Origin of the sequence: Romboutsia sedimentorum (assembly GCF_030131845.1) — a bacterium.
Classification (GTDB): domain Bacteria; phylum Bacillota; class Clostridia; order Peptostreptococcales; family Peptostreptococcaceae; genus Romboutsia_D; species Romboutsia_D sedimentorum.
On the sequence record NZ_JASKYM010000002.1, the window covers coordinates 519,042 to 576,712 of the forward strand.

General features: G+C 26.8%; 57 protein-coding genes, 2 pseudogenes and 1 riboswitch (2 of these 60 cut by a window edge). Of the genes and pseudogenes, 49 read left to right on the forward strand and 10 right to left on the reverse strand.

The annotated features are described in order from the left end of the window. A protein-coding gene (locus QOZ84_RS07675) for a superoxide dismutase (protein WP_284132366.1) crosses the window boundary here: on the reverse strand, positions 1 to 259 show its 5' end (the start). It extends 440 nt beyond the left edge of the window; the window shows 259 of its 699 coding nt (coding positions 1-259); it begins with the start codon at positions 257 to 259; its stop codon lies off the left edge, out of view. Between the two features lie 311 nt (positions 260 to 570). On the opposite strand from QOZ84_RS07675, the gene QOZ84_RS07680 reads away from it, so the two are divergent. From QOZ84_RS07680 to QOZ84_RS07745, 14 genes are all read left to right on the forward strand, one after another. Beyond that, positions 571 to 1,713 carry a pyridoxal-phosphate-dependent aminotransferase family protein gene (locus QOZ84_RS07680; RefSeq protein ID WP_284132367.1) on the forward strand — a complete coding sequence of 381 codons (1,143 nt, stop codon included), beginning with the start codon at positions 571 to 573 and terminating at the stop codon, positions 1,711 to 1,713. 12 nt (positions 1,714 to 1,725) lie between these two features. Beyond that, the gene (locus tag QOZ84_RS07685; RefSeq protein ID WP_284132368.1) at positions 1,726 to 2,253 is read left to right on the forward strand and encodes an ECF transporter S component; all 528 of its coding nucleotides are present in this window, start codon (positions 1,726 to 1,728) and stop codon (positions 2,251 to 2,253) included. Positions 2,254 to 2,346: 93 nt separating this feature from the next. Next, positions 2,347 to 2,517 (forward strand): hypothetical protein, encoded by a 171-nt coding sequence (locus tag QOZ84_RS07690; protein ID WP_284132369.1) that lies wholly within the window; start codon positions 2,347 to 2,349, stop codon positions 2,515 to 2,517. A 167-nt stretch (positions 2,518 to 2,684) separates the two neighbouring features. Beyond that, complete coding sequence (locus QOZ84_RS07695; protein ID WP_284132370.1) at positions 2,685 to 3,125, forward strand: asparagine synthase C-terminal domain-containing protein; 441 nt, start codon at positions 2,685 to 2,687, stop codon at positions 3,123 to 3,125. 274 nt (positions 3,126 to 3,399) lie between these two features. After that, the gene (locus tag QOZ84_RS07700; protein WP_284132371.1) at positions 3,400 to 3,978 is read left to right on the forward strand and encodes a TerD family protein; all 579 of its coding nucleotides are present in this window, start codon (positions 3,400 to 3,402) and stop codon (positions 3,976 to 3,978) included. A 21-nt stretch (positions 3,979 to 3,999) separates the two neighbouring features. Continuing rightward, on the forward strand, positions 4,000 to 4,578 hold the full coding sequence (locus tag QOZ84_RS07705; RefSeq protein ID WP_284132372.1) for a TerD family protein: 579 nt from the start codon (positions 4,000 to 4,002) through the stop codon (positions 4,576 to 4,578). Between the two features lie 18 nt (positions 4,579 to 4,596). Further along, positions 4,597 to 5,220 carry a TerD family protein gene (locus tag QOZ84_RS07710; protein WP_284132373.1) on the forward strand — a complete coding sequence of 208 codons (624 nt, stop codon included), beginning with the start codon at positions 4,597 to 4,599 and terminating at the stop codon, positions 5,218 to 5,220. A gap of 3 nt (positions 5,221 to 5,223) precedes the next feature. Then, the gene (locus QOZ84_RS07715) at positions 5,224 to 7,995 is read left to right on the forward strand and encodes a calcium-translocating P-type ATPase, PMCA-type (protein WP_284132374.1); all 2,772 of its coding nucleotides are present in this window, start codon (positions 5,224 to 5,226) and stop codon (positions 7,993 to 7,995) included. Between the two features lie 103 nt (positions 7,996 to 8,098). Beyond that, positions 8,099 to 9,655, forward strand: a complete 1,557-nt coding sequence (locus QOZ84_RS07720; protein WP_284132375.1) for a YceG family protein — start codon at positions 8,099 to 8,101, stop codon at positions 9,653 to 9,655. 5 nt (positions 9,656 to 9,660) lie between these two features. Then, positions 9,661 to 10,782 (forward strand): toxic anion resistance protein, encoded by a 1,122-nt coding sequence (locus QOZ84_RS07725; protein ID WP_284132376.1) that lies wholly within the window; start codon positions 9,661 to 9,663, stop codon positions 10,780 to 10,782. A gap of 87 nt (positions 10,783 to 10,869) precedes the next feature. After that, a complete protein-coding gene (locus QOZ84_RS07730) occupies positions 10,870 to 11,946 on the forward strand; it encodes an HpcH/HpaI aldolase/citrate lyase family protein (RefSeq protein ID WP_284132377.1) in 1,077 nt (358 codons plus the stop codon). After that, positions 11,927 to 13,120 carry a phosphoribosyltransferase family protein gene (locus QOZ84_RS07735; RefSeq protein ID WP_284132378.1) on the forward strand — a complete coding sequence of 398 codons (1,194 nt, stop codon included), beginning with the start codon at positions 11,927 to 11,929 and terminating at the stop codon, positions 13,118 to 13,120. Before QOZ84_RS07730 ends, QOZ84_RS07735 begins: the two co-directional genes overlap by 20 nt. 12 nt (positions 13,121 to 13,132) lie before the next feature. Continuing rightward, on the forward strand, positions 13,133 to 14,221 hold the full coding sequence (locus tag QOZ84_RS07740) for a cysteine protease StiP family protein (RefSeq protein ID WP_284132379.1): 1,089 nt from the start codon (positions 13,133 to 13,135) through the stop codon (positions 14,219 to 14,221). Between the two features lie 28 nt (positions 14,222 to 14,249). After that, positions 14,250 to 15,035 (forward strand): HAD-IIB family hydrolase, encoded by a 786-nt coding sequence (locus QOZ84_RS07745; RefSeq protein ID WP_284132380.1) that lies wholly within the window; start codon positions 14,250 to 14,252, stop codon positions 15,033 to 15,035. Positions 15,036 to 15,108: 73 nt separating this feature from the next. Here QOZ84_RS07745 and aspD read toward each other — a convergent pair whose 3' ends face one another. Continuing rightward, positions 15,109 to 16,761, reverse strand: a complete 1,653-nt coding sequence (gene aspD / locus QOZ84_RS07750) for an aspartate 4-decarboxylase (protein ID WP_284132381.1) — start codon at positions 16,759 to 16,761, stop codon at positions 15,109 to 15,111. A 318-nt stretch (positions 16,762 to 17,079) separates the two neighbouring features. Continuing rightward, a riboswitch (Lysine riboswitch) is annotated at positions 17,080 to 17,256 on the forward strand. Between the two features lie 246 nt (positions 17,257 to 17,502). Between aspD and QOZ84_RS07755 the strand changes: the two are divergent. Further along, positions 17,503 to 18,642, forward strand: a pseudogene (locus tag QOZ84_RS07755) (Na+/H+ antiporter NhaC family protein); the annotation flags it as partial. Between the two features lie 163 nt (positions 18,643 to 18,805). Further along, complete coding sequence (locus QOZ84_RS07760; RefSeq protein WP_284132382.1) at positions 18,806 to 19,996, forward strand: pentapeptide repeat-containing protein; 1,191 nt, start codon at positions 18,806 to 18,808, stop codon at positions 19,994 to 19,996. 38 nt (positions 19,997 to 20,034) lie between these two features. Here the strand turns inward: QOZ84_RS07760 and QOZ84_RS07765 are convergent, their stop codons facing one another. Further along, positions 20,035 to 21,090, reverse strand: coding sequence for a PTS sugar transporter subunit IIC (locus tag QOZ84_RS07765; RefSeq protein ID WP_284132383.1), 1,056 nt, complete (start codon positions 21,088 to 21,090; stop codon positions 20,035 to 20,037). A gap of 577 nt (positions 21,091 to 21,667) precedes the next feature. On the opposite strand from QOZ84_RS07765, the gene QOZ84_RS07770 reads away from it, so the two are divergent. The 7 genes from QOZ84_RS07770 to QOZ84_RS07800 all read left to right on the forward strand — a co-directional run bounded on the left by QOZ84_RS07770 (position 21,668) and on the right by QOZ84_RS07800 (position 26,857). After that, positions 21,668 to 22,297: a DNA-binding protein gene (locus QOZ84_RS07770; protein WP_284132384.1), complete on the forward strand. Its 630-nt coding sequence runs from the start codon at positions 21,668 to 21,670 to the stop codon at positions 22,295 to 22,297. A gap of 75 nt (positions 22,298 to 22,372) precedes the next feature. Next, the gene (locus tag QOZ84_RS07775; protein ID WP_284132385.1) at positions 22,373 to 23,194 is read left to right on the forward strand and encodes a hypothetical protein; all 822 of its coding nucleotides are present in this window, start codon (positions 22,373 to 22,375) and stop codon (positions 23,192 to 23,194) included. Between the two features lie 102 nt (positions 23,195 to 23,296). Then, entirely contained in the window at positions 23,297 to 23,503 is a 207-nt protein-coding gene (locus tag QOZ84_RS07780) for a hypothetical protein (protein WP_284132386.1), read from the forward strand. Positions 23,504 to 23,618: 115 nt separating this feature from the next. Beyond that, complete coding sequence (locus QOZ84_RS07785) at positions 23,619 to 24,290, forward strand: response regulator transcription factor (protein WP_284132387.1); 672 nt, start codon at positions 23,619 to 23,621, stop codon at positions 24,288 to 24,290. Further along, complete coding sequence (locus tag QOZ84_RS07790) at positions 24,280 to 25,503, forward strand: sensor histidine kinase (protein WP_284132388.1); 1,224 nt, start codon at positions 24,280 to 24,282, stop codon at positions 25,501 to 25,503. Before QOZ84_RS07785 ends, QOZ84_RS07790 begins: the two co-directional genes overlap by 11 nt. Positions 25,504 to 25,625: 122 nt before the next feature. Beyond that, positions 25,626 to 25,943 (forward strand): thioredoxin, encoded by a 318-nt coding sequence (gene trxA, locus QOZ84_RS07795; RefSeq protein ID WP_284132389.1) that lies wholly within the window; start codon positions 25,626 to 25,628, stop codon positions 25,941 to 25,943. A 17-nt stretch (positions 25,944 to 25,960) separates the two neighbouring features. Continuing rightward, positions 25,961 to 26,857 (forward strand): NAD(P)/FAD-dependent oxidoreductase, encoded by an 897-nt coding sequence (locus QOZ84_RS07800; RefSeq protein WP_284132390.1) that lies wholly within the window; start codon positions 25,961 to 25,963, stop codon positions 26,855 to 26,857. A gap of 45 nt (positions 26,858 to 26,902) precedes the next feature. On the opposite strand, the gene QOZ84_RS07805 is transcribed toward QOZ84_RS07800, so the two are convergent. Both QOZ84_RS07805 and QOZ84_RS07810 read right to left on the reverse strand, forming a co-directional pair. Continuing rightward, on the reverse strand, positions 26,903 to 27,358 hold the full coding sequence (locus QOZ84_RS07805; RefSeq protein WP_284132391.1) for a hypothetical protein: 456 nt from the start codon (positions 27,356 to 27,358) through the stop codon (positions 26,903 to 26,905). Positions 27,359 to 27,381: 23 nt separating this feature from the next. Continuing rightward, complete coding sequence (locus QOZ84_RS07810) at positions 27,382 to 28,647, reverse strand: ArsB/NhaD family transporter (RefSeq protein WP_284132392.1); 1,266 nt, start codon at positions 28,645 to 28,647, stop codon at positions 27,382 to 27,384. Positions 28,648 to 29,035: 388 nt separating this feature from the next. Between QOZ84_RS07810 and QOZ84_RS07815 the strand changes: the two genes are divergently transcribed. Beyond that, positions 29,036 to 30,463, forward strand: a complete 1,428-nt coding sequence (locus QOZ84_RS07815; RefSeq protein WP_284132393.1) for an alanine/glycine:cation symporter family protein — start codon at positions 29,036 to 29,038, stop codon at positions 30,461 to 30,463. A gap of 32 nt (positions 30,464 to 30,495) precedes the next feature. Here QOZ84_RS07815 and QOZ84_RS07820 read toward each other — a convergent pair whose 3' ends face one another. Then, positions 30,496 to 30,906 carry a hypothetical protein gene (locus QOZ84_RS07820; protein WP_284132394.1) on the reverse strand — a complete coding sequence of 137 codons (411 nt, stop codon included), beginning with the start codon at positions 30,904 to 30,906 and terminating at the stop codon, positions 30,496 to 30,498. A 287-nt stretch (positions 30,907 to 31,193) separates the two neighbouring features. Between QOZ84_RS07820 and recQ the strand changes: the two genes are divergently transcribed. From recQ to moaA, 6 genes are all read left to right on the forward strand, one after another. Then, positions 31,194 to 33,662 (forward strand): DNA helicase RecQ, encoded by a 2,469-nt coding sequence (gene recQ, locus QOZ84_RS07825; RefSeq protein ID WP_284132395.1) that lies wholly within the window; start codon positions 31,194 to 31,196, stop codon positions 33,660 to 33,662. 72 nt (positions 33,663 to 33,734) lie between these two features. Next, positions 33,735 to 33,974 (forward strand): hypothetical protein, encoded by a 240-nt coding sequence (locus tag QOZ84_RS07830; RefSeq protein ID WP_284132396.1) that lies wholly within the window; start codon positions 33,735 to 33,737, stop codon positions 33,972 to 33,974. A 38-nt stretch (positions 33,975 to 34,012) separates the two neighbouring features. After that, positions 34,013 to 34,855 carry a DegV family protein gene (locus QOZ84_RS07835; protein ID WP_284132397.1) on the forward strand — a complete coding sequence of 281 codons (843 nt, stop codon included), beginning with the start codon at positions 34,013 to 34,015 and terminating at the stop codon, positions 34,853 to 34,855. Between the two features lie 305 nt (positions 34,856 to 35,160). Continuing rightward, positions 35,161 to 35,976: a selenium-dependent molybdenum cofactor biosynthesis protein YqeB gene (gene yqeB / locus QOZ84_RS07840; RefSeq protein WP_284132398.1), complete on the forward strand. Its 816-nt coding sequence runs from the start codon at positions 35,161 to 35,163 to the stop codon at positions 35,974 to 35,976. A gap of 33 nt (positions 35,977 to 36,009) precedes the next feature. Beyond that, positions 36,010 to 36,810, forward strand: a complete 801-nt coding sequence (locus tag QOZ84_RS07845) for an XdhC family protein (RefSeq protein ID WP_284132399.1) — start codon at positions 36,010 to 36,012, stop codon at positions 36,808 to 36,810. Between the two features lie 98 nt (positions 36,811 to 36,908). Next, a complete protein-coding gene (gene moaA, locus QOZ84_RS07850) occupies positions 36,909 to 37,868 on the forward strand; it encodes a GTP 3',8-cyclase MoaA (RefSeq protein WP_284132400.1) in 960 nt (319 codons plus the stop codon). A gap of 36 nt (positions 37,869 to 37,904) precedes the next feature. Here moaA and QOZ84_RS07855 read toward each other — a convergent pair whose 3' ends face one another. Further along, a complete protein-coding gene (locus tag QOZ84_RS07855) occupies positions 37,905 to 38,648 on the reverse strand; it encodes a lysophospholipid acyltransferase family protein (protein WP_284132401.1) in 744 nt (247 codons plus the stop codon). A 214-nt stretch (positions 38,649 to 38,862) separates the two neighbouring features. Between QOZ84_RS07855 and QOZ84_RS07860 the strand changes: the two genes are divergently transcribed. The 5 genes from QOZ84_RS07860 (at position 38,863) to QOZ84_RS07880 (ending at position 43,316) form a co-directional block, all read left to right on the forward strand. Beyond that, positions 38,863 to 39,138: a hypothetical protein gene (locus QOZ84_RS07860; protein ID WP_284132402.1), complete on the forward strand. Its 276-nt coding sequence runs from the start codon at positions 38,863 to 38,865 to the stop codon at positions 39,136 to 39,138. Positions 39,139 to 39,428: 290 nt separating this feature from the next. Then, a complete protein-coding gene (locus tag QOZ84_RS07865; protein WP_284132403.1) occupies positions 39,429 to 40,610 on the forward strand; it encodes a C40 family peptidase in 1,182 nt (393 codons plus the stop codon). 155 nt (positions 40,611 to 40,765) lie between these two features. After that, positions 40,766 to 41,308: a biotin transporter BioY gene (locus QOZ84_RS07870; RefSeq protein WP_284132404.1), complete on the forward strand. Its 543-nt coding sequence runs from the start codon at positions 40,766 to 40,768 to the stop codon at positions 41,306 to 41,308. After that, positions 41,302 to 41,691, forward strand: a complete 390-nt coding sequence (locus tag QOZ84_RS07875) for a DUF1284 domain-containing protein (protein ID WP_284132405.1) — start codon at positions 41,302 to 41,304, stop codon at positions 41,689 to 41,691. Before QOZ84_RS07870 ends, QOZ84_RS07875 begins: the two co-directional genes overlap by 7 nt. 374 nt (positions 41,692 to 42,065) lie before the next feature. Then, positions 42,066 to 43,316: a cation:proton antiporter gene (locus QOZ84_RS07880; protein WP_284132406.1), complete on the forward strand. Its 1,251-nt coding sequence runs from the start codon at positions 42,066 to 42,068 to the stop codon at positions 43,314 to 43,316. Positions 43,317 to 43,404: 88 nt separating this feature from the next. Here QOZ84_RS07880 and QOZ84_RS07885 read toward each other — a convergent pair whose 3' ends face one another. Together QOZ84_RS07885 and QOZ84_RS07890 are read right to left on the reverse strand one after the other, a co-directional pair. Beyond that, positions 43,405 to 43,710 (reverse strand): DUF1540 domain-containing protein, encoded by a 306-nt coding sequence (locus tag QOZ84_RS07885; protein WP_284132407.1) that lies wholly within the window; start codon positions 43,708 to 43,710, stop codon positions 43,405 to 43,407. Positions 43,711 to 43,817: 107 nt separating this feature from the next. Beyond that, entirely contained in the window at positions 43,818 to 44,156 is a 339-nt protein-coding gene (locus QOZ84_RS07890) for a thioredoxin domain-containing protein (protein WP_284132408.1), read from the reverse strand. A gap of 102 nt (positions 44,157 to 44,258) precedes the next feature. Between QOZ84_RS07890 and QOZ84_RS07895 the strand changes: the two genes are divergently transcribed. The 5 genes from QOZ84_RS07895 to QOZ84_RS07915 all read left to right on the forward strand — a co-directional run bounded on the left by QOZ84_RS07895 (position 44,259) and on the right by QOZ84_RS07915 (position 49,250). Next, positions 44,259 to 45,458 (forward strand): cation:proton antiporter domain-containing protein, encoded by a 1,200-nt coding sequence (locus tag QOZ84_RS07895; protein WP_284132409.1) that lies wholly within the window; start codon positions 44,259 to 44,261, stop codon positions 45,456 to 45,458. An 88-nt stretch (positions 45,459 to 45,546) separates the two neighbouring features. Continuing rightward, positions 45,547 to 46,302: a nitroreductase family protein gene (locus tag QOZ84_RS07900; protein ID WP_284132410.1), complete on the forward strand. Its 756-nt coding sequence runs from the start codon at positions 45,547 to 45,549 to the stop codon at positions 46,300 to 46,302. A gap of 5 nt (positions 46,303 to 46,307) precedes the next feature. Continuing rightward, complete coding sequence (locus tag QOZ84_RS07905) at positions 46,308 to 47,117, forward strand: potassium channel family protein (RefSeq protein WP_331496538.1); 810 nt, start codon at positions 46,308 to 46,310, stop codon at positions 47,115 to 47,117. A 199-nt stretch (positions 47,118 to 47,316) separates the two neighbouring features. Continuing rightward, a complete protein-coding gene (locus QOZ84_RS07910) occupies positions 47,317 to 48,486 on the forward strand; it encodes a double-cubane-cluster-containing anaerobic reductase (protein ID WP_284132412.1) in 1,170 nt (389 codons plus the stop codon). An 8-nt stretch (positions 48,487 to 48,494) separates the two neighbouring features. After that, complete coding sequence (locus QOZ84_RS07915) at positions 48,495 to 49,250, forward strand: acyl-CoA dehydratase activase (RefSeq protein ID WP_284132413.1); 756 nt, start codon at positions 48,495 to 48,497, stop codon at positions 49,248 to 49,250. Positions 49,251 to 49,355: 105 nt separating this feature from the next. On the opposite strand, the gene QOZ84_RS07920 is transcribed toward QOZ84_RS07915, so the two are convergent. Beyond that, entirely contained in the window at positions 49,356 to 50,417 is a 1,062-nt protein-coding gene (locus QOZ84_RS07920) for a hypothetical protein (RefSeq protein WP_284132414.1), read from the reverse strand. A gap of 251 nt (positions 50,418 to 50,668) precedes the next feature. On the opposite strand from QOZ84_RS07920, the gene QOZ84_RS07925 reads away from it, so the two are divergent. From QOZ84_RS07925 to rbsA, 9 genes and pseudogenes are all read left to right on the forward strand, one after another. Further along, positions 50,669 to 50,890, forward strand: a complete 222-nt coding sequence (locus tag QOZ84_RS07925) for a hypothetical protein (RefSeq protein ID WP_284132415.1) — start codon at positions 50,669 to 50,671, stop codon at positions 50,888 to 50,890. A gap of 201 nt (positions 50,891 to 51,091) precedes the next feature. After that, positions 51,092 to 52,030 carry a protein kinase domain-containing protein gene (locus QOZ84_RS07930; protein WP_284132416.1) on the forward strand — a complete coding sequence of 313 codons (939 nt, stop codon included), beginning with the start codon at positions 51,092 to 51,094 and terminating at the stop codon, positions 52,028 to 52,030. A gap of 176 nt (positions 52,031 to 52,206) precedes the next feature. Next, a complete protein-coding gene (locus QOZ84_RS07935; protein WP_284132417.1) occupies positions 52,207 to 52,446 on the forward strand; it encodes a hypothetical protein in 240 nt (79 codons plus the stop codon). Continuing rightward, positions 52,421 to 53,578, forward strand: a complete 1,158-nt coding sequence (locus QOZ84_RS07940; RefSeq protein WP_284132418.1) for a hypothetical protein — start codon at positions 52,421 to 52,423, stop codon at positions 53,576 to 53,578. The genes QOZ84_RS07935 and QOZ84_RS07940 overlap by 26 nt, the downstream gene beginning before the upstream one ends. Positions 53,579 to 53,590: 12 nt before the next feature. Then, a pseudogene (locus QOZ84_RS07945) lies at positions 53,591 to 54,070 on the forward strand (GGDEF domain-containing protein); the annotation flags it as partial. An 84-nt stretch (positions 54,071 to 54,154) separates the two neighbouring features. Further along, positions 54,155 to 55,795 carry a tetratricopeptide repeat-containing diguanylate cyclase gene (locus QOZ84_RS07950; RefSeq protein WP_284132419.1) on the forward strand — a complete coding sequence of 547 codons (1,641 nt, stop codon included), beginning with the start codon at positions 54,155 to 54,157 and terminating at the stop codon, positions 55,793 to 55,795. A 239-nt stretch (positions 55,796 to 56,034) separates the two neighbouring features. Beyond that, positions 56,035 to 56,943, forward strand: a complete 909-nt coding sequence (rbsK, locus tag QOZ84_RS07955; RefSeq protein ID WP_284132420.1) for a ribokinase — start codon at positions 56,035 to 56,037, stop codon at positions 56,941 to 56,943. 4 nt (positions 56,944 to 56,947) lie between these two features. Further along, entirely contained in the window at positions 56,948 to 57,343 is a 396-nt protein-coding gene (rbsD, locus tag QOZ84_RS07960; protein ID WP_284132421.1) for a D-ribose pyranase, read from the forward strand. Beyond that, a protein-coding gene (gene rbsA / locus QOZ84_RS07965) for a ribose ABC transporter ATP-binding protein RbsA (RefSeq protein ID WP_284132422.1) crosses the window boundary here: on the forward strand, positions 57,343 to 57,671 show its start. 1,165 nt of this gene lie beyond the right edge of the window; 329 of the gene's 1,494 nt are visible here — the first part of the coding sequence; its start codon is at positions 57,343 to 57,345; the stop codon falls past the right edge of the window. The genes rbsD and rbsA overlap by 1 nt, the downstream gene beginning before the upstream one ends.

The following is a 57,671-nucleotide window of genomic DNA, read 5'->3' on the forward strand; positions in this document are numbered from 1 at the left end:
GTAAATCATAAATACTCGACGAATAAAGATCAGGGTATCCCTTTATGGCTTCATTGAACTTATCTAAATAAGATTTATAATGTTTATCATGATGTAGTACCATAGTTTCTTTATCAATATAGGGTTCTAGTGCATCATATGCATAAGGCAATGGTTTTAATTTTTTAGGTGTATATTGTGGGTCCATTGCAAAACTACTTGAAACATTAGAAAAAATAAATATAGTTAATAAAGATAATACTAATAATTTTTGTTTCATAAAATCACCTCAAATATATTATGCTTATTATTTAATAAAAAAATCATGGGAATTTAAAAAAATATATATAAACCTTGACAATTTATTTGTTATGATATATAGTAATATAAACGTTTAAAAAATAATAACTATTATATACCAAGAGAGCCTTCTATATTTTATATAGAAGGCTCTTTGTTTTTGAATAATATAAAAAATGATACTTGTAAATGTAAAATGTATCGGTACAATTTGTTAATTTCCCTAAATTGTACAGCATTTAATATAAATGAGATACAATGTTTTTGAGAATATATAAAGGGGGATTAATAATGAATAATAAGATTGTGTATACACCGGGACCAACAAGTGTTAGAGAAAATGTAAGACTAGCTAGGTCAAACAAAACTACTAATCCTGATATTGATAAAGATTTTTTTGATTTTTATAAAAAAACATGTGATAATATCGCAAAAATAATAAAAACTAAAAATGATGTGTATATATTAAGTGGAGAAGGTATATTAGGACTTGAATCAGCCTGTGCTTCTTTAACTGAAAAAGGGGATAGAGTATTAGTTATAGATAATGGTGTATTTGGTAGGGGATTCAAAGATTTTGTAAGCCTGTATGGGGGAGATGCTGTACTTTTTAGTAAAGAGCATACAAAGGATATAGATGTAAATGAACTGAAAGATTTCCTAGAAAAAGATAATGATTTTAAATATGCAACAATAGTTCATTGCGATACACCTACAGGTGTTCTTAACAATTTGAGTGAAATTTGTCCATTGTTAAAAAAATATAATATATTAACTATAGTTGACTCAGTTGCAGCTATGGGTGGAGAAGAATTTAAAGTAGATGAATGGGAAATAGATATAGCTTTAGGAGGTTCTCAAAAGGCAATATCTGCACCAGCAGGACTTACTATAGTAAGTGTGAGTGAAGATGCCAAAAAATCTATTAAATTAAGAAAAAGCAATGTTATTGGGTTTTATTGCAACTTAGGAATATGGGAAAATTATTATGACAAAAATAGCTTTCCATACACAATGCCTATAAGTGACATATTAGGACTAGGAAAAGCGATTGATAATATAATAGATGAAAAAATAGAAAATGTACTAGATAGACATAAAAAAATAGCAAGTGCAACAAGAAAAGCATTAAAAGAATACGGTTTAGATTTATTTTTAACAAAGGGATACTCTAGTACAGTAACGGCAATAAAAATACCTAAAAATATAGGAGCGTTGAAGTTATCAAATTATATGTTAGAAAAACATAATACACTTGTAGCTACTTCTTTAGGGGAATATAAGGAAGATATTTTGAGAATAGGTCATATGGGTGAAAATGCAAGGTTAGAAAAGATTATAAATATTTTAAATACAATAGACCAAAGCTTAAAACAACTAGGATTTAATAGTAATAAAAATTTAGTTGAGCTATTTAATAAATTTTATGAATAAGGAGGATGAATTATGCAAGCGGTAGCTAAAAGTAAAAAAAATATTACTAGAGACTTAGTAGAGACAGCTTTGCTTATAGCGTTAGTATTTATAGCAACTAGATTTATAAATATAAGATTACCTATAGCATCAAGTGGAGGATTAGTACACTTGGGCAATACAATGCTTTTTATATCAGCAATAGTATTTGGCAAAAAAAAGGGAGCCATTGCAGGTGGATTTGGAATGGCATTATTTGATTTATTGTCTGAATGGGCAATATGGGCACCTTTTACATTTATAGTAAGAGGTGTTATGGGATATATAATAGGAAGTATAGCTTGGTCTAATGATAAAAATGGGAATAGTAAAATAGCTAACATAGTAGGTATAACTATATCTGGTATATGGATGATATTTGGGTATTATATAACTGAGGTTATTTTATATGGAAATCATATAAAGGCTATTGCATCTATACCGGGAAATATAACGCAAATAGTTATAGGTCTTGTAATTGGAGTTCCAGCTGCAAAAGTTTTAAAAAGATACATTAAATAAAATAAAAAATAAACAATATAGGTAAAAATTATAAAGTTTAAAAATTCTATAAAAACATATCCTAAACTTAGAGACTAAGAAAGGGTGATAAATATGAAGCAATCTAAAAAGTACAAAGAGTATAAAAATGATTCTATACAAAACTTAGTTAATCATGCTCAAGGAGATAAAGAATTAGCTTCTCAGTATGAAGAGGGTCAAGAGATTAATAAAAAATTAGGAAAGAACAAGAAAGAAATAACAACTAGAAATAATATGTATTAAATATAAAAAGTGCAATACTTGATTTGTGAAGTATTGCACTTTTTATATTTAATTAATTAAAACTAAATTTTAGGCGTAGCATGTATAGACATATATATAATATGAGAAAAACAATAGATAACATAAAAATAGGAGGAATATAAAATATATGTAAGGAATATAACAGTGTGAAATCTATATTAAATATGCCAAAAGGTATTCAAAATATATTATCAAAGATATATGACCAAGCAAAAGTAAATAATTATGATTATGTAAATACTATGCAGCATGTAGATATAAACAGTTGGCTTGAATGTGACATATTACAAAAAGCAGATAAAACATCAATGGCGCAGTCAATAGAATTGAGAGTTCCTTTTTTAGATAGAGAAGTTTTAGAAATAGCTAAAAATTTAAAATTAAATCAAAAAATTAGTGATTCTAATACCAAGGTACTTCTAAGAGAAGCATTTAAAGATATACTACCACAGCATATGGTTCAAAAAAAGAAACTAGGTTTTCCAATTCCAATAAGAGTATGGCTAAAGCAAGATTTAGGAGAAGTTGTTAGAAATACCATAAATGATCCGCAAGTAGATAATATTATAATAAAAAATATCCTATAAATCTATTAGATGAGCATATAAAAAATAATTGTGATAACTCTACAAAAATATGGTTTATATACTGTTTTGTTTATGGTATCAAATATTTATAGAACAACAAAAAATAAACTATTAACAGTTGAAAAGTATAGCATTAGCTATATTTTTTTTATAAAAAACATAAAGTATTTACAAATAAGCTTCAATTTAAGTATAACTTTGAAATACATATAAAAAATGATATAATAATATTAAATGAAAGTTATAAAATAAAGAAGTAATGGAGGAATATATTATGGGCATAACATTAGCTAAAGGTCAAAGGGTAGATTTAACAAAATCAAATCCAGGGCTTAAAAATATAATAATAGGGTTAGGATGGGATACTAATAAATACGATGGTGGTAATGACTTTGATTTAGATACTACAGCATTTTTATTAGGCGAAAATGGAAAAACAACTAGCGATGGAGACTTCATATTTTATAATAACTTAAAGCATTCTTCAGGTTGTATAGAGCATCTAGGTGATAACAGAACTGGAGAAGGTGATGGAGATGATGAGCAAATGCTAGTAAATTTATCATTAGTACCATCAAATATAACTAAATTAGCATTTACAACTACAATACATGAAGCTATGGAAAGAAGACAAAATTTTGGACAAGTAAGCAATTCATATATAAGAGTATTTAACAAAGAGACAAATGAAGAATTAATAAGATATGAATTAGGGGAAGACTTTAGTATAGAAACAGCAGTAGTGATAGCTGAGATATATAAGCATAATGGTGAGTGGAAGTTTAATGCATCAGGAGCTGGCTTTGAAGGCGGTTTAGTAGCTCTATGTAACAACTTCGGTATAAATATATAATTAATTTATGGAGGAGAAAGTATGGCTATAACATTAAAAAAAGGTCAAAAGATAGATCTAACAAAAGGAAACCCTGGTCTTAAAAATATAAAATTAGGATTAGGATGGGATACTAATTCCTTTGATAGTGGACATGATTATGATTTAGATGTTAGTATTTTTATGGTAGGAGAGTCTCAAAGAGTAGAAAGAGATGAAGATTTCATATTTTATAACAATCTAAAACATATCTCAGGTTGTATAGAACACTTAGGTGATAATAGAACTGGAGAAGGGGATGGAGATGATGAAGAAATATTAGTAGATTTTTCATTAGTTCCAAAACACATACAAAAGATGGCAGTTTCTGTAACTATACATGAAGCTAAAGAGAGAAGACAAAATTTTGGACAAGTAAGTAATTCTTATGTAAGAGTTATGAATGATGAAGATAAATCTGAGATATTAAGATATGATCTTGGAGAAGAATTTAGTATAGAAACAGCAATAGTAGTTTGTGAACTATATAAATACAATGGAGAATGGAAATTTAGCGCAGTAGGTTCTGGATTTGAAGGTGGACTAGAGTCACTTTGCACAAACTATGGGCTAAGTGTTTAAAAAATAGGAGGGAATATTATGGCTATTAACTTACAAAAAGGTCAAAAGATAGATTTAAGAAAGTCAAACCCAGGACTAAGCTCCATAATGATAGGCTTAGGATGGGACCCAGTTAAATCAGGAGGAGGATTCCTTAAGTCTTTAATGGGAGGAAACCAAGAGGTAGATTGTGATGCATCTGTGTTTATGATAAATAATCAAGGTAAGTTAGAGAGTAATAAAGACTTGATATACTTTGGAAACTTAAAAAGTGAAAATAATGCAGTAATTCATACTGGTGATAATGTTACGGGAGATGGAGCAGGAGATGACGAGCAAATATTAGTTGATTTAGATAAAGTTCCAGCTCATGTAAGTAAATTATTATTTGTAGTAAATATATATAATTGTGTAGCTAGAAAACAACATTTTGGCATGATAAAAAATGCATTTATAAGAGTTGTTGATAAGACTACTAAAAAAGAAGTTGCTAGATATAATTTAAGTGATGATTACTCAACAAAAACTGCTTTAGTGGTTGGGACTATATATAGACAAGGTAATTCTTGGCAATTTAGCGCAGTAGGGGAAGGAACTAACGACACTTGTTTAAAAGATGTTGTAGAAAACCTAGCGAGAATAGAATGCGCATATGGGGTATAAAAAATGAAATTTTATAATATAGAAAAAAAAGAAGTACTAAAAGGTTTAGATATACAAGAAGAAAAAGGCCTCTCGTCTAGTGAAGTAAAAAAAAGAAGAGAAAAGTATGGATTAAATGAGTTTACACCAAAGGAAGAAGGAAGTTTCTGGGAAGAGCTAAAAGGAAACTTAACAGAACCTATGATACTTATACTAATAGCAGCAGCTGGAATAAGTGCTTTAATTGGAGAAGCTCATGATGCAATAGGTATAATTGGTGCAATAACTATAGGTATAGCTATAGGTATGATAACAGAAGGTAAGTCTAAAAAGGCTGCTGATGCGTTATCAAAACTTACAGAAAATATAGAAGTTAAAGTACTAAGGGATGGTGAAATTCACCAAATACAAAAAAATGAATTACTTCCTGGAGATATAGTTTACATAGAAACTGGAGATATGATACCAGCAGACGGTAGACTTATAGAAAGTATAAATTTAAAAATAAGAGAAGATATGTTAACTGGAGAATCAGATGATGTATCTAAAAAAAGCGATATAACAATACCTATGGAAAAGATAGAATCTAAAGGACAAGTTATAGAACAAGAGCCAATCCCTGCTAAGCAATTAAACATGGTGTTTGGTGGGACCTTAGTTGCATATGGAAGAGCTACAATGGTAGTTACGACTATAGGTGATGAAACAGAAATGGGTAAAATAGCTCAAAATTTATGTGATGAAGATGAACAAACACCTCTACAAGCTAAGCTTGGTAATTTAGGTACAATGATAGCTAAGATATCTTCTGCAGTTGCAGGGTTACTATTTATATTTATGGTTGTTCAAATGGTAATGACTGGTGTGTTAAATGTAGACATGAGTGGTTTTATGCCATTCTTAGAATCTGTAGAACCAGCTAAAACTGCATTTACAGTTTGTGTTGCATTAATAGTTGCGGCAGTTCCAGAAGGCCTTCCTACTATGATAAACATGACTTTAGCTATAACTATGCAAAAGATGGCGAAAATAAATGCATTAGTTACTAAAAAAGAAGCTTGTGAAACGATAGGATCTGTATCTGTAATATGTTCAGATAAAACAGGAACTTTGACACAAAATAGAATGACTGTAGAAGTTGCATATATAGATGGTAGATATGTTGAAAATAAAGAGACCAAAAATAATAGTTATTTTAATGAAAATTGTACTATAAACTCTACGGCTGATATAGAAAACAACAATGGTGAGACAAAGTATATAGGTAGTGCTACAGAGTGTGCATTATTACTATATAATAATGATGATTATAGAAAAATAAGAAAACAATCTAATATAGTATCTCAAAATCAATTTACTTCTGATAAGAAAAGGATGACATCTATTATAGATAGTGACAATGGATTACTTTTATTATCAAAAGGCGCGCCAGAAGTATTATTACAATTATGTTCACATGTACAAAAGGCTAATGATATAGTTCCTATAACAGAAAGCATAAAAAATGAAATACTAGATGAAATAAAAAAATTACAAATAAAATCAATGAGAACACTAGGGTTTGCATACAAGCAAATATTAAGTGCAGGTCAAGAAGCAGCACTTACATTAGATCTTGAAGATATAGATGTTGATTCTAATGAAAATAATTTAGTATTTAGTGGATTTGTTGGTATAAGAGATCCATTAAGAGATGATGTTATTGATTCTGTTAATACAGCTAATAAAGCAGGTGTATCTGTAAAGATGTTAACAGGAGACAATATAAACACTGCAAGAGCTATAGGTGAAGAATTAGGATTACTTAAAAATAATATGAGAGCTGTTGAAGCTTCATTTATTGACACTTTAAGTGATGAAGAATTAAAAACTGAAATTCAAACAATATCTATCGTAGCCAGAAGTAAGCCAGATAGTAAGATGAGAATAGTTCAAGCACTACAAGATTTAGGTGAAGTAGTGGCAGTTACAGGAGATGGAATAAATGATGCTCCGGCATTATCTAAAGCTGATGTAGGTATAGCTATGGGTATAGCAGGAACAGAAGTAAGTAAAAGTGCAGCAGATATAATACTTACTGATGATAGTTTCTCTACAATTGTAGACGGAATACAATGGGGTAGAGGAATTTATGATAATTTCCAAAGATTTGTTCAGTTCCAATTAACAGTAAATATAGTAGCATTCTTAGTGGCTATAATATGTACAGTAAGTGGACAAGAAATGCCATTTACAACTATACAATTACTTTGGGTAAATATAATAATGGATGGACCTCCAGCGCTTGCATTGGGTCTTGAACCAGTAAGAAAACATGTATTAAAAAGAATGCCAACTAATAGAAATGCCAACATAATAACTAAATCTATGGGTATAAATATAGTCTTAAATGCAGTATTTATAACAGGTGTTTTAATGGTTCAATCTACTTTTAATATATTAAATGTAGCACCAGAGGAACAAGGAACAGTAATGTTTGCATTATTTGCATTTAGTGCACTTTGGAATGCATTTAATTGTAGAGAATTTAATGCAGATAGTATAATGCCTAACTTATTTAAAAACAAACTTGCACTACAAATAATAAGTGTAACTGCAATTGCACAAATAATATTCACACAACTATTAAAAGATTTCTTTAACTCAGTAGCACTAGATGCACTTACATGGGCTAAAGTAATATTACTTGCACTATCAGTAGTAATAATAAATGAAATAGTTAAATTTGTAATAAGATTATTTAAAGGAAATAAACAAGAAGAATTAGTAGAAGAATTAGCAACATCTAAGGAATAAAAGTACAACAATAATAGTAAGTATTATTTATATAAGCCTCATTCTAATTTAGGATGAGGCTTATATAAAAATTATATAGTATGTGAAAAATAGGAGGAGACGTGTGAGTGATTGTTTAGTTTTTGAAAAACTATTTTCTAGCCAATCAGATCGAGGAAATTATACTCCATCAATAAGCTATTTAAATTACTTTATATCTTATACAGGATTGAAAGACGAGGATTTATATAATCTTGAAATATTTAAAAGTAAAGAAAAATTTGATAGTAGGCAAGATATAGTATTGTTTTTTGACAGTATACCAAATCCCAGTGATTTTGATACTATAAATTATTTTAAAGATAAATTGAAAAATTATAATAATAGTTTAGCAAATATAGATATTACTATTGTGAATGATGAACATTTAAATGGTAAAATAAAAAAAGTGATTGATATATTTTTAGATAGCCAAAATAGTGAATTTAGCAATGATAGAGTTAAACAAAACTTTATTATTAAAATAATATCGTGGATTAAAGAGTATATAAAACCTTTGAAAATAAGTAAAGATGATGCTCCAAAAGTTATATTTTATGGTGATATAAAAAAGCATGAAGCATATTTATTACTTATAATTCATTTGATTGGATTTGATGTATTATATTTAAATCCAAATGAAGATAGCAATATAAATTTATTAGACAGTAAAAAATACAAAATAGAAGTTATTAAGTCTAATTTAATAGATGAAAATGTTAGTTTTGAAGAAAGAATAAAACTCGGTGAGGTAATTGAAAAATCAACTATAAAAAAGGCTATGACAGTAGGTGCTCAGGCATCTAAAAGAATAAGTGATCAATTATTAAATGATTGTAGCTTTATAAAGCCATGGCAACTTCAAGATAGGAAAATAAAGAGTTTATTACTTAATTCAACTTTAGATGAGATAGGTATATATTTTAAAGAACCATTAAAGCTAAGACCAGGGTTTACTTTTGATAATAAAAATGTTGAAGTTCCTGTATTTTTTTCTAAAATAAATGGATCTTACAATGATAATAATGATTATTTAGATTTTATATATAATTTTAGATTTAGTGATGATGCATTTTTTATAGAATTTGATGGAGACGTTAGTCGTTTGTCTAAAAAATTTACAAAAGATGCTTTTAGTTTATCTTTTTTAATTAATGGAGAAGGTATTATAGATAAAAAAGGCATATTAGAAAATAAAAGTTATAATATATCAACTCTAAATGCAAATATTCAAGAGCTCATTTTAGAAAAAGTAGAAGAAGTAATAGCTGGCGATATGTTTATATCTAAATTAAACAAAGAAGATAGAATAAAAGGATTATATACAGTACTTAATATGGATAAAAAAATTGTCCATATGATAAATAATTTTGATTATTCTCTTATTAACCCTAAACTTATATTGTACATAGAAAAAGATTTTATATTTGAAAAAGAAATTTTATTCTTAATGCTTTTATTAAGTAAAATAGGATTTGACATAATCGTATTATGCCCTTGTGGATCTAACTGTATAGAAAACGTAATAAATAATGAATTAATAGATATTCATAGATTAGATAAAATGGTGTATGAATTAAAATTAAATTCTATAACCAATGGAATACCATTATTTAAGAAAATTTTTGGAAAGAGGAGATAGCTAGCATGGCAATAAATATGAATAGACAATCAAGTAATAACTCTACAGTAAATGCACCTCAAATAGTAGAAGAAAAATTTGATATAGTAGAATATACAAATAATAAAAAAGCAGAACTTAGAAAATCAAAAGAGGTAGAGGCATTAACATCTTTGATAGAAGTTGAAAATCCTGATACTATACTTCAGTTTGGTAGGGGTGCATCAGAAGGAATAGCAAGAGTTTCAGATTCGCTATTAAGCTCTATTAAGCTAAATAAAAACGAAGAAAATTCTAAAATGTTACTTCATTTAGCAAAAATAATGGACAAATTTGATCTAGATGATTTTCAAGAAGCAAAAGAACCAAGTATCCTACAAAAGATATTTAAAAAAGCAAATAATGCAGTTGAGTTAATGTTTAAGAAATATGAAACATTAGGTGGAGAAGTTGAAAAAATTCAAATAGAATTAGAGCAATATGAAAGAGATATAGCAATGTCTAATAAACAATTAGGAGCTATGTTAGATGAGAACTTTAATTTCTATAATGAATTGCAAAAATACATCGTAGCAGGTGAAATGGCTGTAGAAGAAATGGATAATGAAATATTACCACACTTCAAAGAGAAAAGTGAAAATAGTACAGATCAAATGGACATGGTTAACTACCAAGACCTTTTAAAAGTATATGATATGTTAAATCAAAGAGTATATGATTTGAGAATAGCAGAAAATATATCAATACAAACTATACCAATGCTAAGAGGAATGCAACATAACAACTATGGTTTAATAAGAAAAATAAATAGTGCTTTTGTTGTAACGCTACCAGTATTTAAGCAGTGTTTATCTCAAGCTATAATACTAAAAAAACAAGAGTTACAAGCTAAATCTTTAAAAGCTTTAGATGATAAGACTAATGAACTTTTACTTAGAAATGCTCAAAATGTAACTACTCAAAGTGCTCAAATATCTAGAATGGCAAATTCAAGTTCTATTCAAATAGAGACATTAGAAAAAATGTATACTACTATAAAGAGCGGAATAGATGAAACTATGAGAATAGAAGAAGGTAATAGAGAACGTATGAAAGATAACAGTAAAAGATTAGAAGGTATAAATACATCATTAATATTTAATAAGTAATATGTTAAAGGGCTAATTTACTTGAATTAGCCCTTTATATTTTACAAAAAAAATATTAATAGTAATTGAATTTTAAGAGGTGAGAAATTGAGATACTTTGACTACATAGGTAATGAAAACCTAGAGAGACTATTTTTAAAAAAACCACAATATTTTAATCGTGACACGGGCAAAGAGTTATTAAAATATTCATTAGGTGCATTTATATACGTACCAGCTACAAGATACGATATGGCGTATAAAACTGTAAGTGGTAAAGTTATGGGCGCTAGGCCATTAGCAATATGCCTTGAAGATGCAGTGGGAGCAGCTGGAGAAGAAGAGGCGATAAAAAATTTAGAACTTATTTTAAAAAATTTCAAAGATGATAATGTGAAAAATATTGATGATATACCTTTAATTTTTATTAGAATAAAAGATGCGAATCAATTAGAAAAGATAAAAAAAATAATAACAGATTATGAAAAAATAATAACAGGCATATTAATTCCAAAGTGTGATTCACATCTTATTGAGAAAATAATAAATATATTAAATTCTTTTAAATTAACTAAAATATATGTTATTCCTATAATAGAAAGTAAAGAATTTATATATAAAGAAAATAAAGAGTATTATTTTGAGAATATGTATAAAACTCTTTTAAAACATAAGGATAGAGTTCTAAATGTTAGAATAGGTATAGCTGACTTATTAGGGATATATGGAATAAGAAGAAGTAAGCTTTTTTCAATGTATGATAATATAATTTGCACTTCATTTATACATGATGTTATAAATTATTTAAATAGACCAGAACTAGATATACCAATAAGTGGAGGAGTTTCGGAGTTATTTAATATGGACAATGAAATAATAAAAAATAAATATATTGAAGAAATAATGCTAGATAAATTCCATGGATTTATTGGAAAAACAGTAATACATCCAAATCAAATTAAAATTGTACAAGCACTTCAAGTTATAAGCTATGAAGATTATATGGATGCTAAAAATATATTAAATAGTACTGAGAGTATATACGGTGTGAGCAAGGGGATATTAGGGGAGCGAATGAATGAAGTAAATCCTCATTTATTATGGGCTAGAAAAATATTGATTCTATCACAAATATATGGAGTACTAAATGAAGGGGTTGAGTATAATGAATTACTTGAATTTTAAATGTGACATAAATATTGAAGATAATCCTCTAAATTTAAATATAGATGATTATCTTCAAGTGGGTATAAGAAATAACCCTAAAAGACGTTTTTTATTTGTTTCGAAGGTATTAGGAAAACATTTGGCTTGTAAACCAAAAATTATGGATGAGATAGGTGAGTCAATAGTAGAGGTATATAACACAAAAAACTTAGGTTTTAAAAATAATAAAGGGATTGTTATATCATTTGCTGAAACAGGAACAGCACTAGGTCACAGTGTATTTAATTATTTAGATGGGGATTATGAGTTTATACATACAACAAGAGAAAAAGTTGATGAATATAAAAGTCTAGAATTTTTGGAAGAACATTCTCATGCAACTGACCATAATTTATATTTTGAAGAACTTGAAAATATAAATTATGGAGATCATATACTTTTAGTAGATGATGAGATAACAACAGCTAACACTTGTATAAATATAATAAGAAAAATCCAAAGTATTTACCCTAAAAAAAAGTATACAATTTGTTCAATATTAAACTGGGTAAGTAATGAAAATATAGATAAGATTAAAAAAATAGAAAAAGAACTTAAATGCAGCATTGAATTCGTATATTTATTCAAAGGAAATTTCGATTTTAACATAAGTGAAGAAATACAATATAAAGAGATAGAAGATTTAAAAATAAGCCAAAAAAAGTTATGTGTAAATTATATAAACTTAGATATGAAAGATTATATAGGGGATAAGCGATATATAAAATATAGTGGTAGATTTGGTATAAATAAAAATGATCAAGCTAATTTAATTAAAGTTATAAAAAGAGAAAAAAACAAACTAGAAGTTAAAAATAAAGAAGATAATATATTAGTTTTAGGCAGTGAAGAATTTATGTATGTACCTATGATGTTTGCTAAAGAAATGGAAGGAAACATTTATTATCATTCTACTAGTAGAAGCCCAATTATAGAAAATAAAAACCAAAATTATCCAATAAATACTAAGTTTAAGTTAAATAGTTTTTATAATGAAGAAACTGTAAATTATGTATATAATTTAGAAAAAAATCATTATAAAGAATGTTTTTTATTTGTAGAACTTAAACAGGATAAAAAAAATTATGAAAAAATTATAAATATATTTAAGCAAACAAATATAGAAAAGCTAAATATAGTAGTTTGTAGTTAGGAGGTAGCAATATTGAACACTTTTGGAACTTATAACAAAGATGACGTAGTTTTTTTATTAAAAGATATATCAAATTTAATATGCGAAGAAAATAATAATGACCGTGAAATAAAAATACAAAATGGGCAACATTATTCACAAATGTTGCCTATAGAAAAAAGTGTGAGTGCACAATACTTAAACTTATATAAAGAACAATTAGAAAATAATAAAGAAAAATTAGCTTATGCAATAGGTGTAATGAGCGAAAAAATAATTAAAAAAAATGGAAAAGATATAGTATTAGTATCTCTTGCAAGGGCAGGAACGCCAATTGGAATTTTAGCTAAAAGATATTTAAAAGAGAGATATAATTTAAAATTACATCATTATACAATATCTATAATAAGAGATAAAGGTATTGATGTAAATGCTATTAAATACATAATAAAAAAACATCCAAATACTAAAATTCAATTTATAGATGGGTGGACGGGTAAAGGTACTATATGCGGGGAATTAAGTAAATCATGTGAATCTATGAAAAGTATGCTAGGAAAAGAAATTAAGCCAACATTGGCAGTTCTCGCAGATCCAGCAGGATATGCAGAAATTTATGGCGCAAGAGAAGATTTTCTAATACCAAGTGCATGTCTAAATTCAATAGTATCTGGACTTATTAGTAGAACGGTTTTAAGAGATGACATAATAGGAGATAATGATTTTCATGGTGCAAAATTTTATAAAGAATTAGTAAATGAAGATCAATCGATTAGATATGTAGAGACTATTGAAAACTGTTTTAAAAATCAGTATAAAAATATAGATGATGAAGTTGGAAAATATAATAAAGAAGAACTTAGTAAAATTGGAGATAGGGATATTTTAAATTTACAAAGAAAGTACAATATAGAAGATAAAAATTTTATAAAGCCAGGGGTAGGAGAGACTACGAGGGTATTGCTTAGAAGAATACCAGATAAGATAATTATAAAAGATATAGATGATGAGAACATAGCTCACATATTGGTGTTAGCTAAGGAAAAAAACATAGAGATAGTACAAATGGATTTGAAAGCTTATAGATGTTGTGGGATAATAAAAAACTTAAAAGATATATAAAATATGAACTATAAAGGATGCAGAGAATATGTATATTTTTTCGGATTTAGATAGAACAATAATTTACTCAAATAAATTTTTAGATACAGATGTTAAATATCAAAACATAGAAAAGCATGAAGGCAGAGATATATCTTATATATCATTAAAAACTATAAAATATATAAAAAAATTACAGGATATAGGTATGTTTATACCAACTACAACTAGAACAACAGAACAATTTAATCGTATAAATTTCAATCAATATGGAATAAATTTTTCCTGGGTAATAACAACAAATGGTGGTTGTATATTAAATAATAATCAAGTTTTAGAAAGTTGGAATGAAGAAGTAGAAAAAATTAAAAAAAATTCTTGTGACTTAGAGATTATGCTTAAAGATTTTGAAAAATATGTTGATTTACCTGGAGTTCTGAAATTTGGAATTGCTAGTGAATTATTTTTCTATATAGTAGTTGATTATTCAATATTTGATATACAATGTTTAAATGCATATATAAAACAATTGAAAGAACAAAAGTGGGATATGTATACTAGTGGAAGAAAGATATATTTTTTACCAAAAGGGATAAGCAAAGAAAATGCAATAAAACATTTATGCGAAAAACTTAATATCAATGAACATATTGCAATAGGGGATTCTACTATGGATTATAATATGGTCAAAAATGCAGATTATGGATATGTGTTAAAACATGGAGATATGTTAACTGAAAATGATGATTTATTTGTAAGTAAATCAGAAGGAATGAATGGAACTGAATTTATTTTAAAATCAATAATTGAAAATTATCAAGCTGTAAATATTTAATATTATTTAAAGAAACACAAAAGAATTAATAAAAAATAACCTATAAAAATAATTTTAATAGGTTATTTTTTATCTATATTAACTTTGAGTTATTTACAGCATCTTTTTTTGATGCTACATACTCAGATACATAGTTATTTAAAATAGTTTTTAAAGCACTACCTATTTTAGCATAAGCTTCATCTTGAAGATTAGCAAGTGAAACCCTTACAGACCACTCTGGAGCAGAAAATCCATTTCCACCAAGAAGAACTATAGAATAATCATTAGCTAATTTATATAATACATCTACAGGTGAGTATTTATGTTTAATGTAAGTTACAAAATCTTCTCCATAATTAACACGAGCCCATTGTTCTATATCAAATTGAGTATAATAAGCAGCATTGTCTTTGTCTTCTTTAATAGATACTCCAAGTGACTTGTACAATAAATTATAACGAGTGTTACAAATACTCATATTAAGCTTTTTATAAGCATTCTCAGTATCTATTAAAGCAAATGCAGAGAAAAATGCCATTTGAACTTGTTGAGGAGTTGAAAGCCCAGCAGTGTGATTAAGTGCTACAAGGCGGCTGTCAGCAACTATTCTATCCATAAATGATATAGAAGAAGGGTTTAAACTCATATCTCCATAACGTTGATTTAAAGAAATTTTTAATTCTTTATCTAAGTCGCTTATTCTTTTATCAAATACATTTTCTTCATGTAGAGCCATTGTACCTAATCTCCAACCTGTAACACCGAAGTATTTAGAGTAAGAGTAAACACCTATTGTATTATATGGTAGTTTTGCCATTAAAGATGTAAAATCATTTACAAAAGTTCCATAAACATCATCTGAAACTATCATTAAATCTTCATTATAATTTTTAACTACATCAACAAGGTTTGTTGCAGAAGTTTCATTTATAGCAATTGAAGCAGGGTTGTTAGGATTAACAACAAATAATGCTTTTATTGATTTATCTTTAAGTTTTTCAAGTTCATTCTTAGAATATTGCCACGTGTGATTTTTATGTTCATCTACTTCATCTGCATTTATATTTATAACTTCAAAATTATATCTAGGAAGATGAGGTATTTCAAGATAAGGTGTAAAAATTGGAGTCATTAAAGCTATTTTATCGCCTTTTTTCAAAAGTTCATTAGCCATTAAAGAATCAAAGATATAACACATTGCAGCAGTTGCACCTTCAACAGCAAAAACGTCTAATTTTCCACCAAGCTTTGTATCGTATTTCATTTCTTGGATTAAATAATCATGAACTATTTTTTCTAAATGAGGTAACATTCTATCAGGTAATGGATAGTTATCACCTATTATAGCATCGGCTAATTCATGAACAAAAGAATCTCCATTAAAATTTAATGTGTTTATGCCATAGTCTACGATGCTTTTTAAAAAAGAAGTACCAGGCATATTGCTGTTTTCGCTTATATATTTATAAAATCTATCACATATACCATACTTTTGAGGCATTCCAGCTAAATCACCTAAGTCCCAATCCAAACGAGTTTCATTGATTGCAAATTGGCCAAATGTGAAGAATGCTTCTCTAGGCGTTGCAGCAGTCCAGTTTGGGTTTCCACGACCAGCATCAAGTATATTAATATTTTTATTGTTTGCATTATATTTTGCTAAATCTATTAATCTATCCTTAAATTCAAAAGGACTTATTTTTCCATATATCATTTGTATTTCTTTATAACTATGCTTTTTCATAAAATAATCTCCTTAAATATAACTTTATAATTACAACCAGTTGTTATATATGATTATATAAAACTTTAGAAAAAAAGTAAATAATTAAAAAAGGTATATTTGTACAATTACTTTATAAAAATATTGTTTAAAACAAAATGAAGCTTTTTATATAAAATAAATATGAATTATTAGATTAATTAATTAAGTTCAAAGATTAAAAAATAGGATAAAAATTTAAAAAATAAAATTTAAAAAAATATAAAAATATTAAAATAATAGTTTATAAAAAATAAGTAGTACTATATACTCAATATTAATAAAATAAAAGTGAATAAAATATAGGGTAGAGGCTGCGATATTTATCAGTACTAGTAACGAGTTAAGCACGATGACTTATTAGGAAAGGAACTATCGCCGAAGTTTATAACTGATGCTTTAAGGTTATATATCTGGGGATACATATAATATATGTATAACTGTCACAAACTTGTTTTGTGGGGAGCTACATTTAAGGAATTATAGTACATAGTGGTATAGTAAAATTGTAATATGCAATTTTAAATTTGAGTTAATTAAATACTAAATTTATGTAAATAATATTAGAGCCTTGAGTGTAAACTCAAGGCTCTTTTTAATACCCTCCCTATTCACCTAAATAATATAAAATCAAGGGGGACGAGAACAAATGTAAAAGTTATATTGATTGCGATGGTATTGATCGTACTCTCAGCACCACTAGCATTTGCAGCAGAGGTTGATACAGCAGCACCGATAGCAGGCCTTGCAATAATATCTACATGCATAGGGTTGGAAGTTGGACTTATAAATGATGCTTTTAACACAATTGGAGTTGAAGTTGATGCATTTGGAATATTTTTAAATACTATACCATTTAGATTTTATAATATATTAATATTAGCGTTTATAGTAATAACTGCATTACTAGCTAAAGATTTTGGTCCAATGAGAACTGCTGAGTTAAGGGCTAGAGGGTCTAAAGATGAAAATATTGATAATAATACAAACACATTTAAAGAAGAATCTGATTTAGAGCCAAAAGAAGGGGTTAAATTAAGTATCTACAATGCAATAATACCAATAGGAACATTAATATTAGCAGCTTTAGTATCTTTTTATTACAGTGGATATTCTCAGATAATGGTTGGAGAAGACAAAACTTTAATACAATTATTTACAAGCCATCCATATTCATTTGAAGCAATAAAGCAAGCCTTTAGCGCATCAGATGCATCAGTAGCATTGTTCCAATCAGCATTATTTGCAAGTATGATAGCAAATTTAATGGCAGTAGGAAAGAAAATATTTACTTTGTCAGAGGCTATAGAAGTTTGGATAGATGGAATGAAAGGCTTATTCATGACAGGTGTCATACTAATTCTTGCTTGGTCATTAAGTTAAGTAATAAAAGAATTAGGAACAGCTAAATATTTAGTAACACTATTATCTGGATCATTACCACATTTTTTATTACCAAGTATAATATTTATATTTGGATCTATTATATCATTTGCAACAGGAACAGCTTATGGAACTATGGGAATATTAATGCCACTAGCAGTTCCACTAGCACACTCAATGAATCCAGAAATGTCATTTATAATAGTGACTACAAGTGCAGTACTTACAGGGGCAATATTTGGAGACCATTGCTCGCCTATATCAGACACAACAATATTATCATCTATGGGAGCTGGGTGCAGTCATATAGATCATGTTAAGACACAAATGCCTTATGCATTGTTTGTAGCTATTATGACAGTACTATTTGGATATATACCAGCAGGGCTTGGGTTACCAATTTACTTAGTATTACCGATTGCACTAATTGCTATATTTGTAGGAGTTCAAATTCTTGGAAAAAAAGTTGATTGTGAATAAGAAATTTATAATACTGTAAATTACTTATTAGAGCCTATTTAAATAGTTTTATATATAAATAGAATAATTATAATTAAAAAAGAAAATAATAAATAAAAAATGACGTAACTATATGTGTTGCGTTATTTTTTATTTATTATTTTTAGGCAGGTGGAATGTATTTATGGCATATGTAAATTTTAAAGAAGAAAAGTCTGTATTAAAAAAGCAATTAGATAAGAGAAAAAACAATAATGAAAAATTATATATAGATATAATAAAACATAAAGAAAATTTAAGTCAGTATGTACCCAATTTAGAATTTAGTTATAAGAAAGTGATTAATAAATTAATAGGTAAAAAAGGAATATTTGAATCAGAGAATTTTCAAGAAATAATTAATCAAGATATCATTTGTACTAGGTTTATAGGTTGTAATTTTAGAAATGTAACATTTAAAGAGTGTAGATTTGTTGGCTGTATTTTTGAAGAGTGCAATCTTAATGGCGGAGGAGTGATATTTGAAAACTGTACTTTTCTAAAAGAAGATAGTGAAAAAATACCGTCTTTAAATATAAAAGATAATTTAGGATGTAGTTTTTATAATTGTGAAATATATGCTAAATTTTTAAGTTGTGACATATCATTTACTATTTTTGAAAAAAGTAAAATTAAAACAACGATATTTGAAATGAGTTATATGAATAATACAATAATTATATACAGTGAATTGAATATGGTCGAAATTATTGACTGTGATTTGTCAGGATTTAAAACACTTGAAACATATATAGTTGATATATCATTTAATGATAAGTACAAAACTAAATTTGATGAAAAAACATTTTTTGATAAAATTATACCTAGAGTAAAGGATAAACAAGAGTATGAAGGTATATATATGACATATGAGACGTTAGCTGATAAATTTAAAGAAAATACACTGAACAATAATTTTGGTGAATACTATTATTTAGCAAAGTGTACAGAAAGAGAATGTGTAGAACCTGTATCTAAAATAGGTTCTTATATATACTGGTTATTATGTGGTTATGGAGAAAGACCTTGGTTTTGTATATTATCTTCTCTAGCAATAGTGATTATATTTGCATTTATATACTTAATTATAGGTGTGGAAATAGATGGGAATATTATTAGTTATTCATTAAATAATATTAGTACATGGAAATTAAATTTATTTATAAGAGATTTTAATGAAGCTATTAATTTGAGTATAGGTATGTTTGCAGGTGTAGGAGTAAATAATGCAAAACCAACAGAAATAAGTTATATAATTTCTAATATAGAGATGCTTGGAGGTATTGTAATGATGGGGCTAGGTATAGGAACATTAACCAGAAAGGTAATTAGATAAAAAAAGAACGTAGATATTTCTACGTTCTTTTTTTTATATTAAGCTACTTGACTATCTTCTGATTTAGTACCACGAATTTCATCAGCAGTTTTTATTTTGTGATTTTTAAATAAAGTATATCCTATGAATCCAGAAAGTATACTTACAACTATACATCCACCAGCTGCTAATAAAGCAGGAGTACCGTTTTGACCAACTGCTACAGCGAAACCAGCTATTGGAGTAGCCATACCAGGAGTACTTATAGCTAGTGGTGCTACATAAGAACTTATTAAAGCAACTACAACACCAGATAATGCTCCACCTATAAAGTTAGTAGTGAATACTGGGATTGGGTTAGCAGATATTATATCTGATTGAGTTAAAGGCTCTATAGCAACAGCTATTGTGTCTTTCTTTGAACCGAATTTCATCTTTGAGAAGAATATAAAGTTCATGAAAGATGAACCAAATACTGCTAATGCACCTATTGCCATTGGAAGACCAGTTAATCCTATTATAGATGTTAATGCCATTGAAGATAATGGAGCAGTAGCAACAACAGTTATTAAACCACCTAATATTATACCCATTAGTATTGGAGATACATCAGAAGCAGCTATTAAAGCTTGTCCTATTTGCATTAAAGTTCCATTTACTATTGGATCCATAAACATAGCTATTCCTCTTGCTAAAGGAGCAGCAACTAATATTATAACTATTAAATCAAGTCCAGCAGGAGTTTTCTTTTCTAAGAATTTAACAACGAAAGATATTAAGTATCCTGCAACGAATCCTGGTAATATTCCGAAACCAGAAACAGTTAAACCAACTAATACAGCATATACAGGAGATACACCTAAAGCTAAAGGTACTAATATACCAGCAGCTACACCACCTAAACCACCGTTAGCAGATCCAACTCCTTCTAAAAACTTTATACCCATTTGTTGACCTAATAATGAGAAATGGAAAGCTTCAACTAAGAAACTTGCGCAAGCTGCACTTGCTAATGCACCCATAGCTTTCATTCCGTGAGGTGCTTTGTAACTAAATAATGTAAATAATGCCAGTACTACTAATAATAAAGCTGTACTTGTTAAAATTTGTGTCATTTTAATTTTCTCCTTAATTTATAAAAATTTAAATACCATTTTCATGGTACTGTTTTCCTTGTGGCCCCTATCGTTAAATTTGGGCTGGAACAATTTTTATTATAAAACAAACTTCGACAAAAGTAAACAATTTTACAAAAATAAAATTTCTTTTTTAAATAAAAACGCAATAAAATCTTTAAAAAATATGGCTAATTTACATTTTTTTCAAATAAAATTTACTTTATAAAGCATTGAGTTAGAGTGGTGTTATATTGAGGATTGCCAACAAAGAGCGCAAAAACTAATTAATTGAAGGTAAAAATAATATATGATAAGATTATTACATGGAATAATAAACAATAAAGGAGACAAATATGAGCTTTATAAAAAAAGGTTAGCTTCTATTGGTATAGTAGGAGTAAAGATACACACATAATTTTATAATGCCAGAGTTAAAGATAGGTGAATAATGCGATAAGTAAAGATTTTAGCTAATAAATATAAAAAATCAGCTTTATAAGTGAAGTGAATTTTGTGAAAAATTACATATTATGATACAATAAATATAAGTTAATTTAGATTATGGAGGAGAAGCATGAAAGGCAAGGAAAGAATAGAAAAATTCTTAGAATTACAAGAGAAAAATATTGAGTTTGAAGATATATCAAAAGAAATTGGAATAGCTTCAAAAACACTTAGGTCATTTTTAAATAGAAATGGATATAAATTAGAAAATAATAAATATAAGATAAAAGAAAGCAATGAAATTAAACAAATCGAGTTTAAAAATATAAAAGAACAAAAAAAAGAAAGTAAAAATGGTAATACTAAAAACACAAAAGAAAAAAATAAGATAAAGTCACAAAAGAATAATAATCCTAAATTAGAAATTTCTATAAAGGAAAAAAATAAAAAAAAGTTAACTCCAAAAAAAGATAAAAAAATAAATATGACAGTAGAAGATATGGATAAATTATGTGAAGTATATGATTGGTATATGCAAGTAAAAGACTATAAGTCTATGAAACCTAAAAAAATATCTTCTAAAAAAGACATAAATATAGAAAATAAGGATATGACTAATCTAAAGAATACTAGTATAAGGGTCGACAAGACAACATGGGAAAACTTCGAAAGATTATGTAGTAATTCACAATTTAGTAAACAAGAAATACTTACTCAAGCATTACGAGATTTTATGAATGAGCACAAATACTTGTTATAAAAGTAAAAAAATTAAAAAGTAAAAAATTAAAAAGTAAAAAAATATAATGATATTTAAATATGAGGAGCTTAAAATATGAGAAAAATTTCAAAAACATCATGTTTGTTATTAATAATATTATTAACCAATATAATAGCTCTTAGTGGATGTAAAAAGAATACTGTTAGTGAGAATAGAAATAAAGCTGTAACTAATATACAAATAGACAATAAAAATGCGAAAGCGATTAGTATAACAAATCCTGAAATTACTAATATATCAAGTGTAGATAAAAATAATACTGTCACTAAAATAGAAAATACTTCTAATTTTTATATATCTAACATTTGGCTAGGTTATGAAGAACTTGATAAAAACAATAATATGATTTCTAATTCAGAGACATTTTTAGATTTAACCTTAGCACCAGGAGAAACATCTTATATTGCATTTCCGCATAAAGAATATGCAAAGAGCATAAAAGTAACATCTTATGGATATGATGCAGAAAATAAAATTGTAAGTATTTATTTAAAAAAAGATGTTGTGAAAATAAGAGATAATCAGCAACAAATAGAAAATAGCAAAATACATGAAGTTTTAACTATATCAGATGTATATAAAAAAAATGATTCGAATGATAAAAATACATATGCAGTAAAGGTTAAAAACTCATCCCAAATAGATTTAGGAAATATTGCGCTTAAAATAGGTGAATTAAAAAATGATGAATATGTGGCCGTTAACCACTTAGCAGCTTATAATGTACTAAAGGCATCAGAAGAAATAGAAATAGATATAATAGCTACAACTGACGCTGATAAATTAAAAATAATAGGATATAGTTACGATGATGTAAAAGAAAAAGCTAATATAGAAATTGATCTTAAATCTCATACAGCTACGATAAATAAATAATTCAATAACAAATTAAATTATATGGATAAATACTATGTTTATGATAAATAATAAATAATGATTATTTATAAAAATTAGTATAATACGAAAGAAGGATTTGGTATGCAAAAAAGAACTAAAAAAACAAAAGAAAAAAATTATGTTGGTATGTATAAAAACAATACAGATCTTACAGATATAGTCAGTTGTTACTTTTTAGCTTTGAACCAAATGAAAGGATGTTCTTATACTGGGCAGTGCAATGACATTGATATGTATAATGATTTATCAAGTTTAGAATATAGGGAAAATGGCACTTATGAAAATTAAAAATAAGCTTAGAATGCTCGATGTATTAACTAATTTTAATTAGTTAATACAACGGGCTTTTTATGTTGTAAAATACAAATTAATCAAAGTTTATAATTAGTAAGGGGGAATATTTTTGAAGGTACTAGTAGTAGAAGACAATAAAATTCTTTTGGAAAGTATGCTAATTGAATTAAGAAAACATTTTGATGTAGGTGGTTGTGAGGATGGAGAAGAGGCACTATATTTAATAAATCAAAACATATATGACTTAGTAGTTCTAGATTTAATGCTTCCGAGTATTGGTGGAATAGAAATATTAAAGAATATAAGACATAATGGCATAAATACACCGGTTCTTATTTTAACAGCAAAAGAAAGTTTAGATGATAAAGTTAATGCTTTTGAAATAGGTGCAAACGACTATTTAACAAAGCCATTTTATATGGAAGAATTACTAGCAAGGATATATGCGATACTTAGAACTAACGGTAAGATAAAAGATAAGAATATTATAAATTTTAAAGAACTATATTTAGATACTAATAAAAAAACTGTATTAATAGGAAATAGTGAAATTGAACTTCAAAATAAACAATTTAATTTATTAGAGTATTTTTTAATAAACAAAGGATCTATATTATTGAAAGAGCAAATATACGATAGAATATGGGGAATAGACTCAGATGCTACTATAGAAATAGTAGAAGTTTATGTTAGTAACTTAAGAAAAAAATTAAATAAGTATGGATATGATAAATACATAAAAACCAAGCGTAAGGTAGGGTATTTATTTGATGATAAATAAAAATGTATTTAATAAAACTAAGAACAGTTTGATAAAAATAAATATAATTGTTGTTGTAAGTTTTTTTATTATATTTTCTATATTTATATACTCTTATTTTCAGGGACTTTCATATAATAGTATAGATAAAATATTAAGGTTAGAATTAGAGAATATATCTATTCAATTAAGTAATACTTCACTGTTTTATCCCATAGTTTTAAAAGACCCAAGTAATATGGTATATGTATATGAAGGAAACCGGATAAGGTATTATACACAAAATGGATATTTTGAAGATATATTTCCAGAAAGAAAAAAAAATAAAGTAAATGAATTTTCCACATATAAAAAAAATGGATATACATTTAGAGAACTTAACATAGAAATAGGCAAATATAAAATACAAATAATAAGAAATATAGATTCTGAAATAAATTCATTTAAACAACTTATATTTGTATTTATTATAGCTATAATAATGGCTGTTATTATTACGTATTTTGTGGCACTATATTTGACTAAAAAAGCACTAGTGCCAATAGAGACTGCTTGGAATAACCAAGTTAAATTTGTTCAAGATGCATCTCATGAACTTAGAACACCTATATCAATTGTATCGTCAAAATTAGAAAGTATGCTCAAATCACCAAATAATACTGTAATAGATGAAGTTGAAACTATAGCAGATGCAATGAAAGAAACTAGAAGAATAAAAAAAATGATAAGTGATTTACTATACCTTACAAAAGAAGATTCTATTAATAAAACAAATAAAGAACAAACAAATATAAAAGAGCTATTAAACGAGATTAGTAATGACTATATAGATATAGCACAAGTTCAAGATAAAGTATTTAATATAAATATAGAAATTAAAGATGAAATAATTATTACGGATAAAAATAAATTAAGACAATTACTTCTTATATTTATAGATAATGCATTTAAATATACCAAAAAAGGGGATAAAATATTAATTGAAGTTAAAGATAAAGGTAATGATATAAGTATATGTGTTGTTGATAGTGGTATAGGAATAAAAAAAGAGGATATACCATACATATTTGACAGATTTTTTAGAAGTAATAATGTTAGAAATAAAGATATAGATGGCTCTGGTATAGGTATGTCTATTGCTAAAATGCTGTGTTCAAGTTTGAATATTGGAATAGATGTAGATTCAAAATTAGGAGACTATACAAAAATTGAAATAATAATACCTAAAAAGTAAAATAAAATTGTTTTAAATTACATAGAGGGGGTATATATGTAATAAATAAAATATTATAAATAATAACTATATTGTAGTATTATACATAGTATAATAGTATAGAATATTTAGGAGGATAAAAGATGGCTAAAGTTATAAATACAACACAATTTAGAGGCGATGTAGAAAGTAATAAAGGGATAGTAGTAGTAGACTTTTTTGCTACTTGGTGTGGACCTTGTAAAATGTTAGCTCCAGTGTTTGAATCACTAGGAGAAGAAATGAAAGATGAAGCTAGATTTGTTAAAGTTGATATAGATCAAAGCTTAGAAATAGCACAACAATTTAATGTATCTACTGTACCAACAATGATGATATTTAAAGATGGAAAACCAGTAGAATCATTAGTAGGATTTATGCCTAAAGAAAAAATAAAGGCTAAGGTTAAGTCACATTTATAATATGATAGGTGGTAAATATGAGATATGATATAGCAATAGTTGGTAGTGGCCCTGCAGGGCTATCTGCAGCAATAAATGGAAAAATAAGAAATAAAAATATAATAGTTTTTGGAAATGAAAATCTAAGTAATAAGTTGGTAAAAGCACCATCTATAGATAATTATTTAGGATTTTATGATATAAGTGGAGATGAATTAAAAGACAAATTTAAAAAGCATATAGAAAGTATGGATATTGAAATATCCACCAAAAAGATAAATAATGTTTATGCAATGGGTGAATATTTTGCTCTAATGTCAGGAGATGACATGTTTGAAGCAACTACTGTCATATTGGCAACCGGAGTAGAATACGGAAAACCTATTAAAGGTGAAGAAGAATTTTTAGGTAAAGGTGTAGGATACTGTGCAACATGTGATGCACCTTTATATAGAGATAAAAAAGTAGCTATAATTGGATATAATAAGGAATCAGAGGAGGAAGCTAATTTCTTAAATGAAATAGCATCTAAGACATATTTTATACCTATGTATAAAAATGAAGGCTTAATGAGATCTTCAAATGATTTAGATAGTTCTATAGAAGTTATAAATGAAAGACCTATACAAATACAAGGTGATAATCTTGTAAACCGTGTAGCTTTTAAAGAAAATGAAATAGATGTTGATGGAGTTTTTGTAATAAAAGATAGTGCATCTCCAAAAGCTCTAGTTCCAGGGATAGAAACTGATGGTCCTCATATTAAGGTAGATATCGATATGAAAACAAGCATAGAGGGTTGTTTTGCAAGCGGAGACTGTGTTGGAAAACCATATTCATATATTAAATCTGCAGGACAAGGTCAAATAGCAGCGTTAAGTGCAGTTGCATATTTAGATAAGTTAAAGATAGAGCAAAAAAAACAACAAAAATAATTTCAATAAAAATATAGCTAGGATTTTTTAATCCTAGCTATATTTTTAAATTTTTTTAGATGAAATTTTAGCAAATTCTATTTCTTGTAAAATATCATTTAATTCCTTATCTAATCTTAAAAGTTCATTAGAATTAACATTATGGTTTAAGAATAAATACTCCATTTCAGAGGTTATGTTATTAACTTTTTTATTAACGTCAATAAATAAATTGAAATTAGTACTATGTATAGCGGTACTAAATTTTTCTAAATCTTTTTTTATGAAAGAAACTATTTCATATTCATCAGAAAAAACACCTTGTGGTAGAGGATAAGGCTTTATTCTTTGTAAAAAATACTTATTTTTAGTATTAATATTGTAAGAATAGGATATCTCAACATTATCATTTAATTTAAACTTCATAAAGTACAATAAACCTTGTACCTTAATTACATCTGACGCGCCCATTTGACGAAGTAAGATTTCTATTGCATCTCCTTGAGCAGTGTTTATATTCATTAAAACATCACCTTTCTAAATAACTAGAATTTTAATATTAAATAAGCTGTAGAAATAATTATAGTTAAAATCATGATAGGAAATCCTATTTTAAAATAGTTTTTAAATGTTATTGGATACCCATGTTTTTGGCCTACATTAGCTAAAACTATATTTGCTGATGCACCTATTAATGTACCATTTCCACCTAGACATGCACCTAATGAAGTTGCCCACCAAAGAGGCACAACATCTATACCTTGTGCCTCCATAGTTAAAATAAGAGGAATAAGCGTTGCTACAAAGGGAATATTGTCTAAGAATGAAGAAACTATTGCAGATATCCATAATATTATCAACATAGTAAGCATTGGATTACCTTTAGTAGCATTTATTAGAGCCGTTGCAAGATCATTTATAATACCTACTTCTTGGAGGCCGCCAACTATTATAAATAACGATATAAAAAATACTATTGTAGACCATTCAATACTTGCTAATATTTCATCAATATCTTGATTGCCAATCATAAGCATTATAGTAGCACCAGTCAAAGCTATAATACTAGATTCAATGTGAATAATGCTATGAAGTGTGAAGCCTAAAAGTATAAAAATCATAACAACTATGCTTTTAATAAGCAGCGCTTTGTCTTTAATAGCTTTGTTTTCATCTAAACTTAAAATATTTTGCTTATGAGATTCCTCTACTATAAGTTTTTTACCAAAAATAAATTTAAAACAAATAATAACAACAAAAAGTAATAAAACAACAACAGGTCCTAAATTAATGACAAAGTCAGTAAAGCTAAGATTAGCTGCACTTCCTATCATTATATTTGGTGGATCACCGATAAGTGTTGCAGTACCCCCGATGTTAGATGCTATAATTTGAGTTATTAAAAATGGAACAGGATTAAGATCTAAGATATGAGTTATAACAATTGTCATAGGACCAATTAATAAAACTGTTGTAACATTATCTAAAACAGCAGATAATATTGCTGTTATAAAAATGAAACTAACCATGATTTTCCATGGATCCCCTTTTGCCTTTTTAGCTGTAAATATAGCTATATATTCAAATAATCCTGAATTTTTAACTACAGCAACAAAAAGCATCATGCCTATTAAAACACCAATCGTATTAAAGTCAACATGACTTAGCCCAACTTCCATAGGAAGTATGTTAAATAAAACCATAAGAAGTGCGCCACTTAATGCAGCTACACATCTATTAATTTTTTCTGTGATAATAGCTAGCATAACTAGTGAAAATATAACTATAGCTATTATTTGTTCTGTTCCCACTATTACATACCCCCCAGTATTAATATTTGTCCAATAAATAAATATTAGTACTCTTTAGTACTATTTGCAATTAAAGCATATAAAATAATTTTGACACAAATTAAAATAAAATATCTTAATTTGAAAAATAAAACTGTTTTTAAAATATGACGGCAAATGTTTTTTTTATTCAAAAGAATAAAAAATGCAAGTTGAAATTAGAATTATGCAATTTTAGGGTTGAAAAATACATAAGTAACATATATAATGAATATAAAATAAAAAAAAAATCAAAATACTCATTAATCACTTATTTAAAAAAATTTAGTATTTAATGAAAATAGTATAATGAAATTATTGATTTTCATTAAATATAATTAAAACTATAGAATATTAAGGGGGCTTTAAAATGGAAATATTATTAAAATTAATCGATAGCTTAAATACATTTTTGTGGTCTTATATATTAGTAGCTGCATTAATCGTATTAGGAGTGTACTTCACTTTTAAAACTAAATTTGTTCAATTTAGATATTTCAAAGAAATGTTTAGACTTTTAGGAGATGGAAATTCTAAAGAAGCAAAAGCTGAAGGAAAAGTATCATCTTTCCAAGCATTTTGTATAAGTACTGCTTCAAGAGTTGGAACAGGGAATATAGCAGGTATAGCACTTGCACTTATAGCAGGAGGACCTGGAGCTATATTTTGGATGTGGTTAATAGCTTTAGTAGGTTCAGCATCAAGTTTTGTAGAAAGTACATTAGCTCAAATATATAAAGTTAAAGATGGAAAATCTTTTAGAGGTGGACCAGCTTATTATATAGAACAAGGTTTAAATAAAAAGTGGATGGGTGTTACATTTGCGGTACTTATAACTATTTGTTTTGGATTTGTATTTAACGCAGTTCAAGCAAATACAGTTGCAGCTGCATTTAGTAATGCTTTTGGGATAGATAAATTGACTATGGGTATAGCCTTAGCTGTATTAACAGCTGCTGTAATATTCGGTGGAATTCATAGAATTGCAAAAGTTTCTGAAATAATAGTACCTATATTTGCAGGATTATACATCCTAGTTGCACTATTTATAGTAGTAATGAATATAGGTCAACTACCAAGTGTATTTAAGTTAATATTTGAAAGTGCATTTAATGTTGGATCAGTAACTATGGGGAGTATGGGTGGTATCATGTTAATTGGTATAAAAAGAGGATTATTCTCTAATGAAGCAGGTATGGGTAGTGCACCTAATGCAGCTGCTACAGCAGAAGTATCTCACCCAGTAAAGCAAGGTCTAATACAAACATTAGGAGTATTTACAGATACTATAGTTATATGTAGTTGTACAGCATTCATAATACTTCTATATCCTGCATACGCAGAAACTGGATTAACAGGAATAGAATTAACACAAGTAGCATTAAGTTCTCATATAGGACCTATAGGAAATATATTCATAGCTGTTTGTATATTCTTATTTGCATTCAGTTCTATAGTAGGAAATTACTACTATGGTGAATCTAATATGGAATTTATAAAGGTAAATAAAGTAGGAATAAATATATTTAGAGCATTAGTTGTAGGAATGGTTTTATTTGGAGCATTAACTAAAGTACAAATAGTTTGGGATTTAGCTGATGTATTTATGGGGCTTCTGGCTGTTATAAACTTAGTAGCGATAGTGCTTTTAGGAAAATATGCATTTATGGCATTGGATGACTATACTAAGCAGAAGAAAGCTGGTATAAAAGATCCTATATTTGATGCATCTAATATAGAGGGACTTGAAAATGTTGAGTGCTGGAATAGCAAGTCAGTTAAAAAGAAAATAGTATAATATAAAAAGGCTATCTCAAGAGAGATAGCTTTTTATTTAATTTCAAATGTTTCTAGATAATTACAAAAATCTTTAAATTTATTAATATCTTTTATTTCTTGCAGATTTCTAATATCTATTATTATATTACTGGGCTTATGCAAAATAAATTCCATATCGAATAATTCACATTCAAAAAAACCAACCTTAAAATTATATTTGTAAGGTTTATACTTATGAAAATTATGCTCAAAGTATTTTATTTTAGCATAACATAATCTATGTATATTAAATAAAAGGGCTAAAGTAGACTGCTTTACAGCAAATTTATTAGAAAAATATTTTGTAGTATAGTATTTATCATGTTTGAATTCCCAAATTAAAGAATCATTTAGAGAAAGAGAGTATTTTTGTATTAGTTTATATTTTTCGGGTGAAAGCTTATCTATCTCCTTAAATTTCATAAATACCTCCAATATTTACATATGTAGTAGTTATTATTATATATGTAGTAGTTGTTATTATATATGTAAATATGAAAGTTAAAATGTATAGAATAAATATTTTATATAGAGCTTTAAACAGATATAAATAAAAGCTATGTATAAAATACAATCATTAAATATGATGGATAAAGATATTGTTAGTGTGTTAATATATAATAAGTGAAAACTAAAAAATGATGAATAAAAAATATAAAAATGACTATAATTTAGTCAAATTTAGGTTCGTTTAGTAAGGAGAATGATATATGAATATAACACCTTTAGACATACTGTATAAGTACTATGGATATACAAGTTTTAGAAAAGGACAAGAAAGTATTATAAACTCAATTATAAATAAAAAAGATGTACTTGCAATAATGCCAACTGGAGGAGGTAAATCTATTTGTTATCAAGTTCCTGCTTTGTATTTAGATGGAGTGACAATAGTTATTTCTCCATTAATATCACTGATGAAAGATCAAGTAGATGCTTTAAAGACTATGGGCATAGAAGCAGAACTTATAAATAGCTCTCTTTCTGCTAATGAGTATAACTTAGTATTAGAAAATATAAAAAATGACAAATATAAAATAATATATGTTGCACCAGAGAGATTAGATAGTTTAGACTTTATAAATTTAATAAAGTATAAAAATATAAGTCAAGTTGCAATAGATGAAGCCCACTGTGTTTCGCAATGGGGTCATGATTTTAGGGTAAGTTATAAACGAATTCCATATTTTATAAATAGTTTAGAAACTAGACCTATAGTAACTGCCTTTACAGCTACAGCTAGTGATGAAGTTAGAGAGGATATCGAAAGTGTATTAAATCTAAATAATCCAGATATTTATATAACTGGTTTTGATAGAGAAAATTTATCTATAAACGTAGTAAAATCATCGTCTAAAAATAGATATTTATTAGATTACATAGAAAATCATAAAAATGAAAGTGGAATAATTTATGCATCAACTAGAAAAGAAGTAGAAAGTATTCATGAAGGCCTATCAAAGAAAAAGTATTCAGTGTCTAAGTACCATGCAGGACTATCTACAGAAATTAGAAAAGAAAATCAAGAAAATTTTATAAATGATGATATAAAAATAATGGTAGCAACTAATGCTTTTGGTATGGGAATAGATAAGCCTAATATTAGATGGGTTATCCACTATAATATGCCACAAAGTATAGAAAATTATTACCAAGAAATAGGTAGAGCAGGAAGAGATGGAGAAGATAGTGAGTGTATTTTATTATTTGCTCCAGGAGATATACATACTCAAAAATATCTAGTAGAAGTGTCAATTGAGAATTCTGATAGAAAAAGAGTTCAATATAAAAAATTGCAACAAATGGTAGACTTAGTTTATAGCAATATGTGTTATAGAAAAACTATATTAAATTATTTTGGGGATAGCCTTGAAAATGATTGTAATAATTGCAGTAATTGTTTAAATGAAGGTGAAGTAGTAGACAAGACATTAGATGCACAGATGGTTATATCGTGTATTGCTAGGATGAAGAGGGGCTATGGGGCTACTATGATTATAGATGTTCTTAGAGGATCTAAAAATAAGAAGGTATTAGAACTTGGATTTGATAGTTTATCTACATATGGGATAATGAAAAAATACTCTAATGAGGATTTAAAAACATTTATAAATACATTAGTATCTCATGGATTTTTAGATATAGTAGAAAATATAGGTATGAGAGGTAGTTATCCGACAATTAGATTAAATGAACAGTCACTTAAGGTAATCAAAAAAGAAATTAAAGTTGAATTTAAAGAGGCTAAGGTAACTAAATCTAGATATGTAGAAAATGAATTATATGAAAGATTAATAAATATAAGAAGTGAAATAGCTAAAACTGAAGGAGTAGCACCATATATGGTATTTGGGGATGCTACACTAAGAAATATGGCAAGTTTATATGCTACAACTAAAGATGAAATGATGAACATATCAGGAGTCGGAGAAATTAAATATCAAAAATATGGTAAATTATTTGAAAATGAAATAAAGCTATATTTAGTAGAAAAAAATATAGATAAAGATAGCTTATTAAATAAATACGATGAGGAAAAAACAAATACTATAAAAGATAACGAATACTTTGAAGTAAAAACAGATAAAAATTTACATGAAAAGCTAAAAGAATTTAGATTAAATGTATCAAAAGTAGAAGGAACTTTACCATATATGATACTTAGTGGAAATACTTTAAAAGAAATAAGCGGAAGGTATCCACTAGATGAAGAACAACTTAAGGACATAAGTGGAATAGGTCCTGTTAAGATAAATAAATATGGTGAAGAGATCATAGATATAGTAAAGACGTATGTTAATGAAAATAATATTGTACCTAAATGGGAAGACAAAAAAAGGCTTAAACTTATTTTAGATGGAGATAACAGAAAGAATGATGAAATAGTATTAGATTTATTAAATCAAGGACAAAATATAAAAGATGTTTGTGAAGAAATCGAAGTGTCTGTATCAACAGCGTTAGGATACATTTATGATTATATAAAACAAGGACAAAATATAAAATTTGATATAGATATAAAATCAATGTATAAGGAAAATGAGAAAGAAATGATATTAGATGCAATAGATAGATTTGGAGATGAAAAAATAAGCTATATAAAGAAAGTATTACCTGATTTTGTAAAATATGAAAGTATAAGGGCTATAATACTTGAAAAATATATAGATAGTTTATAATAAAGCAACAAAGGGGATAAAAGTAACAATATAGAAGTAATAAAGCAATTAAAGTTAAATGGGGGATTTTATATGGAAAGATGGTATAAGCTAAATTTAGGATTTGGATTATTTGGGATTTTGATTTTCATAGCTAGTATGATGTTTTTTAAAAAAATGCCTTTATTCTTATTGCCAGCGATGTTTGGTATAGGAATTATATTTAAAAGTTTAAAAAATATTTATAAAAATGAACAACCAACTGCAAATAAAAAGTCAAAAAAATTTGATTACAGTTCAACTAATAGAAAAAAAAATCATAAAAATAAATAATATATTAATTTAGTTGTTACTAAATATGGAGGAATAATATGGATAATATAAAAATAATATGTGATAGTTTGTCTGATATACCAATGCAATTGATAGAAAAATATGATATAGAAGTAGTACCGCTTAGTATAATGTTTAACGAGAAAGAATATATAGATGGGATAGATCTAACTAAAGTTGAGTTTTACAAAATGCTTAGAGAAAATGATAAGCTTCCTAAGACATCTCAAGTAACATATATGGCATTTAAAAATATCTTTGAAAAATATATATCTCAAAATAGACAAATTATATATATTGGAGGATCTTCAAAGACATCGGGAACATACCAAAGTGCTGTAATGGCTAAAAATGATATTAAACAAGGGAGTATTAATACTTTTGATAGTTTATCTTTATCAATAGGTATTGGATGTATGGTACTTATAGCGGCTAAATTAGCTAAGGAAGGCAAGAAGGTAGAAGAAATATTAAATCATTTAGAAAATTTAAGAAGTAGTGTATCTTTACTTTTCACAGTTGAAACATTAGATTATCTACAAAAAGGTGGAAGAATATCATTAGCTAAGGCTACTATAGGAAATATGTTAAATATAAAGCCTATATTATGTTTAGAAGATGGATTAATCAAACCAATTTTTCAAGTTAGAGGTAAAAAGCAAGCCATAAATAAAATAGTAGATATTATAAAAGAACAATATGGAGAAGATTTAAGTAATAAACAAGTTATAGTAGGTTGTGGAGATATAGATTTAGAAGCATTAAAGAAAAAATTAAATGAAGAATTTAAACTTGAAGAAATATTAGAAGTTAATTTGGGAAGTTGTATATGTGCTCATACAGGTCCGGGAGTTTTTGGTATAGCATGCTGTGACAAATAAAATGAAATATATTGTTGGAGTAGCAAAATCAATATGCTATATTCATCAAAGTACTGTGATGATGTAGCTGTAATATATCAAATTATGAAATCTGATAATGTTAAATCAATGCTTAATTTATATTTTAGTAACTATGGAAAAGACGCAATATAAGCGTCTTTTTTTTAGTATATAGAATATTATATTTAACGTTATTAAAAAGGTAATTTTAAAGTGTGATATAATTAACTATATAAATAAAAAACTATTTAAATAAATATAAAACAGTGAGCCTAATTATAAATTAAAAAAAATGGAGGCTTGTGATGGAAAACATAATAATAGTAAGAGGTGCAGGGGATTTATCAAGTGCAGTGATGCACAAGCTTAATAAGTGCGGCTTTAAAGTATTAGCACTAGAGGTAGATAAACCTTTAGCTATAAGAAGAAAAGTATCATTTTGTGAAGCTGTTTATGAAAAAGAAGCTATGGTTGAAAATGTATATTGTAAATTATGCAAAAATACTTATGAGATATACGATGCTTTAAAAGAAGGAAAAATCGCATTAGCAGTAGATCCTTTAGGTAAGTACATAGAAAAGTTAAAACCTAAAATAGTTATTGATGCCATTTTAGCGAAAAAAAATATAGGAACAAGTAAAAATATGGCAGCTTTAACTATTGCTCTAGGTCCAGGATTTTGTGCAGGTAAAGATGTAGATGTGGTTATTGAAACTATGCGAGGGCATAATTTAGGTAAAATAATATATAAAGGATACGCACTTGAAAACACAGGTATTCCAGGTAATATAAATGGAATGAGCAAAGAGAGAGTTGTTTATTCTAAACATATTGGAGTTATAACAAATTTAGTTCAAATTGGAGACATAGTGAAAAAAAATCAAACCATTGCTTATATAAAGGACGATAGCGAAAAAAATCATGAGGTAAGAGCAAGTATAGATGGGGTTTTAAGAGGTATTATAAAAAATAAAACTAATATAATAAATAAGCTTAAGATATTGGATATAGATCCAAGAATCGATGAAGTTGAAAACTGTTATACAATATCAGATAAAGCAAGATGTATAGCAGGTAGTGTATTAGAAGTTGTAATTTCCTATTATAATAACAAAATATAAGTATTAAGAGTTTATAATATTGGAGGAATTTATATGTATTATAAAATTTTAGATAAAATAAAGGCTGAGCTAAAAAAGGGAAATAAAGTTGCATTTGCAACGTTAACAGAAGTAAAAGGCTCTAGTCCTGGAAAAGCAGGTGCAATACTTGCGTTTTTTAAAGATAAAAGTATAATGGGAACTGTTGGCGGCGGAATACTTGAATATGAAGTTATAACTAAATGCGAAGAATGCTTAGAAGCTGGTGAAGATAGTTTGTTTTCACATTCCCTAGACGAAAGTTCACAAGATATGCCGATGCAGTGTGGGGGGGATGTATCAGGTTATATAAAAGTATTTAAACCTACTCCAAAATTGTTAATAGTAGGAGGGGGCCACGTAGGGTTTAATATATATAATGTATCTAGAAGTTTAGATTTTCACACTATAGTAATTGATGATAGGCAAGAATTTGGAAATAAAGAAAGATTTAAACTGGCAGATGAAATTTATTTTGGTAATATATCTAATATATTAGATAAATTGAAGATTGATGAAAATACGTATGTAGTAATAGCAACAAGATCATATGAAAAAGACTTAGAAGCTTTAAGAGAAATAATAAAACAGAATCCTACATACACGGGTATGATAGGAAGTGTAAAAAAGTGGACAACTTTAAAAAGTGAATTGATAAAAGAAGGCATAGAAGAGAATAGATTAAATAAAGTCTATGCCCCTGTGGGTCTTAATATTTCTTCTAATGATGTAAAAGAAATTGCATTTGGAATAGTTGCAGAATTATTGTTAGTTAAAAATAACGGACATTTATCTCACAGAAAAGATAGAAAATAAATTCAATATATGAAGCTACATAATATGCCACTAAAGATGCAAAATAGTATATAATTAGTTTATATAATAAAATAGGCAAGTAAAGAGGGTAGCTAGCTATGGTAGATAAATATGGAAGAAATATAAATTATGTCCGTATTTCACTTACGGACAAATGTAATTTAAGATGCATTTATTGTATGCCATCAGATATAGAGTTTGAGAAAAACTATATAAACGATGTGCTTAGCTTAAATGACTATAAATTTATTATTAAAGGAATGTCAGAACTAGGAATAAACAAAGTGAGATTTACTGGAGGAGAACCTCTTTTATATCCAAATTTAGTAGATTTGATAAGATATACTTATGAAGAATGTAGAATAGATGATATTGGAATAACAACTAATGGCATTAGGCTTCATGAAATGGCGTATGAATTATATCAAAATGGGCTAAAAAGTGTAAATATAAGTATGGATTCATTAAAAGAATATAAATATAAAAGTATCACAAGAGGTGGAGACTTAAAGGATGTTTTAAAATCTATCCACAAATGTTTGAGTTTAGGGATTAAAGTGAAAATAAATTGTGTTGTTATAAAAGGTTTTAATGATGATGAATTATTAGACTTTATGTTGATGACAAAGTTTTATCCAATAGACGTTAGATTTATAGAGCTTATGCCTTTAGGGGAAGCTAGTAAAGTTTATAAAAAAGGATATTTCAATATAGGGCAAATGATAGATAGTATAGATGAACTATATAAAGTAAGTTCAAATAAAAAAAGTGCAGCCCAATATTATAAATATGATGGAGCTAAGGGTCGCGTTGGGGTAATAACTCCTATGAGCTGTTCATTTTGTAGTGAATGCAATCGAATAAGAGTAACAGCCAATGGAAATATTAAATTATGTCTTCACTCAAAAGAAGAAATTGACATAAAATATTATCTTAATAAGCCACTAATATTTAGAGAAATAATGAAAGAAATGATATTAGAAAAACCAGAAAAACACTACTTAAATGAAAATCGATTTAGCGATACTAATAGAAGAATGTATCAAATAGGAGGCTAATATGTCAAATAAAAGTATGGAGAAATCTCCATACTTTTATTTATTTAAAAATTGTCTTATATTATTAATCATATTGTTTTTAATAGAAATGCCTAAATTACTGGATTTTAAACTAGTATCAGACAGGTGATCATAAACTGGATCTAAAAACTCAACCTCAATGGGATATGAATTAATTTTACCAACTGGGTGATATCCTTCATAAATATCTTTAGAATTTTTTATAACAAGAGGAACTATTGGACATTTAGCTTTATAAGCTATTTTAAGAGCACCACTTCTAAAATCAGATATTAATGAATTAGGGTCTTTTATCCAAGTCAGATCTCCTTCAGGGAATACCGCCATGCTGTGACCAGATAATATATTTTCAGAAGCCTTAATAATGCTTTTTATACCATCTCTATTATTCGATCTATTGATATAAACGCAGTTTATAAGACTAGTCCAATCTTTTATTAAAGGCATATTTTTCCAAATAGGCTCATCTGCTATTAAACAACCTGTAGGTCTATCAACACTAGCCATAAGTATAAAGCTATCTAACATACTAGAATGATTCATAACAAATAAAACAGGTTCGCTAGGAAGTTTTTCTTTTCCAAGTACCGTTAGTTTTACATCTATAAAATCAAGTGATTTTTTAGCTTGATTATGAATGAATTCAAATGTTTCTTTTGAACTAAATTTATCAGGACTCTTTTTAAACTTAATAAGCTTGGGTATAGCTAAAGAAAAACCTAATAATTGATAGATTAAAAATTTTATATAATTTAACAATATATTTCTCTCCTTAAAATAAGATTATTTATCAAAGAATAATTTTATCATAAAATGATTTTTTTTACAAAATAAACTAAGATTTAAATATTAATATTAGGAATAAAAAAACTTAGCACAAGAATATAAATTACATATAGAGAGATATTCTTTTATTGTTTAAAACTAAACAATGTAGAACAGTTTTTTATTAGATAAAAATGAGGAGGATAATATGGCAAAACAATTAGAAAGAGGTCATGAAGAAAGACTTTTAAGAATTAGAGTATTATCTCATAATGGCGATAAAGTGCATATAAAATTACCTATAAATTTCGTGAAAAAATTGGTTCAAAATAATGCATTAGATTTTTTTAATACTGAAAATGATATTATAGATAGTAAAAAATTATTAAATATAATACTGCATGCATTTGATTATGATTTGTCTGGAGAAATAGCTAATCTAGAAAGAAAAAATGGAGATATAATAAGAATAATACTTGATTAAAAATACATAAAATAATTTCAAATTAAATAAAAAAGTAAGTATTTCTTTATAGTTAAACTAAATTTGAAATACTTGCTTTTTTATTGTGGAAATTTAGCATATTATTAAAAACTTATTATTATGTAAGTTTCAGTTAATTATTTACTTATTTTCGTATTAAAACATAAAAAAATTAAAAAATATACAACAAATAGTAATTTTAAGTATATAATATAAGTAAGAATTATTTTGAAAATTTAGTAATTAAAATATATATTGTTAAAAATATACATAAAATGGGGAGATTAACTATGTTAGAAAGAAGAGTGGCGGTAGCTGTTTGTGCGACAAGTATAGGGCTGGCTATGGCATCAACAATTTCATTTGCAGATGAAAAGCAAGCAATAGTAACAACAAGTGCACTGAATATAAGAAGTGGACCAAGTACAGACTATTCAGTAATAACGAAGGTATACAAGGGTGATAAGCTAGAAGTACTAGAAAGTTCAAATGGATGGTATAAAATAAAGCTATCAAATGGAAAAATAGGATGGGGAAGCGGAGCGTATATAAGTACTTCATCTAATAGTGGTGGATCATCAGATAATGAAACATCAACTCCATCAAATGGAACTAAAGCAGTGATAACAACAAGTGCACTAAATATAAGAAGTGGACCAAGTACAAGTTATTCAGTAATAACAAAAGCATATAAAGGTGATAGAGTAGAGATATTAGAAAGTTCAAACGGATGGCATAAAATAAAGTTATCAAATGGAAAAATAGGATGGGGAAGTGGATCATATATAAGCACTTCATCTAATAGTGGTGGATCATCAGATAATGAAACATCAATTCCATCAAATGGAACTAAAGCCGTGGTAACAACAAGTACACTAAATATAAGAAGCGGACCAAGTACAAGTTATTCAGTAATAACAAAAGTATATAAAGGTGATAGAGTAGAGATATTAGAAAGTTCAAATGGATGGAACAAAGTAAAGATGTCAAGTGGAAAAATAGGATGGGGAAGTGGAGCATATATAAGTACATCAATTAATGATGGATCTAATAATGGATCAGGCAATGATAACACAGAAAATGAAGAATCGATCCCACAAGATAAGGGACAAGCAGTAATAGACTTAGTTAAAGCTCAGTTAGGAAGGCCATATGCATGGGGTGCAGAAGGGCCAAATAGTTTTGATTGCTCAGGATTAACTTATTATGTATACGGTAAAGTTGGAATAAAATTACCTAGAGTTTCCAGAGACCAATACAATGTTGGATCAAGTGTTAACTATTCAAATTTAAAGCCTGGTGATTTATTGTTTTCAAGCACAGATGGAAGTGGGAATATAACTCATGTTGGTATATATATAGGCAACGGAGAAATGATACATTCTCCAAAACCAGGGGATGTAATACAAAGAACTAATATAAATACTTCATACTGGCAAAATGCACATGTAGGAGCAAAAAGAGTATTATAAAATAATAAAGAAATCCATAGCAAGTAAGTTGCTATGGATTATTTTATTTTAATTATTTGTAAATTAGTATTTGTGAATCGGGAAAAAATAATATATAATAAAGGTAAACCTTTAAGAAGTATAAAGGTAAACCAAAAAACGAAGGAGTAAGATATATGAAATTATCTATTAGAGATTTAATAATATGTTCATTGTTTGCAAGTATAACAGCAATATTATCGCAAATATCAGTACCACTTCCATTTACAACAGTTCCACTTACGATGCAGGTATTTGCAGTTATGCTGTGTGGAATGTTATTAGGCAGTAAATTAGGATTTATATCTCAAATAATATATTTAGCAATAGGTACAATAGGTATACCTGTATTTGCACAAATGAGTGGAGGACCTGGAGTTATATTAGGACCTACGGGTGGATTTTTATTGTCATTTCCAATAGTTTCTTTTATAGTAGGATACTTCTCAAATAAAGGGAAATCTGAGTTTTTAGTAGTTGCAGGAATGATTGTAGCTCTTTTGACAAGTTATTTAATAGGAACATTTCAATTTTGTCTAATAATGAATATGAGTTTTATTAGTGGGTTTATGGCATGTGTATTACCATTTATAGTTATAGATATAATAAAAATAGGATTAGTTTATGTTGTAGGAATGAGTGTTTGTAAAAGAGTGAATTTAGGATTTGGAAAATGTTAAAAATAAGACCACACCATATTTTATGTATGAAGGCATATATAGGCAAAGGATATAGCCAAAAATTTAACGAAAATATGGAAAAAATAATAAAAACATTAAAAGAAAATGTGAATCAACAAGTAGAAGTAGTATTTGGATTAGACGATATATGTAGTAAATGTCCAAATAATATGAGAAATGGATTATGCAAAAGCCAAGATAAAGTAGAAAATATAGATTTAAAGGTATCAAAACACTTTGAAATTAAAAACGGTAAGTACACCTATAAGGACTTGCAGTATAAAGTTTATTCTAATATTAATGAAGATAAATTTATGGATATATGTAAAAGCTGTGAATGGCATTACATTACAAATTGTAAAGATTTAAATTTGAAAAAATAATAACTTAAGTTAACTAGCAAAATGAGTCAAAATAATATAAGTATATAAAAGAAAATCAGTCTAAAATAAATATTAATTTTGGGTTGATTTTTTTAGTGAAAAAAATATTTGAAATAGGTGAAACTAAGTTGGAAAATTCGGATTATATATTTCAGAATAAGGAAAATGTTATTTATAAGGTTTGATAGATATAAATATAAATACTGAAATAAATAAGTAGATAATTAAATAAAAAAATAATTAAAAAAATAACTATTATAATATAAAAAAATAAGAAAAATTATCAAATGAAATGGTTGACTTACGCAAAAGTTAGGAATATAATGTATTTTATCGAAAAAGACAAAAGAAAAAATAATGAAGAGGTGAATACAATGGAAGAAATTGCAACTAATAATTTGTTATTAATATTTTCTGCTATTGCTATAACGGGTATAGTTTTAGGTAAAGTAAGTGAAATTATAAAGATACCAGACGTAATTTTATATTTAATAGCAGGAATCATAATCGGACCAGCAATGCTTAATTTAATTAGTATAGAGTCTTTCCCTATAGAGAATAACTTAATACTTACATTTGGTTCAGCATTTATATTATACGAAGGCGGTAGAGAAATAAATCTAAAAGTTTTAAATAAAGTAAAGCTAAGTGTTGGTATGTTGTCAACAGTGGGGGTTTTGATATCAGCAGGAGTAGTTGGACTATTTGCTCAAAAAATATTTGGTGTACCAATAATGACAGCTTTACTTTTAGGAGCAGTAATAGCATCTACAGATCCAGCAGCACTTATACCAGTATTTAAACAAGTAACAATAAAGGATAAGATAAAGCAAACTGTAGTTAGTGAGTCTGCTTTTAACGATGCAGTTGGAGCAATATTAGTTTCTACATTACTTGGAGTTGTAACAAGTGGACAATTTTCAGTAGGTAAGAGTATGGAAGAATTAATAATATCAACAGTAGTTGGAATAACTGTTGGTATAGTTATGGGGTATGTATTCTCGCTTTTAATATGTGATAAAAAGTGGGGGGTATTCCACTCATATGCACCAATAATGTCTATATTAAAAGTAGCTTTAGCTTACGAACTAGCTGTACTTTTCCATGGTAGTGGATATATGGCAGTATTTATTGCAGGACTTATTGCAGGAAATAAAAAATTATTTGGACTTTGGGTTCCTGAATATGATTTTCATTCAGAACATTGCTTTAGAGAAAGTATTGGATCATTGTGTCGTATGGGAATATTCGTTGTATTAGGAACACAAGTTGATTTAACAGCGCTTTCAAAATACTGGGCACCAGCCCTTTTAGTAGTTTTAATATTAATGTTTGTGGCTAGACCACTTGTAGTTTTAATATCTACATCATTTGATAAAGAAGCAAATTGGACGTTTAAAGATAAGTTATTCATGATGTGGGTTAGAGAAACAGGTGTTATACCAGCTGCATTATCGGGTATAATAGTTTCTATGAAGTTACCAGGATATGAAATAATATCTTCAGTAGTATTTATGACGATACTTGTAACTCTTATAGTACAAGCTAGTACAACAAAGTTAGTGGCTAAAAAGCTTGGAGTACTAGAACCAAGTGAAGAAGAAAAAGTAAAGTTTGTAGCTTAGAAATATTAATTAAAAAATATTATTTTGAAATTAAATTTAACCTAGATAACATTCATCTGAAAAGTTGAATATTATCTAGGTTTTTGTTTTATTTTAATACAAAAGTTTCACAGCTAGCATTTTCAAGATTAATCTCAACATAGCTTGAAGCACATCCTCCGCTTATATTGTATTTACAATTATTAGCGCAACAAGAAATATTTTGGGAGTTAGTTAAAGATATTTCACCACTATAGTTAGACAAATTAAAAGAAGTATTATCTTTAAATGTATCGCAATAAGTTTCGGGTGTTATAGAAGCTTCAAAGCCTTCTATTTTTATATGAGAAGCATAACATTGAAAAGACTTGTTAAATGAGCAGTTATGGTTTAAACAGTTTAAATTAGTTTGCATAAATTACCTCCTAAAATTAATTATATTAATAGTATGGTAAAATTAAGAAAAATTAATCATTAATAATAAAAGTTATAATATACAAAATAAAATGTTCTATTTAAAAATTATACTTTTTCCATTATATCTAAAAAATCTTCAACACTATCTAATATGTATTTTTCTTTATAATAATCAAGTTTTATATTCTCAAAATTATTAAAAGTTTTTACTTTAAGAGGTCTTTCTTCAAAAATTCCTATGATATTAAAATCTTTATCAAGTACTGCAACAGTAGGACCTTTAAAGTCTTTAATATCTAATATTGGAGATAAAAAATTTTTACTACGAGCCATAGTTATAACAGAGATGTTAAAGTTAGAATTTATATCACAAAACTTTTTCAGTATACTTATGTTAATTTTTATAATTAATCTACCCTCTAATATAAAATTTACTATAACCATACTATTATTAATGGAAACATTTATCTATGTTTAAATAAAAAATATGCAAAACATAATTAAAAACAATTTGTTTTTTAAGTTTAAAATACTAGGAGGATAAGTATGGTAACAGTATTAATAAGTTTAATCATAATAGGTATTTTAGCAAATTATAGTGGGAAATTGGCAGAAAAATTCAAATTGCCATCTTTAATAGGTATGATGATATTTGGTATGTTAATAGGGCCAGCATTATTTAACTTAGTGACAAAAGACGTTTTACAGATAGCGCCATCTATAAAAGATATAGCGCTTGTAATAATTTTATTTATAGGTGGATTTGTAATAAGTTTATCTCAAATAAAACAAATAGGTAGACCAGCAGTTTTATTAAGTATAGTATCAGCAACACTAGAAGGATTTACTATAGCGTTTTTATGCATTATATTTTTAGATTTTACTTTTATACAAGGAGGGATTCTTGGTTTTATAATAGCCGCAGTAAGTCCAGCCATTTTAATACCTTCTATGGTATCATTAATAGATAAAAAATTAGGGCAAGATAAAGCAATACCACAAATGTTGTTAGTTGGGGCAAGTTGTGATGATACTGTAGCAATAACCTTATTCACAACATTTTTAGGGATATATATGCAAAGTGAATTAGGGCAAAATTCTTCAGTATTTACACAAATATTATTAATACCTGTAACAATTATATTAAGCTTAATGTCAGGATTTATAATATTTAAGTTAAGTAAGAAATATATACAAAAAATAGATAATGATTATGGAAAAGTTATACTAGCTTTTATAATTTGTTTAGCAATGAGGTATGTAGAAAAAAATTTACATGTGCAGATATTTAACTCGTTGTTAGTAATAATGGTATATGGATTTTTTATTAGAAATTATATAAAAGAAAGTTCTAAAATAATATTGGAGAAAATGAATTTTATTTGGAAAAATGGGGAATTATATTTATTTACATTTGTAGGAATGGCTATAAACGCATCATTAGTAGGAAAATATTTTTTAGTAGGTATAGGGATACTATCAATATCTTTGACAATACGTTCAATAGGGGTTTTAATTGCACTAAAAGGAACAAACCTTAATAAGTCGGAAAAAATATTTTGTATAATAGCGTATCTACCAAAAGCAACAGTACAATCTGCAAAGGCATCAATACCTTTACAAATGGGAGTTGCAGGTGGAGAAATAATGCAAGCAATGGCTATACTTAGTGTTTTGATTACAGCTCCGATAGGCGCTATAGGGATAAATCTAACTGCAGATAAAATGCTTGAAAAAAGTAGGTAAAAAAATTTGAATTTATAAATATAATTAAGGAAAAATATGCAAACTATATATAAATAAAAAATATATAAATTAGAAAGGATAGGAATATATGGAATTACAAAAACATTGGAAAAATTCAATAGATAGAAGAACCTCGAGACGAACTTATATAGACCAAGACATAGATGATATGGATATATTAGCTATTTTAAAATTAATAGATAAAATAAATGAAAAATCTTCTCTTAATATTCAATTCATAAAAGATGGAGAAGAAGGAATAAGTGGATTTAAGGCTTCATATGGAATGATAAGTGGAGTAAAATCTTTTATAGCTTTAGTAGGTAATAATAAAATTGAAAACTTCAAACAAAAACTAGGGTACTACGGAGAAATGATAGTATTAGAAGCTACATCTATGGGTCTTGGTACTTGTTGGGTAGGCGGAACTTATGATAATAAAAAATGTGCAAGCCATATTAAATTTAATGAAGAAGATGAATTAGTTTGCATAATAGTAATAGGACATACGCCTAAAGAGCTATCGATAAAAGAGAAGGTGGTTAAGAAGCTAAATAAAAAAAATAAAAAACTTGAAGATATACTAATATCAAATAAAAATAATATTTGTTCATGGATTGAAAGTGGCATAGAATGTGCACTAAAGTCCCCTTCAGCTTTAAATAAAAAAGAAACCTCATATGAAATATATGAAAATAAAATAAAAGCATTTATATCTAGTAAAAATTATGGGTATGAAGAAATTGATTTGGGAATTTCAATGCTTCATTTTGAATTAGGAGCAGAAAGTAAAGGCTATAAGGGGAATTGGCATTATAAAAATGGAAAGCATTTATTCCATTAAATAAAATGAGAAAAAAATATATTATTTATAATATCACTATGGCATCACTTTCATTAGTAGTTGCCATAATTTTGGTTTTACAATTAACAATGAATTTGAACTATAAAACAAATAAGATTTTAACTATTATTGATTTTATAATATGGTTAATTTTTGTATTTGACTATGCTAGCAGATATTGTAAGAGCACAAATAAGAAAAAATTTATTAAAAGAAACTATATACATTTAATTTCTATTATACCTGTATATTCTATATTTAGAGTATTCAACACATTAAAAATCGTAAGAATAAGTAGGCTAGCGAGGTTATCAGAAATAAGTAAGGTTGTAAGAATAGTGGCTATCTTGAAAAAAAGTAACGATAATTTTTCTGAGTTTATTAAAACAAATAAGTTTAATTATACTATAGGCATAGGTATAAGTTTGATACTTGTAGGCTCATTAGCAATGTCTTATGTAGAACAAATAAGCATAGGAGATGCACTTTGGTGGAGTATTGTAACAATAACAACAGTGGGATATGGAGATATTTCTCCTACTTCACCTTTTGGAAAAATTATTGCAGCAATTCTAATGGTAATGGGGATTGGATTTATAGGTTCTTTAAGCTCAACATTATCTACATATTTTATTAAAAAAGAGCATAAGAAATATCATGATGAAAAATTAAAAAAAGAAATCAGATTTAGCAAAGATGATTATAAAAATAAATTAATAATTGATACAATAATAAGACTAGAAGAGTTTGATGAACTATCCAAAGAAGAATTAAAAATAATGTGTGATGTTTTGAAATCTTTAAAAATAAAATAATCATATAATTTATACAAAATAGTTATCGAGTTAATACTTCATAACTATTTTATTTTTTATTAAATTAAAATATAACTTTAATTTAACATATATAATTCATCTATACAAACAGTTGATACTATAGATATAACCATTAACAAATAAAGGGAAACCATGATAAAATTTTATATAGAATAAAATGTAAAAAGGGGGAAATAATATGACGAATTTACCAGAAAAATTTGAAAGTTTTAATGAAGCAAGAAGAGCTGGGTTTATAAAGGCTAAAGAAATTAAAGAGAGTGGAAAGAAAATGGTTGGAGTTTTTTGTACATATACGCCAGTAGAAATACCTATGGCAGCAGGAGCTGTTACAGTTGGAGTTTGTGGGGTTAGTGAAGAAGCAATACCAGATGCGGAAAAAGTACTTCCAAGAAACCTTTGTCCTCTTATAAAATCAAGTTATGGGCATGCAATAACAGATACTTGTCCATATTTTTATTTTTCAGATATGCTAATAGGGGAGACTACTTGTGATGGTAAGAAAAAAATGTATGAGGAGTTAGCTAAAATCAAGCCTACTCATGTAATGCATTTACCTAATATGCAAAGAGGAGAATATACATACAAACTTTGGAAGGAAGAAATAAAAGTATTAAAAGAGGAAACAGAAAAAGCATTAGGGGTTACTATTAGTGACCAAGATATAAGAGATGCAATTAAAGATAAAAACGAAGAAAGAAGATTATTAAAAGAGTATTATGAACTTGCTAAATTAAATCCATCGCCTTTAAGTGGTATGGAACTTCATCAAGTATTGTATCAGTCAGGGTTTAAATTTGATAGAGCTGATCTTAAAGATGAGCTAAGAAATATTATAGACTCTGTAAAACAAAAATACCAAGAAGGAAACTGTCAAAATAATATTGATAAACCGAGAATACTTATAACAGGATCTCCAATAGGAGGAATAAGTGAAAAAATAATAACAACAATAGAAGACAGTGGAGCATCTATTGTAGCATATGAGCTTTGTGGAGCTATAAGAAACAATGATTCATTAGTCGATGAAGAGAATGAAGATGTATATGATGCATTAACTGAAAAATATTTAAGCATAGGTTGTTCTTGTATGATGCACAATGATAATAGAATGGAAATGCTAGATAGATTAGCAGATGAATATAAGGTAGATGGAGTTATAGATGTTGCACTTCAAGCTTGTCATACATTTAATGTTGAAAGCTTTAGAGTAAAACAACTTATGAATAATAAAAACATAGCGTATATGGCAATAGAAACTGATTACTCTAAATCAGATACAGAACAATTAAGAACTAGATTTGAAGCATTTATAGAAATGATTGAAGATGGTGTATGTGTAAAATAGGAGGCAATATGTATAGTATAGGCATTGATTCAGGCTCTGTAGCAACTAAGGGAGTATTATTTGATGGAGAAAAAATTCTTAAAAAAATAGTTATTCCAACAGGTTGGAGTCCAAAATCTACATCAAAACAAGTTTATGAAATTTTAAGTGAAGGTATAGCAGAAAATAAAATAAAAAAAATTGTAGGAACTGGCTATGGTAGGGTGAGTATGGATTTTGTTAATAAGAAAGTTACAGAAATAACATGCCACACTAAGGGGATACATTTTTTAAATAAAAATATCAGAACAATATTAGATGTAGGAGGACAAGATAGTAAAGTTATAAATTTAGATGAAGATGGAAATATATCTAATTTTATAATGAATGATAAATGCGCAGCTGGAACAGGACGATTTTTAGAGATAACTTCAAATCTGTTAGGCAGTGATATAGAAGATATTGATACATTAGCAAAGGATGCTAATCCTGTTGATATATCTTCTATGTGTACAGTTTTTGCTGAGAGTGAAATAGTTAGCTTACTTGCAAGAAATGTAAGTAAAGAAAGCGTAGCAGCTGGAATTTTAAAATCTATTGCAAATAAATCTACAGCTATGTTAAATCGTGGTGAAGTTGTAAATGAAGTTGCATTTACTGGGGGACTTGCAAAGAGCAAAGTTCTTGTTAGTATGGTAGAGGATTCTTTGGGTAAAGATGTATTTATTGCACAGGATACTCAAATAATAGGCGCTCTTGGTGCAGCAGTAATAGGATTTAGATAAAGTAGTATACCCCCTATCGTATTTTACGATAGGGGGTATTATTTAAATAAATTAATGTATTAAGGGGTATAATACAAAAACTTTTGATACCATGTTATTTTGATTTTATGAATTTAGCTTACTCTTATAAAAGTTTATAGTAGCATCTTTTAAAGATATTTTATTAGGATTAAATCCTATATCTTTTAAATAATTATAAAAATCTAAATCATATGCATAACTAGCATTTTCATATGTACTTCCAAAATATAAGTACTCTAGATACTTTGAATATCCAGAAATTAAATTTTCTAAACACCAATCATTAAAACTGTAAGAGCCTTTATCAAAATTGTTGTAGTCAGATTTAAAATTTTTATCTTGATTTAATGTAGAATAAAAATTTAAATACTCTTTACTAGTAGAGAATGTATCAAATAAAGGGCGAGCGTATTTGTAAAAATGAATACTTACAATATCTGCTGGTGTTACATTTAGACCTATTGTAGAGATCATTACATTGTCATGTTCAAATGCTTGAGATACAAGAGGATTTAAATTATAATACATAATAGATTTATAATGTTTTGGCAGTTTAATACCAGATGAAGTTTCTATAAATTTTATTACATCAACTTGGTTATCAGATAACTTTTGATTTAAATTATTAGCTTTTCTATCATATTTATATTTCTGTTTTTTGTAGTAAGATTTAAAATGTTCGTCATAAAAATAAATAAAAAACTTTTCTATATCATTTTTCAAATCATCAGATAAGTTTAAATATTTATCACGATTTAAAGTATTTATTATTTCATCAACAGAAGCATCATCATTTAAGTTTATAACTGTATTTATATATTCCCAAGAATCTTTAGATTTAAATATATTCTCAAGAGAACTTTTCATTTCTTTATCCATATTAGAATATGTGTTTTTTAACCAGGTATAATGCTTATAAGCTTGATTTGATTTGTCTTTATATAAGTTTTTATTAAAGTTTTTAGTTTCATTTATGTTTGTATCATATACCTCTGAAGCTGTTTGAATTAATGAAATTTTCAAAGTAAGTTCCTTTATGAGTATGTCAGATTTATAAGTTTGAGCATTGGCGCTAGTATCTTTGCCTATTGCAAAAATAATTACTAAAAGTACAAACATAATAAGCAAAAATTTTTTAGAATTCAAATTACCACTCTCCCTATATAAGACTATATATATAGATTGAATATTTTTATTAAAATACCTTTTAAAATCATTCAACAAGAAATGCTTATAAAAAATGCAGAAATAACACAGTATATGTATATATAAGTAAAAGTATAAAGTTGAATCTGTATATTTAGCTGAAATAGATGGTGCAAAAGGTGTATAATTTGAAGAAGTAAGTATATAATTATATTATTAATAAAAAAAAATATTTAAATTCTAAGGGTGTGATGGAAATTAATACAAAAGAAGAATTTGATATACTTAATAAATTTTTAAATAAAAAAAGATTAACATATAATGAATTTAATAGCCTCATAGGAAATTATTTTGTAAAAGACTATGAAGAACTAGAAGATAACTATTATTTGGTAGAGGTTTTAGTAAATTCTATACCAGGTAAAAAATATTACACTGATTACATTGAAATTATTAATCAAAATAAAAATTAAAGTAAGTTAAGAAAAATCCGTAAACAAATATATACGGATTTTTTTGTTGTTTAAGTAATAAACAATAATAAAAATAAGTTTTTTAGGTTATAAAAAAATATTTTTAAAAGATAAAAGTAAAAATATGGAAATATATATATAAATTGATATAATTATATATATATTATGTTTTAATAAAGACAGGAAGTGGGGAATTTATAATTGAATTTTATAGGTAATAGATATGAATTATTAAACTGTGAAGATAATATAGAATTAAATAAAATGTATAAAGCAAGAGATGTTTATTATAATAAGAAGGTATTAATAAAAATAATAGAACACAATACGAATATATGTGAAAATTTCATATCAAATTTAATAGATGAAAGTACTATGACCCATCAAATAAATTCTCCATATATATTGAAAATTATAGATGTTGGGATACACTGTACGGAACTAACTACGCTTTACTATATGGTAAGTGAAGAATGGGAAGGTATGCCTTTAGAGAATATAATAAAAGGAAACTATCTTCATTTAAATGCCATAGTAAGTATTGCTATACAAATAGTAAAAGCTTTAGAAGTTTTAGATGCACATAATATGTATCATGGAGATTTAAATCCAAGTAATATAATGATAGACCGAAATTATAATGTTAAAATTTGTAATCTAGGAACTACAAAATCGAATAATGGAACAAATATAAGAGCTTGCAATGAAATTAAATATTTATCACCTCATCAATTATGTATAAACTATACTGATATAGAAAGTGATATTTTTGCATTAGGGATTGTATTATTTGAATGTATATTTAAAGTACTACCTTTTAGTGAATGTGAAAATGAAAAACAAATGCTTAAAAATATTGATAAAGGTGTTAATTGGATAGAGTTAAAAGCTATAAATGGAAATGATAAACTTATAAATATTGTAAAAAAACTTTTAAACAGAACTCAAAAATATAATAATATACAAGAATTGATAATAGATTTAAGTTTAGTTATGTATGAAAAAGCAGATATAGATGATGCACTTATAATAAAAAATTCAAAAATACAAAATAAAAAAGCTGGATTTATAAAAAATAAAGTGGTTTTAGCAATTGCTACGCTTAGTTTAATATTTTTTATTTTACTAAGTATGATATAAAACAAAAGCCTTCGTATTTAATACGGAGGTTTTTATTTTTATTACAAATATTAAATAAAAATAGAGATTAAAATAAATAACTTTATATTTATTTTAATCTCTATATGAGATGAGATATATAGTATGTAGAAATAAAAAATAAGTTAATAAGCACGTTTAAGAAGGGTGATATTTAGGTGAACTATGAATTGATAGAAACTTATATAGATGATTTAAGAAAAAAAGATGAACACAGTATAGAATTAAAATATATAACAAAAATAAAGTATGATCTGAAAAAATATCTAAATGAATTAAGTGAAAAAAGTTATTATGAATATTCAAGATGCTATTTTTTACTTATGCTTATAAATAGGTACATGCAAAATAAAAAAAATATAAAAAAACTTATTGAGATCAATAGAACTGTTAGATAAAAGCAATTCAAATAGTAAAAATTATGAGGCCATATTATATGGATACTTATCAAACTACCATACCCAATATAGTGATACAAACACATCTTTACAAGTATATCAAATTGCTAGAGATAAATTTGAATTAAGTTGTGACGCTGATGAATTGATACAATTTTATTTAAGACATATTAAATTATTAATGAATAAAAGTTGTACAGAAGGAGAAATACAGCCATATATAGAAAATATACATAGGTCGATAAAGGAAAATGATGTAAAATATGTTGCTAGGTATTATTGTGATATAGCACAAATACATTTATCTGTATTTGACAATACAGTAGGGGCTATATTCTATTTATCACAATCCTTGGATTTATCAATAAAAACATTACAAGTTGATTTAGAGATTAGAAATAGAATATTTTTAGCACTAAGTTATACATTATTAGGAAATTATATAGAATCAGTAAACTATTTAAAACCAATTTTAAGTGATCCTAGATACAAGAAAATAAACTTAGTATATAAAATTACGGTGGCAAATAATTTAATGTCTAATTACCTAAAGTTAGGGCTAAACAACTGCGCATATGAATGTTTAGAAAGAATACAATCTACTTATATATCTAATAATTTGCTAAATGAAATGCAATTAAAAATGATAATTTATATGTGCAAGGCAGAATATTATAGTTTAGTAGAACTAGACAAAATAAAAGAAGCTGTAAGGTATATAAAAAAGAGTAGAGTATTATATGAAAAAAATAAATATAAAAATATATATCGAAATGTAGATATAATGATAGATAAAATAGAAGCAAATATTTATTATAAGTTAGGAAACTATGAAAAAGCATATAAATTACACCAAGTAGGTCTTGAAAAAAGTTTGGAGAAAAATCTTAATAATTCAATAATTGAGTTTTATAAATTACTATCTATGGATTGTGAGCAGTTAAATGATTTTAAGGGCTCTATAGCAAATTTAAAGCAACATGTGATTTTAAAGGAGCAATGGGTAAAAATCCAAAATGATAAATATACAGAAATATTATTAAAAGAGTATGATATAAATGAAAAAGAAGAAAAAATAGATGAATTAAACTCTTTAAAAGACGTTTTAGTTAGTAAAAGAAATAAAGATTAATTAACAGGATTATTAAATAGAAGATTTTTAAATGAATTTATTAGTCAAAACTTAAGTAACGATAGTAAAGAAAATGAACTGGTATCAATACTAATGATAGATATAGATTATTTTAAAAAATATAACGATAAGTACGGTCATTTAAAAGGTGATGAAATATTAACTAAAATAGGAGAACTTTTAAACGAAATAGCTTATAAGCATATGGCAATAAGATATGGAGGAGAAGAGTTCTTAGTGCTACTTAAAGATATAACATATAAAGAAACTATAGAAATAGCTAATGAAATATTAAACAAAGTAGATGATTTAAATATTGAGCATGAAACATCACCATTAAATTCTAAAATTACAGTTAGTATAGGGATAGCAACGGGAGAACAAGAAAAAAGCGGGGATTATAATAAGCTAGTAGACGATGCCGATAAGGCACTTTATATGGCTAAGAAAAATGGTAAAAATAGATATATACATATCAAAAACATGTGTTAATCTAATGAGGGGATGCTTTGATATGAATTTTGATATGAAAAAATAATAAAAGATGTAGAAATAAAATCAACATTGTTAATTGATATGGATTATTTAGAAATAATTATTGTCAAAGTATATGAACAAATTGATGAACTAGAAAAGAATAATAATTATTTAGAGTTAGTAAAAGTATATTATCTTTTAGCACTAGAGTTAACTCTTAAGAATCAAATAACTGAAAGCATAGTATGGTGGGAAAAAAGCTTAGAGATATCCAAAAAATTAAATAATAATTTTTGCAGTGGTAAGATTTATTCTAGATTAAGTTATTCTAATATGAAGAAAAATAATTACACAATATCAAGAAGACTTTTTATTAAATCAATAACATTACTTAAAAAAGAAAATAATATACAGCAAATAACATTAGCATATATTCAAAGATTGCTGTCAATAAGGTGGCAAGAAAAAAACAAAAATATAATAAGAGTATATTTAGATAAAGTATTAGGATTAATGAAATATTTTATGGAAGGTATGAAGATAGGAGAAAAATATGGAATAATTGAAATGAATGCATTAGTTTTATATTACTTAGGAAGTATATATTTAGATTATATAAATAATCCATCAGAAGCCATAAGAAATCTAGAACCTTTGATATATAACTCTAAATATGACTTTATGAATAAAGAACTAAAAGGTTCATCATTTGTGGCTTTAATTAATGCATATATAGATGAAGAGAAACTAGAAGATGCAAGAGTGTGTATAAACTATGGAAATGAATATCTAAAATATATAAATTATAATATAGATGAAGGCACGAAAATTATGTTAGTTTATTTAGAAGCTAAGCTAATATCAAAAGGGTACAAAGATATAGAAAAAGGTCTTGACTATGCTTTATCTGCTAATGATAGATATAAAAAAAATTTATCAACATTTAAATACACTTATTTTGATTATAACATAAATAATATTATTGGAGATTTATATTTTAAGCTTGGTGATCATACTAAAAGTATAGAATATTATCAAGAAAGTATAAAAAATAGCAAAAATTGGGGAAATATTTATAAAAAGAATGCATACTATTCTTTGGCTAGAGTATATGAGTATCAGCAAAATTATAAAGAAGCATTAAAATATTATAAAATATGCGAGAATATTTTTAGTGAATTTGAAAAGATATATAAAGAAGAAGAAATAAAAAATTTAGATATATATAATAGCATAATGAAAGAAGAATCATATAGAGATGAATTAACTAAATTATTCAATAGATGTTATTTAAGTGAGATTATAAAAAATAATGTAGCATTAAAAAATATAAGCATAATAATGATAGATATAGACTATTTTAAATACTATAATGATAATTATGGTCATATAAAAGGTGATAAAGTATTAATAAGTGTATCACAATCGATAAAAAATAGTTGTAGTGAATGTGAAGATGAAGTAATAAGATACGGTGGAGAAGAGTTTTTGATAATATCATATAGTCAGGATAACGATTATATAAAAAAATTGCCTAATGAAATTTTAAAAAATATAAATGAACTTAATATAGAACATAACTACTCTAAAGTGAGCAATAACATAACGGTTAGTATAGGTGTAAGTCGTGGCGATATAAACATTAGTGATGATTATAATACATTAATAAAAGAAGCAGATAAAGCTTTGTATATATCGAAGAAACAAGGACGTAATAGAGTAACACAAAGTGAAATTTGAAATATATTTAGAAATAGATTCAATAGAGGCGTTAATTATAAAATAAACTTTATAATTAACGCCTCTATATTGAAATAAACACATAAATACTTAAAAATTAAGTATTAAAATGTAAAAATATATATTTTAATGCTTAAATGTGTTGCACTAAAAAAACGAATGTGATATTCTATAAAAAGTTAAATGAATAATAAAATGAAATAATTGATATAGATTAATGTTATATAGGAGGCACTATTGTGAAAAAAATATGTGTTATAGGAAGTTTAAATATGGATTTAGTAGTAAATGTAGATACAATGCCTAAAAAAGGGCAGACATTAATAGGAAGCAATTTCAAAGAAGTACCAGGTGGAAAAGGTGCCAATCAAGCTGTTGCTATGGCAAGATTGAATGGAGATGTATCTATGATAGGTAAAGTTGGAAACGATGGGTTTGGAAAGGCTTTAATAAATGCGCTTGAAAATGATAAGGTAAATACAGATTACATACAAATAGAAGAAGGGTCAAGTGGAGTTGCACTTATAAGCGTAGATAAAAATGCAGAAAATAGTATAGTAGTAGCACCAGGAGCGAATTTTAAATTAACTAATAGTGATATAGATAAGAATATAGAAGCTATAACTAATAGTGATATAGTAGTATTACAACTTGAAACACCACTTGAAACTATAAAGTATGCTTTAAATGTAGCAAAGAAAGCTTCTAAATATACAATATTAAATCCAGCTCCAGCAGTTATATTAGAAGATGAATTAATAGCAAATGTTGATTTATTAACACCTAATGAAACGGAACTTGAAATAATAAGTGGTATGCAAATAAATAATGAAGAAGATATAAAAAAAGCAGCGCAAATAATGATAGAAAAAGGCGTAAAAGAACTTATAGTTACATTAGGATCAAAGGGTAGTTTGTATATAAATAAAGAAAAAAGTATATTTAAAAAAGCATGTAAAGTAGAAGCTATAGATACAACAGCTGCAGGAGATAGTTATACTGGAGCATTAGCAGTAGCATTTGCTCAAGGTAAAAAAGTAGAAAAAGCAATGGACTTTGCATCAAAAGTAGGAGCACTAACAGTTCAAAAAGAAGGAGCTCAAAGCTCACTACCAACATTAAAAGACGTAGAAAGTTTCAGGGGGTAAAAAAATGAGAAAAACAAAATTAATAAATAGTGAAGTATCATATACACTATCAAAGATGGGACATACAGATAGTTTAACTATAGGCGATTGTGGGCTACCAGTACCAACAAGCGTAGATAGAATAGATTTAGCATTAAAATACGGAGTACCAACATTTTTAGAGACATTAGACACAATATTAGAAGAGTTGTGTGTAGAAGAAATAATAATAGCCAGTGAAATAAAAGAAAATAATAAAGAAATATATAAAGAAATACTAGAAAGATTTAAAGATATAAAAATAAATGAAGTATCTCATGAAGAGTTCAAAAACTTAACAAAAGAAAGTAAAGCAGTAGTAAGAACCGGAGAGTGTACTCCATATGCAAATATAATACTAAAGTCGGGAGTTGTTTTTTAATGAAATTACCTATTTTAAAAATGACAAATATAGTAAAAGAGTTTCCAGGAGTTAAAGCTTTAGATGGAGTAAACTTAGATTTGTATGAAGGTTCTGTAATGGCATTGATGGGAGAAAATGGAGCGGGTAAATCTACACTTATGAAAATTTTAAGTGGAGTTTATAAAAAAGATGGTGGAAAGATTTTTTATAATGGAGTGGAAGAAGATATAAAAGGGCCAAAAGATGCAACAGCAAAAGGAATAGCAATAATTCATCAAGAGCTTAACTTATTACCAGATTTAAGCATAGGAGAAAATATATTCTTAGGGCGTGAGCCTAAAAAAGG

What these genes read in the sequence shown, in the direction of transcription:
- QOZ84_RS07725 (WP_284132376.1), top strand. Translation starts at nt 9,661, where the DNA reads ATGGCAATAAATATGAATAGACAATCAAGTAATAACTCTACAGTAAAT.
- QOZ84_RS07760 (WP_284132382.1), top strand. Translation starts at nt 18,806, where the DNA reads ATGGCATATGTAAATTTTAAAGAAGAAAAGTCTGTATTAAAAAAGCAA.
- QOZ84_RS07910 (WP_284132412.1), top strand. Translation starts at nt 47,317, where the DNA reads ATGACGAATTTACCAGAAAAATTTGAAAGTTTTAATGAAGCAAGAAGA.
- QOZ84_RS07780 (WP_284132386.1), top strand. Translation starts at nt 23,297, where the DNA reads ATGCAAAAAAGAACTAAAAAAACAAAAGAAAAAAATTATGTTGGTATG.
- trxA (WP_284132389.1), top strand. Translation starts at nt 25,626, where the DNA reads ATGGCTAAAGTTATAAATACAACACAATTTAGAGGCGATGTAGAAAGT.
- QOZ84_RS07700 (WP_284132371.1), top strand. Translation starts at nt 3,400, where the DNA reads ATGGGCATAACATTAGCTAAAGGTCAAAGGGTAGATTTAACAAAATCA.
- QOZ84_RS07800 (WP_284132390.1), top strand. Translation starts at nt 25,961, where the DNA reads ATGAGATATGATATAGCAATAGTTGGTAGTGGCCCTGCAGGGCTATCT.
- QOZ84_RS07735 (WP_284132378.1), top strand. Translation starts at nt 11,927, where the DNA reads ATGAATTACTTGAATTTTAAATGTGACATAAATATTGAAGATAATCCT.
- QOZ84_RS07845 (WP_284132399.1), top strand. Translation starts at nt 36,010, where the DNA reads ATGTATTATAAAATTTTAGATAAAATAAAGGCTGAGCTAAAAAAGGGA.
- QOZ84_RS07880 (WP_284132406.1), top strand. Translation starts at nt 42,066, where the DNA reads ATGGAAGAAATTGCAACTAATAATTTGTTATTAATATTTTCTGCTATT.
- QOZ84_RS07805 (WP_284132391.1), bottom strand. Translation starts at nt 27,358, where the DNA reads ATGAATATAAACACTGCTCAAGGAGATGCAATAGAAATCTTACTTCGT.
- QOZ84_RS07745 (WP_284132380.1), top strand. Translation starts at nt 14,250, where the DNA reads ATGTATATTTTTTCGGATTTAGATAGAACAATAATTTACTCAAATAAA.
- QOZ84_RS07905 (WP_331496538.1), top strand. Translation starts at nt 46,308, where the DNA reads ATGAGAAAAAAATATATTATTTATAATATCACTATGGCATCACTTTCA.
- aspD (WP_284132381.1), bottom strand. Translation starts at nt 16,761, where the DNA reads ATGAAAAAGCATAGTTATAAAGAAATACAAATGATATATGGAAAAATA.
- QOZ84_RS07680 (WP_284132367.1), top strand. Translation starts at nt 571, where the DNA reads ATGAATAATAAGATTGTGTATACACCGGGACCAACAAGTGTTAGAGAA.
- QOZ84_RS07870 (WP_284132404.1), top strand. Translation starts at nt 40,766, where the DNA reads ATGAAATTATCTATTAGAGATTTAATAATATGTTCATTGTTTGCAAGT.
- QOZ84_RS07710 (WP_284132373.1), top strand. Translation starts at nt 4,597, where the DNA reads ATGGCTATTAACTTACAAAAAGGTCAAAAGATAGATTTAAGAAAGTCA.
- QOZ84_RS07885 (WP_284132407.1), bottom strand. Translation starts at nt 43,710, where the DNA reads ATGCAAACTAATTTAAACTGTTTAAACCATAACTGCTCATTTAACAAG.
- QOZ84_RS07770 (WP_284132384.1), top strand. Translation starts at nt 21,668, where the DNA reads ATGAAAGGCAAGGAAAGAATAGAAAAATTCTTAGAATTACAAGAGAAA.
- recQ (WP_284132395.1), top strand. Translation starts at nt 31,194, where the DNA reads ATGAATATAACACCTTTAGACATACTGTATAAGTACTATGGATATACA.
- QOZ84_RS07765 (WP_284132383.1), bottom strand. Translation starts at nt 21,090, where the DNA reads ATGACACAAATTTTAACAAGTACAGCTTTATTATTAGTAGTACTGGCA.
- moaA (WP_284132400.1), top strand. Translation starts at nt 36,909, where the DNA reads ATGGTAGATAAATATGGAAGAAATATAAATTATGTCCGTATTTCACTT.
- QOZ84_RS07685 (WP_284132368.1), top strand. Translation starts at nt 1,726, where the DNA reads ATGCAAGCGGTAGCTAAAAGTAAAAAAAATATTACTAGAGACTTAGTA.
- QOZ84_RS07815 (WP_284132393.1), top strand. Translation starts at nt 29,036, where the DNA reads ATGGAAATATTATTAAAATTAATCGATAGCTTAAATACATTTTTGTGG.
- QOZ84_RS07690 (WP_284132369.1), top strand. Translation starts at nt 2,347, where the DNA reads ATGAAGCAATCTAAAAAGTACAAAGAGTATAAAAATGATTCTATACAA.
- QOZ84_RS07705 (WP_284132372.1), top strand. Translation starts at nt 4,000, where the DNA reads ATGGCTATAACATTAAAAAAAGGTCAAAAGATAGATCTAACAAAAGGA.
- QOZ84_RS07950 (WP_284132419.1), top strand. Translation starts at nt 54,155, where the DNA reads ATGGATTATTTAGAAATAATTATTGTCAAAGTATATGAACAAATTGAT.
- QOZ84_RS07875 (WP_284132405.1), top strand. Translation starts at nt 41,302, where the DNA reads ATGTTAAAAATAAGACCACACCATATTTTATGTATGAAGGCATATATA.
- QOZ84_RS07835 (WP_284132397.1), top strand. Translation starts at nt 34,013, where the DNA reads ATGGATAATATAAAAATAATATGTGATAGTTTGTCTGATATACCAATG.
- QOZ84_RS07715 (WP_284132374.1), top strand. Translation starts at nt 5,224, where the DNA reads ATGAAATTTTATAATATAGAAAAAAAAGAAGTACTAAAAGGTTTAGAT.
- QOZ84_RS07830 (WP_284132396.1), top strand. Translation starts at nt 33,735, where the DNA reads ATGGAAAGATGGTATAAGCTAAATTTAGGATTTGGATTATTTGGGATT.
- QOZ84_RS07790 (WP_284132388.1), top strand. Translation starts at nt 24,280, where the DNA reads ATGATAAATAAAAATGTATTTAATAAAACTAAGAACAGTTTGATAAAA.
- QOZ84_RS07865 (WP_284132403.1), top strand. Translation starts at nt 39,429, where the DNA reads ATGTTAGAAAGAAGAGTGGCGGTAGCTGTTTGTGCGACAAGTATAGGG.
- QOZ84_RS07925 (WP_284132415.1), top strand. Translation starts at nt 50,669, where the DNA reads ATGGAAATTAATACAAAAGAAGAATTTGATATACTTAATAAATTTTTA.
- QOZ84_RS07890 (WP_284132408.1), bottom strand. Translation starts at nt 44,156, where the DNA reads ATGGTTATAGTAAATTTTATATTAGAGGGTAGATTAATTATAAAAATT.
- rbsD (WP_284132421.1), top strand. Translation starts at nt 56,948, where the DNA reads ATGAGAAAAACAAAATTAATAAATAGTGAAGTATCATATACACTATCA.
- QOZ84_RS07915 (WP_284132413.1), top strand. Translation starts at nt 48,495, where the DNA reads ATGTATAGTATAGGCATTGATTCAGGCTCTGTAGCAACTAAGGGAGTA.
- QOZ84_RS07775 (WP_284132385.1), top strand. Translation starts at nt 22,373, where the DNA reads ATGAGAAAAATTTCAAAAACATCATGTTTGTTATTAATAATATTATTA.
- QOZ84_RS07900 (WP_284132410.1), top strand. Translation starts at nt 45,547, where the DNA reads ATGGAATTACAAAAACATTGGAAAAATTCAATAGATAGAAGAACCTCG.
- QOZ84_RS07820 (WP_284132394.1), bottom strand. Translation starts at nt 30,906, where the DNA reads ATGAAATTTAAGGAGATAGATAAGCTTTCACCCGAAAAATATAAACTA.
- QOZ84_RS07895 (WP_284132409.1), top strand. Translation starts at nt 44,259, where the DNA reads ATGGTAACAGTATTAATAAGTTTAATCATAATAGGTATTTTAGCAAAT.
- yqeB (WP_284132398.1), top strand. Translation starts at nt 35,161, where the DNA reads ATGGAAAACATAATAATAGTAAGAGGTGCAGGGGATTTATCAAGTGCA.
- QOZ84_RS07860 (WP_284132402.1), top strand. Translation starts at nt 38,863, where the DNA reads ATGGCAAAACAATTAGAAAGAGGTCATGAAGAAAGACTTTTAAGAATT.